The following is a 44,798-nucleotide window of genomic DNA, read 5'->3' as shown; positions in this document are numbered from 1 at the left end:
TTTTTATGCCATTTTATGCCAAACAGAGACTACGTCGCATTAGTCTGACAGCACCCGCTGAGCAAATCAAGCTACGCATGGCTGTGCTGCGGGTGCCAACTACCGGATACGGTGAGGCGATGTCTGACGTTTCAAAGCGTATCGAAGAAGCAACCGGGGGTGACGTAACAGTTGAAATTTTCGATTCTCTCATACCGGGGGATCAACTCGCCGCAGCAGTGCGTGACGGCCGTATTGATATGATCGGTGGCGTGCATCCTTATTTGAGCGCTGAGGAGCCGCGCTTTGGTATAGGTCATTTGCCGGGTTTAATTCGAAATGCAGTTGAATACAAATTCGTTCTGGACGCCTACATGCAAGATCTTATCACGGAGGCATGGAATGATCGGTATAATGCGACGGCGCTTGCACACGGGCTGTGGTATGAGTCGCCACATTTTTCCAACAAACCCCTAAATGAGCTCTCTGATTTCGAAGGCATGAAAATTCGTAGTCATAACGCAGAGGCGGCTCAGGTTCTGACGGCTATCGGCGCAAAACCTGTACGGATAGCGTTCAGCGAAGCGGGTCCCGCGCTGCAACGCGGTGTGATAGATGGTGTTTCAACAGAGTATGGAACCGCACTTCTGGTAGGACTTTCTGATGTTACTAAATACATGCAAAACTGGGATTTCAGCGTGAATTTGGGTTGGACTGTGGTGATTAGCAATGATGTGTGGGCCAAGATTCCCGATAATTACAAGCAGCAAATCAGAGAAGCCATGGTGCAAATGCAGGAAGATCATTTTACTAACTATTATGCCAACAACCTGAAGAAACGACAGGAATTGATCGACAAGGGGATAGAGTATATCGAAATCTCCGAGGCGAAAAACAAAGCCGTTTTTGTCGACGATATAACACAGGGTGTTTATGACGATTGGTATAAACGTTCTGAAGGGGTTGGATTTGATGGTAAGGCGATAATTGAACGAATTCGCGTAATCCTCGGTCGGCAATAATCATTGGGTAAAGGGCCGCGAATTGAGGAATTCGCGGCCGCTCCCTTCAATTGAAATTACCAACTAAATAAACAGTATAAAAAAGAACGAAGGAACCGCAGTATGGCTACAGGTGTATACGTAGTTGGTCTTGGAAACACACAAATGGGCTGGAACCTTGGTGTTTCTACGGAGCAGCTCTATCTGCAGGCGATAAAGATTGCTCTGAATGATGCGGAACTAACTAAAGAAGATATCGACGGATTCAGTGGAAAATGGACAGCGCCTGGTGGTACGCAGCTTCATCCTGGTTCGGCAGACTGGGGTACGTTGCTCGGTCAGCCATTAAGCTGGATCGGTGATACCTATCCACAAGGCCCGCCGGGATTGATGGATGCAGCGGCGGCTGTTAGTGCCGGAGCTTGCAATGTGGCCGTTGTAGTGAGCGGGCAGGGCGCATTGGGGGACGGCCTTGCGGAATATACTACGCCCAAGAACGAATTCGTCGCTCCTTATGGTGCTTTCACCGCTGCAAATTTTTCGCTCGTTGCGAAACGCTATATGCATGAACTTGGCCCTAAACAAGGTGAAGCCGTTCGCAATGACGTGGCTAAGATTGCGGCAACAATCCGCAATGGAGGCAGCCAGAATCCCGAAGCGGTTCTAAAAAACCGTGGTGAGATAACTCAAGAAATGGTTCTAAAATCGAAACCGGTTGCCTTGCCTCTTCGGCTGTATGATATCTGTTTGGCGAACGAAGGGGCGACGGCAATTATTGTTGCCTCGAAATCAGTCGCCATGGAGTGTCCTGATCCGGTTGAGATACTTGGCGTTGGTTGTGAATGGCAGCGCCAGCAATATACGATGGCACCCCGATTTGAAGAAAATTGGTCAGTTGGCCGGGATGCGGCGGCCAAGGCATTTCGCACAGCTAATTTAAAGCCGGAGGATATAGATGTCCGTTCTTTTTATGACGCGACATCTTTTGAAGTAGCACGCCAATTCGAAATCCTTGGTTATTGCGGTTTAGGTGAAGGGGCGGCGTTCGCTGTTGAGAACGGCATAGACGCAAAGGGTAAATTTCCGACAAACACGGACGGCGGATTGCTTTCATATAGTCATACTGGGTTTGGCGGACCTCACACTCGTGCCTCCTACGCCATTCGGCAAATCCGCGGGACCGCCGGCAGCGGTCAGGTAGATAACGTAAAGACAGCTCTTTCCTGTGGCGCAGGTTCGGGCGCCCAATATCACGGGACTATTATCTTTGGGAGGCCACAATGACGGAAAATAAAAGCGGGATGTTTATCCCGGAGCCTTCCTGGCTAACCCAACCGTTTTGGGATAATGCCAACAAAGGTGTTTTAACCAGACAAAAATGTAAGAATTGCGGATTTGAATTTTTTCCGCCTCAATTTGCTTGTCGTCAATGCCTGGGGACAGAACTGACGTGGGTGCCGAGCAAGGGTCGGGGCCGGATATACAGCTTTTCCGTGCTGCATATGGCCCCAGATGGCCGGCCGCTGGTTAACCCCACAATACTTGCGGATGTCGATCTCGATGAAGGATGGCATATGATGACCAATATCGAAGATTGCCCCGTGGAACAGCTTGAATGCGATATGGAAGTGTCTCTTAAATGGCGACGATTGTCCGATCTAATTAACTTGCCTGTGTTCTCACCCGTTAATAAACGCACCGCAAGTTAATAAATAAAGCGATCTTTTTTAAATATAAAGAAAGACAGTAGGTTAAAGTGAAAATTTGAACGATGGAGATTAATATAACAAACAAAGTTGCTATCGTTACAGGAGGAACGGGTGGTATCGGTCGCGCGATTTGTGAAATATTGGCGACTAACGGTTATGATATCGCCTTCACATTTCATCATAACTTGGAGATGGCTGAAGAACTTGCGGACATTATTGAGGCGACTGGCCGCAAGGTGAAATACGCTTCGGTTTCGCTGGAGGTCATAAGCGAAACCCGTGATTTTGTCGAAAATGTCGTTGCCGATATGGGAGCGGTCAATGCGGTTGTTTACGCTTCCGGACCTGACATACATATAAAGTCTGTCGCGGAAACAAGCGCTGCGGAATGGTCACGCGTGATAGATGTCGATGCTAAGGGAGCTTTTTATCTGGTATCGAATTGTTTGCCGCATCTTCGGGGGCGGGGAGGCGGAGCCATTGTTGCGATTACGACTTCTGCTGTTGGTAGACTGCCTCAAAATGATGTGATGTCGGCGGCTCCCAAGGCCGCTATTGAACTTCTGATGAGAGGTGTTGCAAAGGAAGAAGGAAAGTATGGTGTGCGTGCCAACAGCGTTGGACCAGGTTGGGTTGATGCAGGTTTGGGCGCTCGCTTTTTAAAAGATGCACCTCCCGGTTTTATGAAAAAAACGCAACAATCTATTCCGCTGAGACGCTTCGGAAAGTCAGCGGATATTGCGGAGTTGGTCGCTTTTTTACTCTCAGATAAAGCTGATTATATTACGGGACAGGCAATCGCCGTCGATGGTGGAATGCAAATATAGTATTAAGCTTTGATAAAATTGGAAATACCGATAAAACGTGAACCGGGCTTTCAGGTATATCTGCTATTTGATTTCAATATTATTACATAAAAAAGCAGTCAGGTCCCAATGAGGATTTGTTTGATACGTCTACTCAAATTATTTAAATCCTGCACAATTATGTCGATTTTCTCTTTTTTATGTTGATCGGCAAACATTGTGGCTGTGGCAGCCATAATGGCAATATCATCATTGTCAAGAACAGGGACCGCAATAGAGATTGTCCCCGTTGCGAAATACCCTTCGTCAAGCGACCATCCCTCGACTGCCGTCTTCTGCACCTGATCATAAAATTCAGAATAGTTTAAAGGACGTTTCCATCGCATTTCTTTAAACCTCCGTTGCAATTGTTCATCGGAAAGTTTAGAAAATGCCGCAAAGCACCGTCCAGTCGCTCCAAGAAGTATAGGCAATCTTTGGCCTATCGCCATTTGAATGCGAATGTCGTTTCGTGCCAAGGCACTAAGGATTAATGCCTTGCGGTTTTGCTCAACGGGCTGCCAGAGTGTTAAAGTAACGCCGTTGTCACGCGCTATTCGGTCCATTAAGGGCTGTATGGTGGTTATATCTCTCCCAAGCGCGGTCGCGCCCAAAGCAATGTCCAAAACTCCGAAGCTGATCGCATAAGTTCTCGACTGTGGATCAAAAACAACGAAATCCTCCGCCGCAAGTGTCTTTAAAATATTAAAGCAAGTTGATGCATTGAGATTGGTATCCTTGGCAATGCGTGTAACACCCGCGGGTTCTTTGGCGTCCCGAATATAGCGCAGTATTTTAATCGATTTTGCAACCGCGCCTACGGCTTTTCCGGAAGAAGGTTTAACAATTTGCCGATCTGTAAGGCTATTCATCTCGCCCCCACGCGTAAGCCGGGTTCGCAGCCGTCCGGAGGGGGGTGCGGCATTCATTTTTTTTTCTTTCTTCATTCACCTAACTCGAGAGCGGATCCATAACCAATCTTATTTTATTATGGCGGCATTGTCATGTAGGTACGCTCGGACAATGATGTTTTCGACTATGGATGTGGTGACGGGGGCATTGTCATGTATGGACGGCTCCTGAAATACAAGAGATTTCTGATTTGGTGGCGGGACGGGTTTGCAGTCATGTATCCGGCCTTTTGTTGCGGTGCTTTGACCGCTGGCCCTGATGGAATCCGGAGGAGCGACGCCCAGTCAGAAGATCGAGCTTTGAACTCAGACAATGCCTCGGGTTTGATCGCTCCCGGTAGACCCTGTTTCGCCATCACATCGTGAGTACCCTCGCAATCTGGTCCTGCCCGTTACGCCGATACCGCCTGATAATCGCGCTGATGCCTGAGCAGTGCCCAGGCGACCCGCGCCGTCTTGTTAGCCATCGCAACAAGGACGACATTGGTTGGTCGACGGACCAGAAGTTGATCGGTCCACCCGGTACCTGTTTCCGGCCTCGCGCGGCGCCAACGCAGCACAGTTCGGGCGCCGTGTACAAGCAGACGCCGGATATACCCATCTCCCCGTTTTGATATTCGTCCCAGCCTGGTCTTGCCGCCGCTCGATGGTTGCCGGGGAACAAGACCGAGCCAGGCTGAGAGTTGCCGTCCCGAGTGGAACTGGCTGCCGTCACCGATCGTCGCTACCAGGGCCGTTGCGGTGATCACGCCAACCCCGGGGATCGTTTCCAGTCGTCGACTTGCCTCGTTTAACCGATGCCAAGCTAGAAGCCTTGCTTCCAATGCCTTGACCTGGGCCCGGACTGTAGTGAGTTGCTCAACCAAAAGACCGAGAGCTTCGCGTGCCAGATCGGGAAGACGGGTATCCTCTCGATCATGGATGATGTGTATCAGGTCGGTCACTTTGGAGGCGCCTTGTGCAGAGATCAGCCCGAACTCCGCGCAATGACCCCGAAGCGCGTTGATCAGCATGGTGCGCTGGCGCACCAAAAGTTCTCTTGCCTGGTGTAGCACCAGTACGGATTGCTGCTCAGCGCTCTTGATCGGGGCGAAGTGCATCGTCGGTCGCAGCAGCGCCTCACAGATCGCCTCTGCATCACAGGCATCGTTCTTGTTGGTCTTCACAAATGGTTTTACATATTGCGGCGGAATCAGGCATACATCATGATCAAGTGCCTGCAACTCACGCGCCCAGTAATGCGCACTGCCGCAGGCCTCCAGCCCGACCCGGCACGAGGAGATCCCGGCAAAAAAGCCGAGTACCTGTCCCCGGCGTAGTTTCCTGCGCAGCACCGGCCTGCCATCCTTATCGGCACCGTGAACCTGAAACACTGTCTTTGCCAGATCCAGCTCAATTGTCGTAATATATGTCATAGTCGCCTCCTGTTGACGAAGTTCTGCAACTTCCATTATGGCGCAAACATCGCCCGAACAGGAGGCGTCCATCCCATCAGAAGAAAATGGCTTGTCGCCCAATCTGTTGTTTCTTACTTTCTCTGAATGACAGAACATAATCCATTCCGCTATTTCAAATCATCTCCTGAGATCATCCGCCTTGCGGTGATGATGTACGTCAGGTTTCCACTTTCGCTTCGTAACGTTGAAGATTTACTGCATGAGCGTGGCATTGATATTAGCCATGAAACTGTTCGTTATTGGTGGAACAGATTTGGTCCTCTGTTTGCGCGCGAGATCCGGAAGAGACGACTCCATCCGTTCCTGTGTTATTCCAACTGAAAATGGCATCTTGATGAGGTCTTCGTGAAGATCAATGGCGAAACACATTACCTTTGGCGTGCCGTCGACCAAGAAGGGGAAGTTCTGGAAGCCTATGTTTCTAAACGCCGGGATCGCAAAGCAGCAATGGCTTTGCTCAAGAAAATAATGAAACGGTATGGAAGGCCACATGATGTTGTGACGGACAGATTACATTCTTACCGTGCCGCGATGAGGGTAATTGGCAATGAGACATCGCAAGAAACAGGCCGGTGGAAAAACAATCACTGTGAAAACTCTCATCTCCCATTCCGACGAAGTGAGCAGGCGATGATGAAATTCCGGCGCCTGCGAAGTTTACAGAAATTTGTCTCTATTCACGCATCCGTCCATAACCATTTCAACCATGAACGCCACCTAACCAGCCGAGAAATCTTCAAACTTCACCGAATTGCCATACCGGTCGAGGGGCAGCAACTTAGTGCGGCATAACAGAGACACTGTTGTGCAACACTGAGACGAGTTCACATTTGTCTGACAACCCGTTTTCTAAGAAGTTAATGTGACAATGTTCACCCTTGGCATGGGCTGTGCGCCGCGCACCAGTTTTCCGGGCAGGTGGCCTGTCGGCTCGCCGTTGCGATAGGTCACCTCTCCGGCGACGATGGTGGCTGTATAACCATTCGCCCGCTGAGTGAGACGCCCACCGCCAAGCGGCAAATCGTACTGTATTTCCGGCCGGTAGAGTTTCAGTCGGTCACGGTCGATAACGTTGATGTCGGCCCTGTAGTTTTTTGCGAGCACACCGCGGTCCATCAGATTCATCGCGCGTGCGTTGTCCAAGGTGAGAGATTTGATAATCTGGCCGATGGATATCGATCCCCGACCGCCATCGCCGACCCAATGCTGGAGCATGAAAGTCTGGCCGCTGGCGTCGCAAATGATGCCGACATGGGCGCCGCCATCACCAAGGCCGAAGAGCGTATCCGGATGCTTGAGCATTTCCTCGACCGCATCGAGGTTCTTTTCCGCATAATTCAATGCGGGCGCATAGAAGACATTCTCACCGTTATTTTCAATAAGGAGGTCATAGGCGAGTTCGGCCAGCGGAACGCCGCGTTGTGCGGCGATTGCGGCGAGGCTGTCCTGATCTTTCGGCGCATAATCAAAGCTGTCTGTCATCAGGTAAATATTTTCCAGATCGACGAGCGATCGATTGATCACCGAGTCAGGTACATCGGCCGGAAATTCTGCAATAATTTTACGACGTGTTTCAGGATTGTGCATCGCCGTCAGCCTTTCGTGGGCCGGAAGTTCCTTTATCGCAACGTAACTCGGCGAGAAAAAGAAGAAGTTGTACTGAAGCTTTTGACCGAGTAATAGCCCGATAGGCCGGCAGTAAACCTGCGGCTGAATATTTGTGCCTTCCTTATTTGCCTGTTCCGTGAGCCGAAGGATTGTCCGCCACAACTCCGGCGTATTCGGTCGTTGCGAAAGCGAAAAGGTCATGGGAACGCCGGATTTTTCGGTCACCCGTCGCAGCATTGCAAAATCGGTTTCGGGCTCACTGAACTCCGCAATAAACTGCAACAAGCCGATACCAGCCCTTTTAATGCCGTTGGCAATCGCCATCAGCTCGCTTTCGGACGCGGAAATGCCTGGCATCAGATTCTGTTCACTGGAGCGATGATTGAGGCTGCGGGAGGTGGAGAAGCCGAGCGCACCGGCTTCAATCGCTTCAGAGACGATGCTCGACATCTGTGCAAGGTCCGCGGCGGTTGCAGGTTCGCGATTCAGGCCGCGCTGGCCCATGGTATACACGCGCAATGGTGCATGTGGAATATAGGCGCCAATATCGATATCGTAGTTGCGCTGGCCTAGAAAATCGAGAAACTCCGGAAAGGATTCCCATTTCCAGGGAATGCCTTCGGTCATGACCACGCCGGGAATATCCTCGACCCCTTCCATCAGACGAATGAGATTGTCATGATCTTCTGGCCGACAGGGCGCAAAGCCGACCCCGCAATTTCCCATAACAGCCGTTGTTACGCCGTGGCTGGAAGAAGGCGTGAGGCGGTCCGACCAAGTGGCTTGCGCATCGTAGTGGGTATGTATATCAACAAATCCGGGAGTTACCAGCTTTCCGGCCGCATCAATTTCTTCGTCAGCGGACCCTTCTATCTTTCCGATTTCCGCAATGCAGCCATCCAGAATTCCGATATCGGCCTGATATGGGTCTCCGCCAAGGCCGTCGACAACCGTACCGTTTCTGATAAGAATATCGAACTGCATATAACTATCTCCTTGTTCACTAAGACTAGTTTGTTCAAAAAAGTCAGTTCGGTTCACTGCCAAGAAGAGTTGCGCTGGTTGGCGTCACTGCCGCGGCGGTTACGAGACAGATTTTCGCATCCGCAACCTGTGACGTCGATTCGCCGCGAACCTGCCGGACCCCCTCGACAAGGAGGTTCAGCCCATGCACGTAAGCTTCGGAAAGCAAGCCGCCGGCCGTATTGATGGGAAGGCCACCGTTCGGCCAGTCGAGATTGCCGTCCTCTGCAAAGTCACCTGCTTCCCCACGACCGCAAAAACCAAAAGCCTCAAGTGTCGCAAGAACGCCGCCGCTGAAGGCATCATATATTTGGGCAACATCGACATCTGATCGCTCAATTCCGGCGCGGGTAAATAATTCGTCCGCCAGTCGTTCTTGCGGTCCAATAGAAAAAATCTCTTCCGGCATATTGTAATTACCAAAATTACCTGTACCCCAGCGACCATCACCGCCTTGGCCAACCGCAAGAATATGCGCAGGCTTTCCTCTGAGATCCGCCGCGCGTTCACGGGTCGTCACAATCAATGCGCAGGCACCGTCGGTTTCCAGGCAGCAGTCGTAAATACGGTAAGGTTCTGCGATCATGCGACCGGACATGTATGTTTCCATATCAAGCGGCTTGTCATGCATCACCGCATTCGGGTTCCGATTGGCATTCGCCCGGCAGGCGAGGGATACGCGCGCTAGTTTTTCCTCCGTTAATCCGTAAAGATGCATATAGCGTTGGAACGTAAGCGCGGCTTGGCCAGGCGGAGAAAACAGACCGTAGGGGGACGCAAATTTTTGATGGGCGCTCCATTCATGGAACTGGCCATAGCGAAATTGCTGTCCCTGGCAGAGTGCTCTGAGAACGACAACATAGTTTGCGGTTCCGTTTTCTACGGCCGCGACGGCATGAGACAGGGACGCGCTGGCGCCACCGCCGCCACCGCCCCATACCATCGTCGCCAGACGGAGTTGTTTGATTCCCAAAGTGACTTCTAATCTTGCCGGATCGTTTCTGTCGTCCGAGTGAGCGGAAAATCCGTCTATTTCACTCAAGGGCAATCCGGCATCCTCTGCCGCTGCCATAATTGCCTTACAGGCGAGGCTGAATTCACTCTCCTTGGTCACCGTCCCCCACCGTTTATAAGGGGTCTGGCCAATACCTACGATACAGGCCTGATGTTTTTGACTGGTCATGTAACTCTCCTCATTTTTTGCTTTTCTTTCACTACTGGCCAGGCCAATTGAGTAAGTCATATTGTTCATGGTATGAACAGTTATTTCATCTGTTGACTATACGCGTAATGATATGGAATAATCAACATGTTTGGTGGAGATTCAATCGACCGTCCAATTAATGTGGCAACCAGCAAGGTTAGCCCGCAATAAAAATATAGGGAGAAGCTAGCATGCAAATGTCTAAAACTATTCTCAGTGCAGTGGGGCTTATGGGTGTTATCGCGCTTGGTTCGCCATCTCAAGGCGAAGCAAAAGAAACACTTACATTTGCAACCTATGTCTCTGAAGTTTACTCAACTTCACAAGCCGATATTTGGCTCATGGACGAGATTGAGAAGCGCAGCAATGGCGAAATTACCTTTGAGCGCTACTTCAGCGGTTCCTTGTTGAAGGCGCCGGATTTGTTTCCTGGATTGTCACGGGGTGCCGTGGATATCGTCGCGGGTGTGCCTAGTGCCTATAACCGGAATGATTATCCGTTGTCTAATGTGACATTGCCATTCATTACCGAGAAATCCGATGCCGTCACCAAGGCATTTGGCGAGCTTTATAAGACCAATGCGGATTTGCGAAATGAATATGAAGGGCGGAACGCCAAGCTTCTTTACACACGGGGATACGCAGAAAATACGATCTGGTCGCGCGTGCCGATAACAAAGGCGTCCGATTATAAAGGTCTTAAAATTCGTGCCGTTCTCGCTATTGCCGATGTCGTAGAAGCCCTCGGTGCTACAACTGTTGCCGTCCCTTTCCCCGAAGCAGTTGAAGGCATGGGACGCGGCGTGGTCGATGCGATGACGGCGGCGCCATTTGATTCGGCAATCAAGGGAGGCTTGTCAGAAGTTGGCAAGTTTGGCTCCGACGGTGGCCGGATGGGCGTTTATGCGGCAAATATGCTGGCAATCAATCTTGATCGCTGGAACAGCCTGAGCCCTGAAGATCAAAAACTAATTACAGAAGTCACGGCCGAAGCAGCGGCGCGGTTCGACCAAATGCATGCGGAAGAAGTAAAAAAAGCGGCGGAAAAGCTATGTGCGACCGTTGCAAGTAGCGATCTCAAGATCAATTTATTTACTGATGAAGCTGCGGCGGAAGTTCGTGAAATCGCCTTTAAACCAATTACAGATGCCTGGATCAAATGGGCGTCGGAATCGGCCAATGTGGATGCCAAAAAAGTACTGGATGATTATATCTCTCTTATTCGGAAATATGAACCGGAATCCACCTACAAAACCGGCTTTGAGATTTATACGGAAAAATGCGGGTCCTGATTGAAGTCTGATGGGTGCGCTGGCGAAAGGGGCGTATTGTTCCTTTCGCATCTTCTTTTCCATGCAGGATGTCAGTCATGATCGTAAAAACAATCGAAGTCTTCGAGCGGTTTCTGTTGCGTTTGGGAATTGCCAGCGGCTTTCTGACCTTGTTCACGATGTTCGTCGTCGTGATTGATGTTGCGGGTCGTACATTTCTGAACATGCCGTTGATAGGGGGCAATGAATTCGCTGTGCTGCTTCTGGTCGCGCTGGTTTTTCTCGGCCTGGCCGCCGCACAACAACGGCGGCATAATTTTGCCATAGATCTGGTTACCCGGCTTTTACCGCCGACCGCGTTAAGGTTTGTCAATATCGTCACTTCGCTGATCTCAACAATCCTGCTGGGATTGCTCACCTGGCTGACGGCAGAACTGTCCTGGAGCATGATGCTCAGCGGCGAGTCGAGCTACGGGATTATCGCGTTTCCAATCTGGCCATCGCGTATTCTTATCACCATCGGGCTTGGCTGCCTGACTTTGCAGTTTCTTTTTGATTTCCTGCGGCATATCGGGCTGGTCCCGGAACGCGCAGCGGATGTAGTGGATAATGAGAAGGTGAGTATCTAGAATGGATCCCACACTTATTGGTACCCTGCTGGTCAGCATGATGCTGGTTTTGTTGTTGTCCGGCATTCCCATTGCTGTTGCCCTGGCCACGACGGGCATTACCGGCATTATCGCAATGCGGCCTTGGGGAGCGGTTGAGTATTTGCTCGCCAACTTCCCTTATTCCTATACGGCCACATTTTCTTTTATCGTTTTGCCACTGTTTCTGTTTATGGGCTATATGGCGTTTTCGGCAAATCTATCTCGATATGCCTTTGAGGCTGGTCAACGTTGGCTAGGCCACATCCCGGGCGGATTGGCGATTGCTACGGTTTTTGCCTGTGCAGCCTTTTCTGCCGTTTGCGGTTCCAGCGTTGCAACGGCCTCAACCATGGCTCGCGTAGCGCTGCCGGAAATGCGGCTTCGGGGATACAAGCACTCTCTGGCTGGCGGATGTATTGCTGCGGGGGGAACGCTTGGCGTCTTGATCCCGCCGAGCGGTGTCCTGGTGATTTATTCCTTCATTACCGAGGTGTCGCTGGTGAAACTCTTCATCGCGGCGATATTGCCCGGGATTATGACCGCAGTCATCTATATGATCTGTATCTATGTCATGGTGAAGATCAAGCCGGAACTTGCGGGAATGCAAGAGGGTGTTGTCAAGGCGCCCTGGCGCGAACGGTTTGTTTCGCTGGGCCGTGCCTGGGAAGTCATGCTGCTGTTCAGCGTTGTTATGGGATCCATCTATCTTGGTATTGCTACAGCGACTGAAGCGGCTGCGATTGGGGCGCTACTCGCCCTTGTTATGGTTCTGCGTCGGCCAAATGCCTGGGAAAACTTGAAGGCGGGTCTTTGGGAGACGGGCGCCGGGACATCGTCGATCTTCTTTTTGATCGTTGGGGCTGGGCTGTTCAGCCTGGCGCTCAATATGTCGCAATTGCCGGCTCTCGTAGCGGACAGCATCGTTCATTTTGATCTACCGCCGGTAGCGATATTCGCATTGATCATTGTCATCTATCTTGTTCTCGGCGCGTTGGTGGATGGGATATCGATGATCCTGATTACCATGCCGATCGTTTTCCCGATTATTCTGGAGCTTGGGTATGATCCAATCTGGTTCGGGATTATCGTCGTGAAAGCGGTTGAGCTGGGATGTATTACACCACCTGTTGGATTGAATGTATTCGTTGTGAAAAGCAGCGTTCCGGATGCCCCGCTTGGCGAGATATTCAAGGGGTGCATACCCTTTGTCCTGATGGAAATTCTGATTATTGTGTTGCTGATTGCCTTCCCTCAAATCGCGTTGGTTCTGGTCGGAGATTAGGCGTTGGATATGAAAGGAGTACTTTAAATGCACTATATGCCGGAAGCGGTCCCAGGACCGGATCCCTCTTTTGATGACGCGACATATTGGGCGAATTGCCAGGAGAAAAAGCTGACATTTCAGCGCTGCGGGAAATGTCAAACCTACAGGCATCCTCCAGGCCCGTTTTGCCCGCAGTGTCACTCGGATCAGATTGAATGGGTGGAAGCACCAGAAGAGGGAGAGCTCTTCAGCTTCACCGTGATTCATCATCCTGCACATCAGGCTGTCCGCGAGCGCGTTCCTTATAATGTCGTGCTGGTAAGTTTCCCGACAATGGGGGGCGTCAGGGTAATTTCCAATGTGATCGATGCCGAGCCGGATGAGCTCAAGTTTAGTATGAAGTTGAGGCTGGTGTGGGGGCAGGCTGGAAATGGACAGACAATCCCGTTGTTTAAGAAGGCATAAGAACCTGGCCGTGTGAGTGGATGTTGATTAGCTGTAGTTTTCGCTTATTAGCTTGCCAAGTGTGTCTGCCGTTTCCCGCAATGCAGGAAAGAGCGTCTCTATTCCCTGTTCCAGTGGCATCGCGCTGATCAGGAATGAGGTGCTGAGGCTCGCAAAAACCTCATCATTCTTGAACACCGGAACGCTGAAACCAGTGACCAGACCGGCGCCCGAAGAAGAAGACTGATTAAACTTCACGTCAGGCACCGCGTAGCCCTGCTTGCGGATGGTCGCCAGCAATTTCGCGACTCCTTTGGGGTCGTCCCGGGCGGGAGCATCGACGGAGCGTTTCGACGATGCCAGCATTTTCAATAATTGCTCCTGCCTAGGCGCCTTGCAAAAGGCAAGATAGGCCCGGCCAAGGGAAGTCAGCAACAGGGGCGCGCGGACGCCGGCCTTGTGATTTATGGCCATAATATTGTACTCGCGGCTTGTTTCGATAATCATCATGTCAGTGCCGTCGAGGATCGCGAGATCCGAAGGCCAGCCGATCCGTTCACGCAACGCCAGCATAGTCGGGCTGGCCATTTGGGATAAATGGCGCTTCCCATCAAATCCCTTGCTCAAGAGCAGGGTTTTGCCTGTCGGCATATACATCCCAGATTGTTCGTCGCGCGTGACATAGCCCTCGGATATCAGCGTTTCCAGCATACGGAGAACAGTTGAACGATGAAGTTTAGTCTCCTTGTGGAGCTGCTTTATCGACGCAAATTCAATTTCGTTGACGATCCGGAGCACAGTCAGTGCTCTGACGACCGATGTAACAGGGTCAAACGAGGCCATGGGTTCTCCAATCAGCGGACTTACGGCTGCGAAATTCCCGCACGCCAATGTTAACGCTTGCCAACGCAAAGCACCGAGCCTTTAGCAACTCGATTGCAATCTCTGGGGCAAGTTTTAAAACCATGAACAACATGTCTAGCTCACTCTTTTGGCGGGCGGAGTTTCAAGCCGCAATCCATTGAAAGATTTAATGACATAGCCCATTAACCTATATTTTTCTACAAAAAGCGACAAGCTAGGCATATTGAATTTGTTCAATAGATGAATAATTTTTTCACATATTGACATAATATTATGCCTGTGAAATGATCTTCGGGTAAACGAACGACAACTAAAAAGGGTGCAAAGGCTATTGGCTTAATTGCACTGAAAGGTGAGGTATAGTGGGTGAATCTAAAGGTGCCGAATCTCGCGCTTGTATCGTTGGCATTGGAGAAACAGACTATACACGCCGGGGCGGAATCTCTGACCGTAGTGAATTAGCCTTGGCATGCGCGGCTGTCGCCAATGCTGCGAAAGATGCCGGGCTTGACGTCAACGATATAGACGGTTTGTCCTCCTACGCGAACGATGAAAGCGTTCCCTGGCTGATGCAGGAATCTCTGGGATTACCCAAGCTGCGCTATGCGACGATGGCCTGGGGCGGCGGCGGTGGTGGTTGCTTCGCTGCCATTGCGCAAGCGGCGGCGGCAGTTGAATCCGGTGCGGCGAATTACGTTGCGGTTTTTCGCTCACTTTGCCAGGGGCAGAGAAAGCGCTTCGGGCAGGGATATGGCGTGCCGCATAGCCCGGGTTTTCTTGATCCATTCGGTATGTTCGCACCCCCCTTCATGCTGGCGCCGCTCGCCCAGCGGTACAAGCATGATTACGGCATTCGGGAAGAACAAGTGGCGGAGATCGCGTTGAGTGGGCGGGCCAATGCCGCGCGCAATCCGCGGGCCGTGTTCAAGGATCGTCCGCTCGATCTTGAGACTTATCTGAGCTCTCGAATGGTTGCCGATCCTTTGCGCCTTTATGATTGCTGTCAGGAAAATGATGGTGCCTGCGCCTTGGTCGTCACGACCGAGGAACGCGCGCGCGACCTATCGGGTCCGGTCGTGCGGATCCTGGCTGCGGGGCAGGGGGCGGAACCCGGTTGGGGGTCCGGCGGACTGGGATCGCATAACATGCCCGAGGAAGATTACAAGGCGGGTGGCGGACGGACTCTGGCCAACCGTTTGTATGCCAAGGCAGGTATTGGACCTGAGGATGTGGATACGGCTCAGATCTACGACCACTTCACCTATTTCGTCCTCATGAATCTTGAAAGTTTCGGGTTCTGTGGCCGGGGCGAGGCGGGAGCTTATGTTGCCGACGGCAATATTCGCTGGTCGACTGGAAAACTACCAATTAACACCTCGGGCGGGCATCTGTCTGAAGCCTATATTCATGGGCTTAATCTCGCGGTCGAGGGTGTTCGCCAGATACGCGGAACGTCAACGTCGCAGGTCGCCGACGCCGAGATTTGCCTGCTGGCCAACAGTTCTTCAGCGGCCATTTTGGGGAGAGTGTAATGAACAGATATTTGCCAACACCCTCGCCAAATCCGCCAATGGATGCCGTTCCTTTTTGGGATTGGTGCCGCAAGCGCGAATTGCGGTTTCAACAATGCGGTGCCTGTGGGCGGCATCGCCATCCTCCCGCACCGGTTTGCCGGTTCTGTGGCTCCGATCAGGTCAAATGGGACCCGGCGCCGGATGAAGCGGAGCTTTTCAGCTACACGATTGTACATAACGCCGTCACCGAGGCACTCAAATCATACGTTCCTTACAACATCGCCGTTGTTGGCTTTCCAAGCCTGCAGGTCCGGCTGATCAGCAACATTATCGACATGCCGCCTTCAAGCCTCCGGATTGGAATGCCGCTCCGGCTGACCTGGCAGGAATGCGACGATGGCACGCCGCTGCCCCTGTTTTTAGGAGAGAAGAGTTAATACATGAAACGAATATGTAGTCTGGGTATCCCGTTGGAAGATTTTACAATGGGTCACATCATGCGCCAGAAGGCGGAAAAAAACGGCGATAAAACCTATATGCGCTTTGAGGACCGCAAATATTCCTATAGGGAGTTTCACGAGATCAGCAACCGGCTGGGCCGCGCCCTTCTGGACCTTGGCGTCGAGGCGGGGCAGCATGTTGCCTTCATGATGGAGAACAAGCCGGAGCAGCTCCTGCTTTACTTTGCGCTTGCGAAGATCGGCGCAGTCAGTGTGCCGGTTAATTCAGCGGCAAAAGGTGAGTTGCTTGCCTATTATCTGACCCAGTCGGATTCGACAGTCCTGATTTCAGACAGCGGGCTTGTTGAACGTTTTCAGCTGGTTCAGGACCAGTGCGATGCCGTTCGCCACGTTATAATTCTGGATGAGCGGGGAGTGATTGATCCGGCAACGACACCACAGTTGAATGCCGAGGTTATTGACTATAACAGCTTATTGGATGCGTCGGCGGACGAACTTCCTGAAGACGTGGTCCGCAATCGCGATGTCGCCATGTTGCTTTATACCTCCGGAACTACTGGCCCATCGAAAGGCAACATGGTGCCCCACGGACGGATGATTGGCGGTGCCATCGACCATGTGGAATATTTCGGCTACGGCCCGGATGACGTTCTCTATACCTGCCTGCCGATGTTTCACGGCAATGCATTGAACACCTCCGCCATGCCAGCACTGATGGCTGACGCAACTTTGGTGATCTCCCGCCGCTTTTCGGCGAGCAAGTTCTGGAATGAAATCAGAAGTTATGGCGTGACTGCATTCAGCCTGTTAGGCGCGATGGTGAATATTCTCTGGGCGCAACCACCAAGCCCGCTGGATCGCGAGAACAAGGCGCGCCTGTGCATGATGGTGCCGGTACCCGATTTCGCCCGTGAGTTCGAGAAGCGTTTCGGCCTGAAAGTCACATCGGTCTACGCACTTTCCGATTATGGTTTCATTACATTCCTGAGCCCGGAGCATCCGAAGGAGAAGTGGAAATCCGCCGGAAAACCGCGAAGCGGCATGACTATTAGCATTATGGATGATGATGACAACGCTTTACCGGCAGGGACACCAGGAGAGATATGTGTGCGTTGTGACGTACCGTGGATTACTGCGCGAGGCTACTACAAGATGCCCCAGGCGACCGTCGATGCGAACCGCAATCAGTGGTTCCATACCGGTGACCGCGGCTATCTCGATGAAGACGGTTATATCTACTTTGTCGATCGCAAGAAGGATGCCATCCGTCGCCGTGGTGAGAATATCTCATCTTATGAAGTTGAACAGATCGTCCTCGGCCATCCTGCGGTAGAGGATGTGGCCGCCTACGCGGTGAATTCGGAAATGAGCGAGGATGAAGTCATGGTCAGCGTTACCTGCAAGGAAGGAAAGACGCTGGATCCTGCCGATCTCGTTCGCTACTGCGCCGACAATATGGCCTACTTCATGGTGCCGCGTTTCGTCGAAATCGTTACGGAGTTGCCCAGGACAATGACGGAAAAAATCGAGAAATACAAACTGAAACAAAGTGCTCAGGGGCGTCTGAACGAAATCTGGGATCGCGAGGCGGAAGGCATTGTTGTTAACCGCCATACGAACTAGCCGATAGACGCAGATAGGGAATAAAAATAGGGGAAGTCAGGGCCACACCATGGAAAGATTGCGCGACGTAGAAATTCCAACTGAAAACCGTACGTTGGGAAATATCCTGTGCCATAAGGCGGAGAAAAATGGCGAGCGGATTTTCCTGCGCTTTCTGGACCGCAGTTACTCCTATAAGGCCTTTCATGAAATCAGCAACCGCCTTGCTCATTCGCTCGCCGATCTCGGGATCGAGAAGGGCCAGCATGTTGCCTTCATGATGGATAACAAACCCGAGCTTCTCCTGCTTTACTTCGCGCTTGCAAAGATCGGGGCGGTCAGCGTGCCGGTTAATACAGCGGCGAAAGGTGAGCTGCTTGCCTATTACCTGACCCAGTCTGATTGCACGGCCCTGATTGCCGATAGCGGTCTCGTGGAACGGTTCGTGATCGCGCAGGATCAGTGCACTATCAACAAGGTCATTGTCGTTGATGACGGCAGGCCCCTGGCAAACGAAATAAAGTCTTCAATCAGTACCGGGATCATCGAGTATAACAGCCTGCTTGGTGGATCGGATGAAGATCTTCCCGGAGATATCGTCCGCAACCGCGACCTTGCCTTCCTGCTTTATACTTCAGGCACGACAGGTCCGTCCAAGGGTAATATGGAACCACATGAGATGATGGTGTCGGGCGCGATAGATTACGCAGAATATTTCGGATATCAGCCAGAGGATGTTCTTTATACCTGCTTGCCATTGTTTCATGGCAACGCGCTTAATACCTGCGCACTGCCGGCAATGATGGCTGATGCGACACTTGTTGTCTCTCCACGCTTCTCCGCCCGCGCCTTCTGGCAGGAAGTGCGGGACTATGGTGTTACTCAGTTCAATTTACTGGGCGCGATGGCCAATATTCTCTGGGCGCAACCGAAGAGCCCGCTGGACAGTGAAAACAAGGCGCGAATGTGCATGATGGTGCCGGTACCGGATTTTGCCCGTGAGTTTGAGGAGCGCTATGGGCTGAAAATCACCTCTGTCTATGCGTTGACGGATTTTGGTGGCGCAACCTTCTTGGGGCCAAAACATCCACCGGAAAAATGGAAATCCGCGGGCCAGGTTCGTGAGAACATGACCGTTGCCATCATGGATGACGACGACCGGCTTCAACCAGCGGGTACGCCGGGTGAGATATGCTTGCGTTGTGACGTGCCCTGGATGACGGCGCAGGGTTACTACAAGAAGCCCGAAGCGACGGCCGAGGCGCGGCGTAATTTATGGTTCCATACAGGGGATCGCGGCTATCTCGATAAAGACGGCTTTCTCTATTTCGTCGACCGGAAGAAGGATGCCATCCGGCGGCGGGGGGAGAATATCTCCTCCTATGAGGTGGAGCAGATCATTCTTGGCCACCTCGCGGTGGAGGATGTCGCGGCCTATGCCGTCAGCTCAGAAATGAGTGAAGATGAAGTCATGGTCAGTGTTGAATGCAAGAAGGGCCGCGATCTCAGTCATGAAGAGTTGATCCGTCATTGCGCCTCCAACATGGCTTACTTTATGGTGCCCCGTTATGTGGAGTTCGTCCCCGCCCTGCCAAGGACAATGACTGAAAAGGTCGAGAAATATAAACTCAAGCAAAGTGCGCAGGAACGGCTTGATAATATCTGGGACAGGGAAGCCGCCGGGATCGTGGTCAATCGCCATACAAACTGACCTGCACAGCCTCGTCGACTGTCATGCCGATTGTCGGAGTGAGATACAGCACCATGATAGAGAGACATGTTGAAAACGGGCGCATGCGCATCGTCATCGAGCGAGGAGTTCAAGTCCTTGACCCGGAACTTTATCGACAAGGGCTGATGCCGTCTCCACAAAAATCGGTAACTTTGGAGCAGAAACAACAAGACGATGAAAGGGTAAAACATGAAAGCCTTGTTGATAGGAGGTACCGGCCCGACCGGTCGATATCTCATAAATGGTCTTCTTGAACGCGGTTATGAAGTCGCCATGCTCAACCGTGGAGGTCGGGATGACAGCCATATTCCAGCTGAGGTCGAGCGAATCAAGGCGGATCCGCATTTTAAGGAATCGCTTGCTTCGACCCTGGAGGGGCGGCGATTCGATGTAGTTATCGGCGCCTATGGCCGGATAAAAATCGTCTCCGATGTTTTGGCGCCCTTGACCAGACGTCTGATCACAATCGGTGGCATGGCGATTTTTCGTGGTTTTGCAGATCCCAAATCCGTCTTTCCGACCGGCTGTACCGTTCCGCTCGGCGAGACAACGCCGTTGCTGCGATCGCCCGAGGATCATGTCTTCGGCTACAAGATGCTCGACGCCGAGCGGCATGTCATGTCGCATCACGGAAAGGACTGCAATGTCAGCCACTTCCGCTATCCGCTGATTTACGGTGCGGGACAGGTTATGCCCATTCGTTTCTGGTGGTTTATCCAACGCGCCCTCGACAAGCGCAAGCGCGTGGCGATGCCGGACGGAGGGCTGACGATTATCAGCAACGGATATGCGGAAAACATGGCCCATGCCGTCCTTCTGGGCGTCGACAAACCGGAGGCGGCCGCGGGTAAGGTTTATAACTGCGCCGATCAGCGCCAGTTTACGCTCGCTCAGCTTGGAGAGGTACTCTTTGAGGCAATGGGGGAAAAGCTAGAGATCGTTTCAATCCCCGATGCCGTGGCGTCCCACGCTCGGGTCTTGCAAGTGTTCAATGATGAAGATTTTCATCGGATGTTCGATATTTTCCCGCTTCAGCGTGATCTGGGTTATCGGGATGTCGTGGATCCGATCGACGGATCGCGTCAGACTGTCCGCTGGTATCAGGAAAATCCACCCGCAGACAGTCTGGCCGAGGAGGTGCGCGCGCAATACGCCATTGAGGATGCCCTGATCACCCTTCAGGATGAGGCGCTTGAGAAGATGGCGAGGCTGGACCATAACGAACCTGAATATTTTCATGGGTATGCACATCCCAAGAAAATGGGGGAGACGCGCGACCATCGCGGCCGTTAACGTCCTTCAAGCGTCGAGCTTTGTTTCTTGATGGCCATTTGCTCGTCGACTAGCTTCCGTGCATGACAAAGCAGAACCCCTTCCGGTATTTCAAAACATCTCCTAAAATCATCCACATGGCGGTGATGATGTATGTAAGGTTTCCACTTTCGCTTCGTAACGTTGAAGATCTATTCCACGAACGTGGCATCGATATTTGTCATGAAACACTCTGCTATTGGTGGAACAGGGTTGGGTAGATGTTTGCTAGGGAGATCCGGAAGAGACGGATCCATCCTTCCCATAATCATTCAAACTGGCGATGGCATCTTGATGAGGTCATTGTGAAAATCAATGGCGAAACACATTATCTGAGGCGTGCCGTCGACCACGAAGGAGAAGTTCTGGAAGCCTTTGTTTTCAAGCGACGCGGCCGCAAAGCAGCAATGGTTTGCCTTAAGAAACTTATGAATAGTAACAGATAGATTACGTTCATATCGTGCTACGCTGAAGATAGTTGGACGTGAGGCATCACAAGAAACAGGCCGTTGATTGAACAATCGCTGTGAAAACTCACATATACCTTTCCGGGGAAGAAAGCGGGCTATGCTGAAATTCAGGCAACTGCGAAGTTTGCAGAAATTCGTTTCTATTCAAGCATCAGTCCATAGCCACTTCAACCATGAACGCCACGTAAACAATCGAGAAACATTCAAGCTTCAAAGAAATGCGGAGCTGGCCGAGTGGCAACAACTTAGCTCATTATAATAGTGGTACCTTATTGGTAATTGAGACGAGATCGCATTCGTGCGACAGCACCTACTGTCAAATTATCGGTGTTTTTTCGCGACAACGTTAATGTGACTATGCTCATCAAAGGGTCTCTCGCTGAATAGCGCTGTGTCGATCACGTCCTTCAAATGACGATCATCCCAACTTTTGGGTCCTGACGCCGCCGCAGGGTTTTCCGGTCGGGTCACTAGGCGCCACGGGCGCCCTGAAATCTTTTCAAGCCGGGGAGAAAGCCATTGGAAATATCCCATATTTTCAGGCTCCTCCTGAGCCCAGACCAGGTCGGCGTCCGGGTAACGCGCAAGTATCGTTTGAAGTGCTGCATCGGGAAAAGGATAGAACTGTTCGAGCCGCAGCAATGTGGCGTCACTGTCCTCGGCCTCAAGCAGAACCGCAAGTTTTCCGGTGGACATGACGACCCGCTTTACGTCACCTTTGCGATGAATGACGGGTACAAATTCCGCGGAGAACTCTGACAGGGCAGACTTGGCCGCGGGATGGCGGAGCAGGGCTTTGGGCGCGAGGACAACCAGCGGCTTGCGCCATTCGGCCACAACCTGCCGTCTTAGGGCATGAAAGAAATTTGCAGGAGTCGAAGGATTGATGACCTGAATATTGCCGCGTGCGCAAGCCATCAATAGCCGCTCTGGATGGGCCGTCGCGTGATCCGGGCCACCCCCGTCAATTCCGTGCGGGAGCAGCATGACCAAATTGCTTTCCAGTAGCCAGCGGTCTTCACCACAAATGATGAATTGATCAAAGATCGGCTGGCAGACGTTCAGGAAATCCCCAAACTGTGCTTCCCAAATCGTGAGGCCGGCTGTTTTGCCGGTGCTGTAACCGTACTCAAAACCAAGCACCGCGGTTTCGATCAGAGGTGTGTTGTGAATCTGCAGTTGGGTGCCAATGCCGTCGAAAACGAAATGAACCGCGTCACTCTCATTGCAGTGGATATTCATATTCCGTTGGGAAAACGCGCCGCGCACCGTATCCTGTCCACCAAAACGGACCGCGCAGCCCTCAGCAGCGAGAGAGGCGATTGCCAAAGCTTCCGCCGTGGCCCAGTCAATACCCGTGTCGTTTTGGAGTGCGCTCCGACGTCGGGTCAAAAATTGTTCAATCTTTGGATGCGGCTTGATACCTTCGGGCAGCTTTGTAAGCCGCATTCCAAGATCGAGAAGCAGGCTGCCGGGAAGGCCCGTTTTGATCGGGGCACGCATACGTTCTGTGATATCTTTTCGCAATCCTACGGGAGCGGCGGGCACGTTTGGACGCCAGTTCCTTGCAAGAGCAAATGCTTTGTCGAGTTCCGACCCAAATTCGGTCAGGTCCGGCTCCAGCCGGTAGGCCTTAGCCAGCCGTTGTGATAGTGGCGCCATTTCGTTGATGCGTCGATACATGTGTGGTTGGGTGGACCTGGGCTCGTCAATCTCGTTATGGCCGCGCCGTCGGTAGCCGATACATTCTACCACCACATCAGCCTTGAAACGGTTTCGATAAGCGACGGCAGCTTTCGCAGCCCGGCACAGCGCTTCTGGGTCTTCACCGTTTACATGCAGGATGGGTGCTTCGACCAGCTTGCCGTAATCCGCGCAGCTACGCGAAGTGCGGGCATCATCCATGTCGGTTGTGAAGCCTATCTGGTTATTCAGAATCAGATGCACAGTGCCTTCCACAGTGAAGGCAGGCAGTTCTGAAAGTTGGAGCATTTCACCATTTACACCCTGCCCGGCAAAGGCGGCGTCTGTGTGCAAGACGATCGGCAGGATATTCCGACCGGCGTCCCTGGCGGCTCTCGCCCTGCCAAGGGCAACCGGCCCAACGATGGAGAGGTGCGAGGGATGCGGCGCAGCCCATACCTGCGGTCCCATCGGCGAGCGACCCTGCCATCCGAGATGATAAGGGCTATCCGAAGAAGCACCATAGTCGTCCGGAAATTCGGGCACGCCTTGCGCGTCGGCGATAACCTGCGCCAGTGGCTTTCCAAACAGGAGTGCCATTTGGGTCAAACGCCCGCGATGCATGCCCCCAATGAATACATCGGCTATTCCAGAACTCTGAGCGGAACGCAGCACTTCAGCCGTTAACACCAGATATCCTTCTGTGCCGGCAAGTCCAAAGGTCTTGGCGGCCGGCATCCGTTTGCCGCATGTTGCCTCGAAAAGTTCAGCCTGCGCGATCAGGTCAATGGACTGTTGAATTTTGATGGGCTCTGCTTCTGCTTCGGCCTGTCGCGCCAGCCAGTCGCGCCGTTCAGTGTTCTGGATGTGCCCGATTTCCCATCCGATTTTTCCGCAATAGGATTGCCGCAGGTGCTGTGCATCCTCGGGTAGAAAGCCATAATCACCCGGGGTAAGGTGAACCGGTTGTAGGCGCGGAGTCAAAGAGAGCGGGTCCAGATCCGCAGCTAGCCAACCCCAGCGGCGATACGCCTCCGCCATTGCCTCAAACGCTGCTCGGCGCGAGACGTTGTTCATCATCGCTTCGACAGCCGATGGATCGCCCGCGCTTAAAGCGGAACTGAAGTAAAGAGGCCTTCTTTCTGTCGTCATGTTATGCAGTCTTTTCATATAGCCAGCAGCGTTAAATAGCAAACGTAGCAGCATTTCGGGAATTGTCAGAAGAAAATTGCATGGCGCACTATTTGTCATTAACCTATCTTCTGTGAATGACAAATCAGAACGCATTGTCAGAGGAAAGTGGTTTTAACATAGGTAATTCCATAGTTACGCACGGCCGATGATAAATCCGTTTCACTATTTCAAAATTTCACTTGAGACTATTCGGCTGGCCGTGAATTCCCCTCTCATTATCTTGGGAAAGTCAGGCCATTCATTTCAACTGTTTCCATTGAAGGCGTAGCTTCTTTGAGCCATTTACGGGCAATTTTTTCCGATCCACGAGCAAGCGGCTTACCTCATAATCCTTATTGATCTTCACAATCAAAAGCTTGTTGAAATGGCCAGCTAGATTAATCTCAACAGTGTCCTGCTTTTTGAACGGGGTGATTGTTTTTACTTCAACAAAATCATTTCTTAAACGCGCATCTGAGCTTTGGGCGTAGTTTCGGTGAAGTTTTAATCCAAGTCTAATTGCGCCATATAATTCACCTATATCTCCAAACACATGGAGATGTTTGCCCGTGAGATGATGGTATTCCTCGGTGATAGATACCAATGACTGAAAAATTGGAACCAGTGCAAGATCTGAATCTGGATATTTGACATACCATTCCTTGTGTTGGATCTGGTTGTTGATATCCTCCCAACTAATCCATTCCCCGTCATCCCATATCGCATCCTCAGTTCCCGGCGTGTATCTTTCGCTTTATTAGCAATAACTAACAATTTTAATATTAAGTGATTACCTATTCGCTTCAGGAAGCGATCCAGTTTCAGAAAATCTCACGTTATTTTGCTTTGGCAATATTTGGTTAGCGGGGAGGGTGGAAACAGGTAAGCGTTCAATAGTGACACGGTTTTATGTGTTGACGGTGTATTGAGGCGTCCAGTTCCAGGGCAGGAGGTCATCGATCTGGTTTGAGGGGTATCCGTTGGTCATGCGGGTGAGGATATCTTTCAGGTAAGCATAGGGCTCGATGTTGTTGAGTTTGGCTGTTTCGATGAGTGAGCAGAGCATGGCCCAGCGCTGTCCGCCGCCGTCACTACCGGCGAACATGTGGTTCTTGCGGCCGAGAGCTACAGGGCGGATGGCGCGCTCCACGGGGTTGGTGTCCAGTTCAATGCAGCCATCGTCAAGGAACCGGCACAGTGCGTCCCAGCGCGTGAGGGTATAGCGAATGGCCTCGGCCAGGGTGCTTCTGGCAGCGACGCGATGCAGCGTTGCCTCCAGCCAGGGCTTCATGGCCGTGATCATCGGTGCGGCATGCTTTTGTCTTTCCCGCCATCGTTCATCCGGCGGCTTGTTGCGAATGTGCTTTTCGATGGCATAGAGGGCTGCGACCTGTTTCAGAACCTCGGCGGCAATGGGGGATTCAGTGGCCTGATGGACCTCATGGAACTTGCGCCTTGTATGGGCCTAGCAGGCCGCCAGATGAATGGTGCCTTTGGCGGTTAATTGCTCAAAGCCTGCATACCCATCGACATGAAGAACGCCCTTGAAGGATGTCAGATGGCTGGCTGGCCGCTCCGCCTTGCGATCAGGCGCGTAACAATAGATGGCGGCGGGTGGATCAGTGCCGGCCCAGGGTCGCGGGTCCCGGACGTAAACCCATAATCGCCCGGTTTTAGTGCGCCCGCGCCCCGGGTCAAGAACCGGGATCGGTGTGTCATCCGCAAACAGATGGGATGAGGCCAGAAGATGATGATGCAGCCGGTCGTACAAGGGCTCGAACCACCAGCAGGCGCCGCCTGCCCAGTTGGCGAGGGTGGAGCGATTTAGATCAATGCCATGGCGGGCAAAGATCTGGGACTGGCGATAGAGAGGTGTATGATCGCAATATTTGCTGACCAGGACCTGGGCCATGAGGGCCGGTGTGGCCAGACCCTTTGCAAAATGGGGCGTTCCGGAGAGGGGGACTGGTGGATACGACCACAACTCCGACACCCATACTTCGGGCGGCGGATCCGCATCACCCGGAACTGGGCCGGCACCCAGTCGAGCATCTCGCTGACCGTCTCGCCCGCGGGATGAAGCGTCCCGCCACAACCGGGACAAGCGGTATGTTCAGGATCCAGGACAACCTCCGTGCGCGGCAGATGATCGGGCAATCCCTTCGGTGATGGATCCTGACTCCTCCCGGGGGCTGGCAGAACCGGTATCTGGCGGGCAACTTCGGTGCGGGCGATATCCTGTTCCAGGTCTTCCAAAGCCAGATCCAGCTGGTCTGGATCGAGCCGTTCCGAACGGCGACCGTATTGTGCCCGTTGCAGCTGTTTGATGATCTGGCGGAGGCGGTTAATCTCCTCATCCCGGTGGGTCATCACACTCGCCATGTCGAGGACAAGACGTTGCAGAAGGGCCGTCTCAGAGGGTAGGTTGTTCAGATCGATTTGCATGTCTGATTATACATCAGAACACCCTGTAAATGAACGATAAAACAATCTGTCAGACCTTATTATCCAGCCTTTTCCGGCCGCCATACACGCTCCGGCGCGCGCCAGTCGATCCCCTCGACCAGCATCGACAGTTGGGCAGAACTCAACACTATCTTGCCGCCGGGGTCATCGATTTGTGGCCATATGAACCCACCCTGGTCGAGGCGCTTTGTGAACAGGCACAGGCCATTGCCATCCCAGTAGATAATCTTGATCAGATTGGCCTTGCGGCCGCGAAAGGCAAACAGATGTCCCGAGAACGGATCCTCGGCCAGCACGCCCTGGACCAGCATGGCGAGACCGTCGAGGCCTTTTCTCATGTCGGTAACACCTACAGCAATATGAACCCGGACGCCTGAAGGGAGCATCATCATGACACGGCTCCTTCCAGAAGGGTCACGAGACTGCGCACGGTCTCCGGATCCACGTCAGCGGCAAAGCGGACCCGGCGCCCGCCGACAAGCTCCACCTCGATCCCCGGAGCGGACCGTTCGACGATGACCGGTGCTGGCGTTGGTTCGGGGGAGAGAAAGGGGAATGTGGCCGACGCATCACTGACCGTGACGGGCAGGAAGGTCGTTTCCGGCTGTTGCGATGAAGACGAGTCCTGTTTCCATTTGAACAGCAGGCGGGGTGCAATCCCATACCGTCGGGCAATCCCAGATACCGAGTTTCCCGGCCGGCAGGTCTCCTCTATGATACGCTTCTTGTCCGCCTCGTTGAAATTTCGGCGTGGTTCCGGAACCGTTGTTCGGCCGGAGGGGATGTAGCCTGGCGAGACCGGACCAGTTTCCCTGTTAATCATATGCTCAGTCATATGATTAAGGCCCCCGCCGCGCCGCCAGAGCAACTTGCCCTTGGGCACCGACCCGTCATCGCCAAGCGTCGCCCGCCAGTTCCCGAACCGCTTCAACGGCAGGCCGTGACGCTCGCAATATTCCCGCTGGTTCAGCATGCCCCGTTGCCAGGCCTCAAGGTGAGAGCGCCAGAACGCCTCGAGTTCCGCCGACTTTTGTGAACTAACCCTTGCCATGTCATCTCCTCCTTCACGATAAAAACCGTCAGGAGAAAAGCGCATTTAGCCACCAACAAACAAGTGTGTCACAAATGGACGCTTACAAATTACCCTGTCTGCAACAATTACTTCCCTGATCTGAAAACAATTTTCCCTGTTATTGATGTTTAGAAATGTAAGAAAAAATGCTTTTAAAATATATGGTTGCCAGAAATGTAAGGTAAAAATTGGGCTAGATTACTCAATAATCCCTGTATTTTCCCTGTTTAACAGGGAAAATGGCGGAGATGGGTTCGCATGAGACTGCTTCCTCCGCCATTTATAATATAAAAATGCAATGAAAACAATATTTTGACAAATAGTATTGATGCATAGTCCCCCAATCCGTCCCCCAAAATAGTAGAGAAATAATAGATTAGCATCGCATGCCACTGTTAGTGTTTTTCAGAAATTTGCCAACCATTATGAAAATCAATAATAATATGTTCCACTAATATAGACTGGTGGAAAGCATTTGGACAGAAACTCATTAGAGTATCCAAGAAAGACTAAGCTGGAACAAACGGAAGTCATTTGCCCAGAAGGATTGTGGGTACCGCAAGCTGGCATTCGGTTGCTTCAGAAGGAGAACCCGGAAGGATGGGGGAAGCTCTATGAAACAGATGCTGCCCGCTGTCTGATAAATTTTCTTCTAGTAACTCCAGAAATGGAGGCATTCTCAATAGATAGTTATTTCGGCAAAAAGAAACCCATTAGTCGAGATTATTTGAGAAGCAGCGATGCAGTTCCAGATTTTGTGAGGGGATTTAAATCAGCTGATGACTATAACAGACGAACAGCCGGTAAGTATTTTTTTCTGAATAAGTTACAATTTGAAGATTTTCTTGTAGATAAGCCATTTGCTAAGCAAGCCGAAATTCCGACATCAGTAAACTTTGATCTGTCTTATACTCCACCTTACATTGAGTTTATGCTCACTGCAGCAAAAGAATTGAATTTGTCTGCCGAAATACGCATTAACAAGAGAGAGGTTACACGTTGGCTAGAAGAAAACTGGCCAATAGAACTGGGGAGAAAATCCGATAGAATGATCCAGTACATGGCGACTTTTCTGCGCCGTCCAGAGGATCTTAAGGGTGGCAATACTCCCTGGAATTAGCCAAAATGGTTTGAAGAGTGTCACCCATTAACACGTTGAAATAGCTCACCGAAATATAAGGGTGTCACCCTTGATTTCGACGTTAACGAAACCCTTCCAACGTTCATCACCTCAAAAAAACATGATTGGATTGCTTCAGTTTTTATTAAGCGAGAGTAGTTCAATATGTACAATTCCATTTTACCCGAGGTCGGCTTTGTGCGCCTTCCCGATGTTCTGAAAGTTTACCCCGTTAGCCGGTCCCATTGGTGGGCAGGCGTGAAAGAGGGGCGATACCCGAAGCCGGTGAAGCTTGGTCCGAAGATCACCGCCTGGCGCGTTGATGATATCCGCGATTTGATCGCCTCTAGTGACGGGTAACGCATCATGCGGAAGCAAATCTATAACCTGAGCCGGATTAGGAAAAACTACACCTACGCGGTTTATGAAATCGCGAAGCTATATGACATTTCCCCTGATACCGTTTTTCGGTGGATCAGCCGGGAAGGATTGAAGCGTATTCCCGGAACCAAAAAGTACTTTGTCCATAGCAGCGATTTACGGCGCTTCCTCGAGCAGAAGAACGCTCGTAACAAACAGCCGTGCGCGCAAGGCGAAATATATTGCTGCAAATGCCGGAAGCCGAGGAATCCGAAGAGTGACTCCCTGAAGGCCCGTCGGATGCCAAATAGCTCCATCAAAATTTTTGGTCGCTGTGACATCTGCAATACGGACTTACACACCTATGTGAGCGGCAAGAAATGGTCAGAATCGCATCCATTCCACCCTGACAGGAACGCACCCATCGAACCACCTAGTGGAGAGCAGGGGACGCCCCGTAAATGTCAAACATGGAAGGAGGCCGGATGATGGCTGAATATAACCCTAATAACGAGATCGCGAAGAAGCAATATGAAGAGGCTTTGCTGCATGGCAAATACCGCGATCCGAAGACGGTGAAAGCTGTCTGGAACAGCATCAACAGCTTTGAAGCCTTTACTGGTCACATCGACTTTAAAGACGTTTCGACGGAACATGTGAAGGCGTTTAAGGAGTCACTGGAGCATGAGAAAAATAGCGCTGGGGAACTGTTGAGCCTATCGACGATCCGGTCCACACTCGGGAACCTGAGAGAACTTTTTGAATGGCTTGCAACGCATCCCAAATTTATCAAGAAAGTTGACGGGAGGATTACCCAGTATTTCCGCTTATCGAATAATGCCAACCGGGCAGCGCGGGCCTCAAAAGAGAAAACACCACCTACGCTGGAGGAACTTGAAACAACGCTTAAAGCTATGCCAAGCAAAACCGACATCGAGAAACGGGACCGGGCCATGTTTGCCTTTGTGATCCTCACCTGCATTCGGGATGATGCGTTGGTCTCTCTCAAGCGGAAGGATGTTGATGCGGACAGGCGAATTATCTGGCAGGACCCGAGGCATGTCAGGACAAAACGCCGCAAGGGCATTCTGACGAAGTTTCTCGGGAAACCGCTCCCGCTGGCGGAAGAGATTGTCATGGACTGGCTGAAACATCTGGATGAGGTCTTTGATATAAAACCTAATGACCCTCTGTTTCCAAAGACACTGACGCGAAACAATCCCGAAACCATGGCATTCGAGGTGCAAGGCTTGTCGCGGGAGCATTATGCAAATTCAGGGCAGGTGCGCGATATATTCAGGGCCGCGTTCAAGGCCGTTGGATTGGGTTACTACAATCCGCATCTGTTCCGGAATACCATTGTCAAATGGGCTCTCAAAAACATGTCGCAGTTCGAGTTCATGGCATTGAGTCAGAATATAGGCCATGAGCATGTCATGACGACCTATAACCCATATGGCAAGTTGTCTGCGGATGAGCAGATAGAAGCGATTGAAAAGATAGGCGCAAAAATGCCTGAGCTTCAAGATGTCTCCATAGATGAATTGGTAGCTGAAATTGTTAGACGGGGGAAAAAGTGAATTGTCTGAAGACTATTACACATTGATATCGTTTTTATATCGAAAATAACGTCACGATAAATGTTGACGGGGATCATTGCACTTTCCAATTCATCGCAGCGGCTTATTTTTCTGCAGCTAAGTGTTTTAATCTCAACAATATGTCATCTTTTTTTAACCGCTCAATTTGTTTTCTTTTTTCATTGCTTCGCTCATTTTTCGTTCCTCCCTTTAAGTTAGCAAGCGACTCTGCGACATCCGGCGCTAATTTATCATATTGCTCCTTCGGCAATTTTTCGTATCGCCTTAGGTCAGCTATCTTCCAAATCATTGCTTGGAGCAAATAAGGGCTATCTTTTAATTCTGTCAATACTGTTTTGAGGGCTGACTGCGAAGCAGAGAGTCGAAGATCACTAATAAGTCCCGCACGAAAAAATTCGTATATCAAGGGATTTTCCTGTTCGCTTAAAGTGGGTTCTGTCAACTGCTTTTCTAGTTTCTCTGTCCCTAAGTTCGCCAATATTAGACTAGATACACCTTTTGGCATATTGAGAGCAATTATTCGAGACAGTTCGTCTTCAGAAATCCCGTGCGGAGCGGTAACTTCATACAGAACACCATTAATTCGGACCCGGCGTTCCCTCGCTATTGATGACGCAACTTGAAGAGATGTATGTAAAAAGTAGCTCCACCCTCGCCAAATTTTATTCAAATGTCGTCGTTTCTCGCCATCATCAATGAGCTCCATGTTTTTAAGAATTCCGGAATACAACATGAGGGCAACAATGAATTTTTGACCCGGCTTAACAATTTCTGGCCGAAACACCTCCTGCCTGTTCTCAACATCACGCGGGATGTTTGCCTCCAACTCTTCGTCACGCTCTAATTCAGTTAATGGTTCGCTCAATAGTTGATCCGACAATCGTTGAACAGACGAACTACCTTTTTCCTTATTTGGCAACTTCAATTTAGTGATAGCGTGAAGATCAACCTTTCCAATATCTATTTCCAATTTTTCCAAGATTAAATCAAACCGCTCTTCAATATCGTTGATTAGTGCTAGATCTTTCCTCAATTTTCCAGCGTAATATTGTATCTCGTTGGTAAAACTCAAATAACGTTCATCATCAATCACCCATTCTCTGAAATCCGGATCTGTCAACATTTGTAACGAAATAAAATATTCCAACACAGCTCGATAACGAAAACACAACCTATTATCAGGCTTGGGAATTAATATCCTTGCTGCGAAAAACTCTTCTATCAACTTCGTAAGATCGGCTTTGAGACCTAATCGTTTAATATAAGCGCCAATTACTTCGCGTAAGGCTTCTGCTTCGACAATGTAGAGATTTTCCTTTGCCATCCAAGCAGCCACGTGTGCTAAAAGATCCGTCTTATTTCTATAATCGAAAGTTTCGCGTTGGCTTTGCTCGATAGAGCCTTTCTTAAGAGAAATATCAACGAACTGTTCAATCAACACAGATCGATTGATTGCCCGAAATCCGCGGAATTCTTCAAATATTACCATAAGGATGCTGCCGTTGGCGGCAGTAAATGGTAAATTGATCTGTTCAATTTCAAATTGAATTCTATCAAGAACGGAATCAATATCGCCACCTCCATTATACTTTGTAACAAGCTGCCGCATTTGATTGCGCTTTAAAGGGCATATCTCAACAAAATCAAAATGAACTGGCATTTCAGGCACTGCATGCGCGCCCACGGGAGTCGAAGAGTTTTTCAAAGATGAGAATATATAGCGAACCTTTGGGTATTTTGATACGAACTCCCGTAGTATTCTCATACGCTTAGTGTCTGAAAAATTCACATCATCGAAAATGAAACATGCATGACCTAATTTAATAAGAGATTCGACATCAAATTCTTTCGTTGATGTTGGGAATCGACCTTTGCTTATCTGTAGTATTTTGTGATAATTATTTTTGATTTCTTCAAAATCAATAAAAATGGGAAACCTAGGAAATCTAATCTTCATGGCGTCACAAAGCATACGTTCCCGAAGCTCTAGCAAAATGGTAGTTCGCCCATGTTCCGCAAGAGAAAAGATAACAACATTATTGTCTCCATTTACTAAACTCTCAAACTCAACTTCCTTTTCTTCAGGTGCAGAATCTTGATCTTTAGTGTCAGCTTGCAATGACATGCTTACAAAGGGTGGCGTAACAAACATTTCATGAATATTTCGCGCGCCAGCATCGGTTAATCCTGGTTCTTCCTTTAGGGCACAATAACAATCGTCGACGAGAAATTTACGAAACGTCTGTTCATCGACTGGCGAGACTATGCTGCGCCAAAACTCACGTGCTGCTTGAGAAGAGTAAAATAGGCCATTTTCGACTATATCAACGGCATTATCGAAGGCTGAACGATCATTAAAAAACGTGCGCAAATGCGCCATAGATGATTTCGTTGATGAGTCAACACAGATCAATGAATAACCAATATAAGATCCTTTTCGAGCCGTGAACACGGCACCGGCCTGATTAGAAAAAAGTTCTCCTTCAAAGCTAACTAGATTTTGTGATAATGGATCATGCATGTGGCCAAATAAATGCATGTCACTATGTTCTTGTATTGCTTTTCGTAGAAATCGCTCACCATTTTCGCTGAGCATTTTCAAGGGATGATGTGTAGCAAAAATCTTATATGAATCTTTAGTTAAAAAGGAAAGCGCATCGCGGACTGCATATTCAGGAACAATTAGTTTTCCTTGATCTTCGCCTAGTGACATTAAACCAGCTGATGAAAGAATGGCCGTATTGAAGACTACAATATCTACATTAATTGCCGGAATATTGTAAACTGTAACAAAGGTATTTCTATATGTCTTCGTGTTATCACTTAGATATTGTTCTAGCTCGTTAAACTGAGCGAACTTACTGTTTGCAATTTCCTCAAATTTATTATTTTCATAGAGATCATTTAATTGATCCATATCATTGGCAAGATTACGCCAAGTTTTGTGTTCATCTGTTTCGGCGCTCACCACTTTTCGGGCGGCATCATGATTTCCGGGTACAATGTAAATGCGTTCTTCAGCACACCCAGTTGCTTTTGCTACTTTGTCTATAAATAGGTCAAATGCGTCTTCGTGACTATCTTCGCCTGCAGCATTAACCAAATCTCCAGTAAATACTACTATATCAGGGCGTTTATGGCCAACGCACAACCTTTCCAAGTCTGCCGTCATAGCTTCGATAACAATTCCTTGCTCACGATATTTTCGTTTTGAATAATGTAAGTCGCTGACGTGAAGTATTGAAATTGTTGAACTATCTGGCATGGGTTATTAGATCTCCAAAATCGAGATTGCTGAGTTTATCAAACATTTAGTCTAAAACTTACTAATAGTAGCTTTATTTATCCTGATAATTCAGCTTACAAGGGTCAATGGTTGCACGCAATACCTCAAACATTTGAATTTTTTAGCTAAGAAATACAATTTTTGAAAAAATATGATGACCCTGTAAATGTATGAATTTGATGTGTTGTCATTTCTGTTGGTCTTCGCCAAATCAATTTCAGCAATTTTGCAAAATTTCAAAAGAGAGTGGTTTAAGGGCTCATCGAAGTTTGTTAAAGGTGGAAGAAGATGATAGTGCGTAAAAAGGATTAGATTTGATAAATTGAACGGAGAAGACTGCTAAAGATATAGGCCATGCGACCCTCAAACATTATGACACCACTTAATTTATTTTTTGTAGTTTAGAATCAAAATCTCCGCGTCAGCCAGTGAGTTGTCTATATAGTTACACCAAGCCTGCATCATTTTCCTGCGCTTTTCAAACAGGTCTCCTCGCCTATATGCTGCTTCAACCTTGTTTTCGATGACATGCGCAAGAGCCATTTCCGCGACGTCGCGGGGGAAGCTTGAAACCTCGCCGGACCAGTCCCGGAAGCTTGAGCGGAAGCCATGCGGCACGGCATCGCCGCGCGATCCGTTCACCCCGTACCCCATGCCACGCATAAGCTGAAGCAGCGCCATATTGGAGAGCGGTTTGCCATAACGCGCGCCGGAAAATAGATATGGGTTTCCGTCAAGTCGGGGAAGCGCATTTAAATCTGTTAGCATGACTTCGGTAAGAGGCACTCTGTGCTCCCGCCTGGTTTTCATCCGCTCAGGCGGTATCTTCCATACGGCATTCTCCAGATCAATCTCTGACCATTGTGCTTTTAACACTTCACTGGTGCGCGTAGCAGTCAGGATAAGGAAGCGAAGCGCCGAAGCTGAAACGCTCCCATTTTTTTTAAGTTCCTCCATAAAGGCCGGAACTTCTGTATAAGACATCGCCGGATGGTGTTTAACGGTTCTTAGCTTTGAAGGCTTTGGTAGCAACATATCCAAGTGACCTCTCCAGCGGGCCGGGTTAACTCTGTTCCGGTATTTATGGGCTGCGGCAAAATCGAGAATATTTTCGATGCGCCCCTGAACCCGTTTGGCGGTCTCTGTCTTTGTAGCCCATATTGGTTTGAGAATTTCCAGTATATCCTTGGTCTCGATAGAATCCACCAATTTTGAGCCGATCACAGGCCTTGCATAGGTCTTAAGAGTGCTAACCCATTGGCGGGCATGTTTGGCATTTTTCCATCCCCGTCGATGGGAGCGAATAAAACGGGCTGCACAAATCGTAAAGGTTGGTATGGCTTCTAGTTCAATGCGACGGGCTTCTATGGGATCAATATTCTCAGAGGCCTGCTGACGGTACTCAGAGGCCTTTGCGCGGGCATCTGCAAGACCAACGTCAGGATAGCTCCCTAGGCCCATCTCTCGGCGTTTGCCGTTGAGAGTGAAGCGTAACACCCATTTCTTGGATCCAGAGTTCGAAACCACAAGGCGCAATCCTCCACCATCCTCATATTTACCTGACCCCGCTGTTGCGACTTTGCGCGGGGTGAGCCTGTGTATTGCCATGTTATATCCTTCCAAAGATGCCAAGAAGGGATTTTGGTCCCCCAATTAGTCCCCCAATTATTCTGGATTATAGAATATGCCTTTGGACTTCTTAGGTCAAATACTGTTGAAAAATATGGATTATTTAGTCTATATGGGATGGGTAAGAATGATATATTGGCGGACCCTCACTCCGCCACTATCCCGGTTTTCGACATTCCCTGAAGTTCCCAGAAGTTCTGTATCTCCTTTGTTATTAAAGAAATTTTATAACAATCCTGTTTTCTCATGTTGGCTTTGTCAGAAGAAAATTTCTTGATGGTCATTTGCTCGTCGACTAGCCTCCGAGCACGACAAAAAAGAACCTCTTTCGCTATTTCAAAACCTCACCTGAGATCATCCGCCTTACGGTGATGATGTATGTTCGGTTTCCCCTTTCTCTTCGCAATGTTGAAGGCCTTCTTCATGAACGGGTATCGATATCTGTCATGAAACAGTTCGCTATTGGTGGAACAAGTTTGGCTTAATGTTCGCTAGTGAGATCCGGAAGAAACGACTTCACCCTTCCCGGCATCATTCAAACTGGAAATGGCATCTCGATGAGGTCTTTATGAAGATAAATGGAGAGACACATTAACCTTTGGCGGGCTGTTGATCACGAAGGAGAGATTCTGGAATCTTTTGTTTCCAAACGTCGCGACCGCAAGGCTGCTCTGGTATTTCTCAAGAAACTTATGAAACGGTATGGACGCCCGCATAAAATAGTAACGGACAGATTACGGTCCTATCGCGCCGCCACGAAGACGATCGGAAATGCCGAGGCTCAAGAGGTTGGACGTCGAAAGAACAATCGCAGTGAAAACCCTATCTCCCATTCCGACGAAGAGAGCAGGCGATGTTGAAATTCAGGCGGTTGCGAAGTCTGCAAAAATTTGTTTCCATTCACGCATCCGTCCACAATCACTTCAACCATGAGCGCCACGTAAACAACAGAGAAACATTCAAGCTTCAAAGAGCCACCGCACTGGCTGAGTGGCACCACCTGCGCGAGGCGAAAAGAGAGAATTGTCCTTGATTTATAGATACCGACGTAATTCGTGAAGCAGGTAAATCACGAGCGGGACATTCCTGGCATTCCGCCTGGCAGGCGACCTTACAAAAAGAATCTCTACACTCAGGACATCGTAAATGTTTCATGGTTGATTTTGATTGTTGAAGCTTTAATGCGTCTGAGGGGTAGTGATGATTCTATGGATGCGACACCAGGAATTTTTGTGAGCGTCGTTGCAAGAATTGTCTCATAGTCGGCCAAGCTAGGCGCGACTACGCGCAACAGATAATCTCTGTTTCCTGTCATTAACCAGCAATCGACAACTTCCGTACAACTTTGTATCGCTTCTTCAAAGGCAGTGAGTGCTTCATCTATTTGCCGCTCCAGTTTAACGGATACAAAAACTGAAATCGGTAGTCCAACTAAATTCTCGTCAACAATTGTTGTGTAGCGCTTAATTATTCCGCGGTCTTCGAGTTGACGTAACCTGCGAGAACAGGGAGATGAGCTGAGCCCAACCCGAGAGCCGAGTTCATAGATCGTCAGACGACTATCTTCCTGTAATTCATTCAGAATAGCACAATCAATTTTATCGATCTTTGATAAATTAGCAGATTTTCGCATATATGTTACCTTTATTAAAATAATATAGCGTAATTTAATTTAAATAAGAGATATTCGCAATGAAATCAGGTCGATTACGCGATATAGTTTATGTGAATTTACACATCGGAACAGGAAGATCGCGGTGAACAATAGTAACAATGAAGATATGCTGAATATTCTAAGGGATCTGGAAAGAAAGATCCTCTGGCTCTCCTGTTGGACGATAGATCAGGCAAACCGCGGTGATAAGGTAGATGGTGTGAAAGTTGGCGGGCATCAGGCGTCTTCTGCGTCGATGGTTTCGATCATGACGGCATTATATTTTGATGTGCTCCGGCCGGAAGATAGGGTTGCCGTGAAGCCGCATGCATCGCCAGTGTTTCATGCAATCCAGTATCTTATGGGAAATCAGACGCGGGAAAAGCTTCAGAATTTTAGAGGTTATGGTGGCGCGCAATCCTACCCCAGCCGAACGAAGGATGTAGATGATGTGGATTTCTCGACCGGGTCTGTTGGGCTTGGCGTTGCCATCACCGCCTTTTCCTCACTCATACAGGACTATATCAAGGCCAAAAGTTGGTCTCTGAAAGAGATGCCGGACGGACGGATGATTGCTCTTGTGGGGGATGCGGAACTTGATGAGGGGAATGTCTATGAATGTCTCCAGGAAGGATGGAAGCATAATCTTCGAAATACCTGGTGGATCATCGACTATAACCGTCAAAGTCTCGACGGTGTAGTTCGTGAGGGCTTATATGACCGGATTCAGCCTGTCTTTAAGGCTTTCGGCTGGGATGTCGTCACACTAAAATATGGTGCTTTGCAACGCGCCGCCTTTGAGGAGCTGGGCGGTGAAATATTGAAACACTGGATAGATAGTTGCCCTAACCAGCTCTATTCAGCTCTCTGTTATCAAGGTGGAGCGGCATGGCGCAAGAGGCTGATGGATGAAATTGGGGATCAAGGCAATGTGACGGCGCTTCTTGACAGGCGATCGGATGAAGAGCTTTCGGAATTGATGGGTAATCTCGGCGGTCATTGTCTTGAGACACTCCGCACGACTTTCAATGGTATCGACCATGATCGACCTGTTGCCTTTATTGCCTATACAGTGAAAGGGTGGGGGACACCGCTTGCTGGTCACAAGGACAATCATGCCGGGTTAATGAATGACGCTCAGATAACAGAACTTCGTTCGCAAATGAATGTTCGTTCCGGTCATGAGTGGGAACTTTTTGAGGGCCTTAATACCAGCGAAGCAAAGCTAAAAATGTTTTTGGGCAATGTGCCGTTTTTCGCAAAAGGACGCCGTCGGTATTCCGCTGCCCATATTGATGTCCCGACAGGTGTAATAGAGAACCCGACAGCGCAAGGCGCCACGAATTCAACACAGGCGGCGTTTGGCAAGATTCTGGATGATATATCAAAAACCAAAACGGATTTCGCCAGCCGTATTGTGACGACATCCCCGGACGTTACGGTCTCAACCAATCTTGGCCCATGGGTTAACCGGCGTCATCTTTTCGCACGGGATGAGCTTACCGATACGTTTCGTGAGGAGCGTATTCCCAGTACCCAGAAATGGCAGTTCAAGCCGGAAGGCCAGCATATGGAACTCGGGATCGCCGAGATGAATCTATTTCTCATGCTGGGCGCAGCCGGACTGTCACATTCGCTTTTCGGAGAGCGGTTGCTGCCTATCGGAACGCTTTATGATCCGTTTGTTTCCAGGGGGTTGGATGCACTGAATTATGCCTGCTATCAGGAAGCGCGATTTATGGTTGTGGGAACTCCGTCAGGGGTTTCTCTTGCGCCTGAGGGGGGCGCGCATCAGTCTATTGCGTCGCCACTTATCGGAATGTCTCAAGATGGACTTGTGAGCTTTGAGCCAGCGTTTACGGATGAACTTGCTATTATTATGGAATGGGCATTTGATTATATGCAGCGTGAAGGAAAGGGAACTCGAGATGAGCGTACCTGTCTTCATGATGAGGCGGGCGGTTCTGTCTACTTGCGCCTGTCCACCCGTCAGTTGGAGCAGCCTGCGAGAAAGGCTAATCCGCGCTTTGCGCAAGATGTCATTCATGGTGCCACATGGTTAAAGGAACCTGGTCCCAATGCAGAAATAGTGATCGCATATCAGGGAACCGTTGCGACTGAGGCAATAAAGGCCGCCGGTATCCTCGGTGGATTGCGACGTGATATCGGTGTGCTGGCAGTTACTTCTGCAGATCGGCTGAATGCAGGCTGGCAATCGGCGCTGAGAGCTCGTTCAAAAGGAATACAGCAAGCAACCAGCCATATTGAACGATTGCTGAACCCGCTACCAAATCATTGCCAGATTATCACGGTAATTGATGGTCATCCGGCCACATTGTCGTGGCTCGGCGGGGTCGGTGGACATAAGACGATAAGTCTCGGTGTTGAGAATTTCGGGCAGACGGGAACCGTCGCCGATCTTTACAGGCATTACGGGATCGACGCGAGGAGCATTGCCGAGATAGGAGCAAATCTGACAATCGGACGCTCCTTTTCCTACTCAAAAGCTGTCGGTTTTTAGAGAATATGGGAAAAGTTGCAGACAGGTGCGCTGCGAATGCGAGCATAAACTTCGATCTGGATATCCTGTATAGGGCGGATGGCAATGATACGTTCAACGAAGGGGTGGGTTGTAATCTGCTTGTCGGTGGCTATGGCGGGGATACCTATAAATTTGTGTTGGATTTTGATTTAAGTATTGATGGCAGTACGGTTAACTTCTTGCGATGTCGCAATATAATGCAGCGAGTAAAAGCCGATGTCCTGTGGTGACGAGTTCCCGAACTCTTCGAAAAATTGTTTAGATAGGTATTCATCCCGGATAGCCTCCAAGGTATCAGCCTCATATGCCGTTGTTAGAAGAAGCCAATCGAGCGTCTTATCCTCCCCGCGTATCGACTGCTCCTTCGTCATTGGGGGCGCTGGTGCAGGCTGCATTAACTGTACGCTTGTCACACCTCGGCAAGACATGATTGCTGGAAAGACTTCGCTCTCAAGTTTATCTCTCAATCGTATTTCTTGACCTTCGGTCGGTGTGAACCGTATTGCAAGTGCGGCACGGCCATAACCAAATCCCGCACTTGCAATGATGGACGTAAAACCGCGCACCATACCTCTGAACCTTGGCATCATTTCCGTTGTCCAGGGAGTCGGATTGTTCAGGCGTGCAAGATAGTCAGGCGAAACCGCGATATCGGTACCCCTGACTTCATAGATCACCATGTATCTTGGGACACCTGTAGTCGCAATCCATCTGCTCGCCCGCTCAAAGCCGGGGATCGAGAGGCGCTCCTCAAAATGTTCTCGTGTATGCCAATCGTCATGATCTGCGTTATCGCCCTCGATATCATAATAAAGAACCATGGCGGCGTCCGTATATAGTGCCATCTAACCATCCATTATTTATCGAGACTATAAAACATTCCATTGAATGTTTTTGAGCATCTAATCAGTACTTTCCCTGATTCAGTCGTTCCGCTGATGATATTTATCCGTTGTATCCGAATAGACGGGGCAGCCACAAGGATAGATCAGGGTATAGCGTAATCAGTAGCAAAGCGACTAGAAGCGCAAAGAGAAAGGGCAGCACTTCACGCACAATGGCCTTTAGGGGCTGGCCGGATATCGCCGTCATAACGAATAACAACAAGCCATAAGGCGGTGTGATTAGTCCCAGCATGATGTTGACAACGCATACAATCCCGAAATGTACAAGGTCGATACCGAGTGCGCTGGCCGTCGGAATAAAGACCGGTACTATGACGAGAAGAATGGTGGTTCCCTCCAGGAGGCAGCCAAGGACCAACAAGATAACGTTTACTGTGAGTAAAAATGCAATGGGACTTAACTCGAAGCCTTCGAGCCAAAGATTGAGACTGGTCGGAATATTCTCGATGGTCACCACATAATTGTAAACGAGGGCACCAGCGATCAGCATGCCGATAGAAGCAGTTGTTCGGGCGCTGGACAAAAGCGAAGTGTAAAGCGAATTCAGGGACACATTCCGATAAAGAAGTGCAGAAATCAGCAATGCATAAAATGCGGCGACCGCCGCGGCTTCTGTCGGGGTCGTGGCGCCACCGTAGATTCCTCCGAGCAATACGATCGGCATCATGAGCGCCGGAAACGAGAGCATAGACGACAATCGGTATGGACGGCGGGATGATTGGTCCGATCACTGCTGATGATGCCGTCAATGCCGTAGCAAAAGCGGATGGATATTTTCCTCCCTTTTCGCCCAGACTATGAACTATGAAGAGAGGCTGACCTGGTTGCTATTTTATACCTCGACCTTTGAGGCAGCCAAAAAGCCAATGGTCGACGTGATAGATCCGGGAGGTCAGCTCCGTGCTCAAATGGTGGAAAATGCTAATGGGAGTCTGCGGCTCACTTTGAATGGCGCCGAAAATAACCGCACTTTTGCAGGGCGGTTTCTTGCCGAAAACCTCGGGTCGGCGGTGCAGCATATAGCTTTTTCAACAACGGATATTTTTGCGACGCTTGAGAAAATGATAACGCTCGGTTTCGAGCCACTGCAGATTTCCTCCAATTACTATGATGACCTCGAAGTACGTTTTGGATTGGATAAGGAATTCAGTGACCGTCTGAGGCAGAAAAAATTCTTTATGACCGGGATGAATCCGGTGAGTATTTTCAATTTTACGGACCGAATTATGGCGACGGGCTTTATCTTTGAAATTGTCGAGCGCCGTAAAGGCTATTGAGGGTACGGCGCCGCGAACGCGCAGTTTCGCATTGCCGCGCAACGTAAAAAATTGCCACTTAAGAGGATGCCAAGTATTTAATAAAATGCTCTGCTGGACATCAGCTATTCTTGGCGGTCGCCAGATGAGCCGCGGCCTGGATTGCTGCTATATAGCCATATGTCCCGAGACCACAGATTACCCCTGTTGCGGCGGCTGATAACTTGGAATGTCGATGGAGGTCATCCCGTGCATGAATGTTGGAAATATGAAGCTCGATGATCGGACCTGAAAAAATTTTCATGGCATCGAAAATGGCGCCGGAGTGAAAAGAGTAGCCGGCAGGGTTGATGATAAGAGCGTCTGCGATCAATCTTGCGTCTTGTATCCAGTCGACAAGGACGCCTTCATGATTGGATTGCAGAAACGTCAGATTTATCCCGGCTTTTTTCACATAGGCATTACAGGCTTGTTCTACATCACGTAACGAGGTGGAGCCGTAAATTTCCGGTTCGCGCTCACCGAGGAGATTTAAATTTGGACCGTTCAGTATTGTTAAGTTTAAGGTCATTCAGCTTTTACCTTGAATGCCGTAAAACGGCACCTCTTTTCGAAATGATTTATGAAATTCTACTTTATACAACTATGTCTGTCGCGAAAATGATTCACCTTTATTACAGAAGTTGCGGTTTCCACAAATTGAGTTAAACCAACATTACGGTGACGATTTATATGGAATAGGTATGGTTTGCTAAATAAATCAAGAAAATTTCATCAAAGATTTAGCAGATGACATCCAGTCTGTTTTGTGGGATTTTTTCACCGGCGCCTGCAAGGGAGGCATTTAAATGACAAAGGCTGACCAGAGGTCGGAAAGATATAAAACAGGGGCGGCGACGCGGCGAGCGGTTCTTGGCGAAGAACATGTAACGCGGTCCGAAGAAGGAACAACGGACTTTGATGCTCCATTCCAGGACTTGATTACGGAAGGTGCTTGGGGTCAAGTCTGGTCCCGTCCGCACTGGAGCAAACGGGAGCGTTCCATGGTGACCATCGCGCTGCTGGCGGCGCTTGGCCAGCATGATGAATGTGCCATGCATGTGCGGGCCGCAAAAAATACGGGCGCAAGCCGGGAGGATATTTGTGAAGCCATGCTTCATGTGGCAATCTACGCAGGAGTTCCGGCGGCTAATACGGCGATTAAAATCATCAAGAAGATCTTCGAGGAAGAGGATACAGCGAAAAGCTGAGGGAGTGGAAAATGAGCAACAGAAAGTCGGAAGCCAGTCCTTTTTTTCAGCGCGATTTGAAGTGGCATCCGCCGGCATTCGCTCCGACATACAAGACCAGCGTGTTGCGGTCTCCCCAAAAGGCCCTCCTTTCGCTCGATAACACTCTTACGGAAATTACGGGTCCGGTGTTCGGTCATGCCGATCTTGGTGAGTTGGATAATGACTTGTTGCTCAACTATTCGCAAGATGGCGGCCTGCCGGTGGGAGAGAGGATCATTGTCAATGGCCGTGTGCTTGACGAGCGTGGCATGCCGGTGCCGAACGCCCTGATTGAGGTATGGCAGCCGAATGCAGGGGGGCGGTATCGTCACAAAAAGGAAACCTATATTGCGCCCCTCGATCCTAACTTTGGTGGATGCGGACGAGTTATTACCGATGAGAATGGAGCATATTCCTTTCGAACCGTAAAGCCTGGACCTTATCCCTGGCCAAACGGTGTGAATGACTGGCGTCCCGCCCATATCCACTTTTCCATCTTTGGCAGTGGGTTTGCCCAACGACTTATTACCCAGATGTATTTTGAGGGAGATCCACTCATCTGGCGATGTCCCATCGTTCGAACAATTCCCGATGAGGAGGCTGTGAAGGGATTGATTGCACCGATAGATATGGCGAACACGATTCCCATGGACAGCATTGCCTATAAATTCGACATTGTCCTGAGAGGACGGCGTTCTACCTTGTTCGAAAACCGACTGGAGGGGAACTGATGACTCAGCCACTTACTTATTTCAAGGAAACCCCATCCCAGACAGCCGGACCCTATGTACATATCGGTCTTGCCCCGAACTTCACGGAAGTCACAGGCATCTATGATGAAGATCTGGGGCGCACATTGATCAATGATCTAACTGAAGGAGAGCGCCTTACAGTAACAGGCCGGGTGTTGGATGGTATGGGTGTGCCATTGAAAGATGCGCTGGTAGAAATATGGCAGGCGGATGCAAAAGGACTTTACAACAGCCCGTCCGAGATCCGGGGGCAGGCGGATCCCAACTTTACCGGCTGGGGCCGGTGTCCGTCTGACATGGAACGCGGTGTGTTCACCTTTGAAACCATCAAACCTGGCTCCGTTCCCTTCAAGGATGGTCGCCCGATGGCACCCCATATCGCTTTCTGGGTTGTGGCGAGAGGGATTAATCTCGGTCTGCACACCCGCATGTATTTCTCAGATGAGGAAACGGAGAATGCGAATGACCCGGTGCTTGCCCGTATTGAGCATCGGGATCGGGTCTCCACACTGATTGGCGAGCGAAATGGTAACAACGTCACGTTCGACATTCATTTGCAGGGAGATAGGGAAACTGTATTTTTTGATCTGTGAGGCAATGAAGAGCTAGAAGTGTTTCAACCATGTTATGGTGTTTTGAAGGAAAGCCGCTTTGATGGAAATGTGATGGTTTTGAGGGAACTTCGCATTTTGTCCCGGTCTTTGCCGT

37 protein-coding genes and 2 pseudogenes are annotated in these 44,798 nt (G+C 50.0%); 23 read left to right on the top strand and 16 right to left on the bottom strand.

Annotated elements, in window-relative coordinates; genetic code table 11:
* The 4 genes from dctP (AAC599_RS15245) to AAC599_RS15230 all read left to right on the top strand — a co-directional run.
* Positions 1-1,001: TRAP transporter substrate-binding protein DctP (gene dctP / locus AAC599_RS15245; protein ID WP_340151256.1), on the top strand; the 1,001-nt coding region annotated here is incomplete at its 5' end.
* Positions 1,002-1,145: 144 nt separating this feature from the next.
* A complete protein-coding gene (locus tag AAC599_RS15240; protein ID WP_340151255.1) occupies positions 1,146-2,264 on the top strand; it encodes a thiolase family protein in 1,119 nt (372 codons plus the stop codon).
* Positions 2,261-2,689: a Zn-ribbon domain-containing OB-fold protein gene (locus AAC599_RS15235; protein WP_340151254.1), complete on the top strand. Its 429-nt coding sequence runs from the start codon at positions 2,261-2,263 to the stop codon at positions 2,687-2,689. The genes AAC599_RS15240 and AAC599_RS15235 overlap by 4 nt, the downstream gene beginning before the upstream one ends.
* Positions 2,690-2,751: 62 nt before the next feature.
* Positions 2,752-3,516 (top strand): SDR family oxidoreductase, encoded by a 765-nt coding sequence (locus AAC599_RS15230; RefSeq protein ID WP_340151253.1) that lies wholly within the window; start codon positions 2,752-2,754, stop codon positions 3,514-3,516.
* A 98-nt stretch (positions 3,517-3,614) separates the two neighbouring features.
* Here AAC599_RS15230 and AAC599_RS15225 read toward each other — a convergent pair whose 3' ends face one another.
* Together AAC599_RS15225 and AAC599_RS15220 are read right to left on the bottom strand one after the other, a co-directional pair.
* Positions 3,615-4,481 carry an IclR family transcriptional regulator gene (locus AAC599_RS15225; protein WP_340151252.1) on the bottom strand — a complete coding sequence of 289 codons (867 nt, stop codon included), beginning with the start codon at positions 4,479-4,481 and terminating at the stop codon, positions 3,615-3,617.
* Positions 4,482-4,837: 356 nt separating this feature from the next.
* The gene (locus AAC599_RS15220) at positions 4,838-5,860 is read right to left on the bottom strand and encodes an IS110 family transposase (RefSeq protein WP_340151251.1); all 1,023 of its coding nucleotides are present in this window, start codon (positions 5,858-5,860) and stop codon (positions 4,838-4,840) included.
* 378 nt (positions 5,861-6,238) lie between these two features.
* On the opposite strand from AAC599_RS15220, the pseudogene AAC599_RS15215 reads away from it, so the two are divergent.
* Positions 6,239-6,694, top strand: a pseudogene (locus AAC599_RS15215) (DDE-type integrase/transposase/recombinase); the annotation flags it as partial.
* Between the two features lie 57 nt (positions 6,695-6,751).
* Here the strand turns inward: AAC599_RS15215 and AAC599_RS15210 are convergent.
* Both AAC599_RS15210 and AAC599_RS15205 read right to left on the bottom strand, forming a co-directional pair.
* Positions 6,752-8,494, bottom strand: a complete 1,743-nt coding sequence (locus tag AAC599_RS15210) for an amidohydrolase family protein (protein WP_340151250.1) — start codon at positions 8,492-8,494, stop codon at positions 6,752-6,754.
* A gap of 43 nt (positions 8,495-8,537) precedes the next feature.
* Positions 8,538-9,716 (bottom strand): hypothetical protein, encoded by a 1,179-nt coding sequence (locus AAC599_RS15205; protein ID WP_340151249.1) that lies wholly within the window; start codon positions 9,714-9,716, stop codon positions 8,538-8,540.
* A gap of 212 nt (positions 9,717-9,928) precedes the next feature.
* Between AAC599_RS15205 and dctP (AAC599_RS15200) the strand changes: the two genes are divergently transcribed.
* The 4 genes from dctP (AAC599_RS15200) (at position 9,929) to AAC599_RS15185 (ending at position 13,387) form a co-directional block, all read left to right on the top strand.
* Complete coding sequence (gene dctP / locus AAC599_RS15200; RefSeq protein ID WP_340151248.1) at positions 9,929-11,029, top strand: TRAP transporter substrate-binding protein DctP; 1,101 nt, start codon at positions 9,929-9,931, stop codon at positions 11,027-11,029.
* Between the two features lie 77 nt (positions 11,030-11,106).
* Positions 11,107-11,637: a TRAP transporter small permease gene (locus AAC599_RS15195; protein ID WP_340151247.1), complete on the top strand. Its 531-nt coding sequence runs from the start codon at positions 11,107-11,109 to the stop codon at positions 11,635-11,637.
* Position 11,638: 1 nt separating this feature from the next.
* Positions 11,639-12,940 (top strand): TRAP transporter large permease, encoded by a 1,302-nt coding sequence (locus AAC599_RS15190; RefSeq protein WP_340151246.1) that lies wholly within the window; start codon positions 11,639-11,641, stop codon positions 12,938-12,940.
* 27 nt (positions 12,941-12,967) lie between these two features.
* Positions 12,968-13,387 (top strand): Zn-ribbon domain-containing OB-fold protein, encoded by a 420-nt coding sequence (locus tag AAC599_RS15185; RefSeq protein WP_340151245.1) that lies wholly within the window; start codon positions 12,968-12,970, stop codon positions 13,385-13,387.
* 27 nt (positions 13,388-13,414) lie between these two features.
* Here AAC599_RS15185 and AAC599_RS15180 read toward each other — a convergent pair whose 3' ends face one another.
* A complete protein-coding gene (locus tag AAC599_RS15180; RefSeq protein WP_301106364.1) occupies positions 13,415-14,209 on the bottom strand; it encodes a helix-turn-helix domain-containing protein in 795 nt (264 codons plus the stop codon).
* Positions 14,210-14,592: 383 nt separating this feature from the next.
* Here AAC599_RS15180 and AAC599_RS15175 point away from each other — a divergent pair, with 383 nt between their 5' ends.
* The 5 genes from AAC599_RS15175 to AAC599_RS15155 all read left to right on the top strand — a co-directional run bounded on the left by AAC599_RS15175 (position 14,593) and on the right by AAC599_RS15155 (position 20,832).
* Positions 14,593-15,762, top strand: coding sequence for a hypothetical protein (locus AAC599_RS15175; RefSeq protein ID WP_301106365.1), 1,170 nt, complete (start codon positions 14,593-14,595; stop codon positions 15,760-15,762).
* The gene (locus AAC599_RS15170; RefSeq protein ID WP_301106366.1) at positions 15,762-16,181 is read left to right on the top strand and encodes an OB-fold domain-containing protein; all 420 of its coding nucleotides are present in this window, start codon (positions 15,762-15,764) and stop codon (positions 16,179-16,181) included. The genes AAC599_RS15175 and AAC599_RS15170 overlap by 1 nt, the downstream gene beginning before the upstream one ends.
* Positions 16,182-16,184: 3 nt before the next feature.
* The gene (locus tag AAC599_RS15165; RefSeq protein WP_340151244.1) at positions 16,185-17,828 is read left to right on the top strand and encodes an ATP-dependent acyl-CoA ligase; all 1,644 of its coding nucleotides are present in this window, start codon (positions 16,185-16,187) and stop codon (positions 17,826-17,828) included.
* A gap of 49 nt (positions 17,829-17,877) precedes the next feature.
* A complete protein-coding gene (locus AAC599_RS15160) occupies positions 17,878-19,518 on the top strand; it encodes an ATP-dependent acyl-CoA ligase (RefSeq protein ID WP_340151243.1) in 1,641 nt (546 codons plus the stop codon).
* A 210-nt stretch (positions 19,519-19,728) separates the two neighbouring features.
* Positions 19,729-20,832 (top strand): NAD-dependent epimerase/dehydratase family protein, encoded by a 1,104-nt coding sequence (locus AAC599_RS15155; protein WP_340151242.1) that lies wholly within the window; start codon positions 19,729-19,731, stop codon positions 20,830-20,832.
* A gap of 809 nt (positions 20,833-21,641) precedes the next feature.
* On the opposite strand, the gene AAC599_RS15150 is transcribed toward AAC599_RS15155, so the two are convergent.
* The 5 genes and pseudogenes from AAC599_RS15150 to AAC599_RS15130 form a co-directional block, all read right to left on the bottom strand.
* Positions 21,642-24,254, bottom strand: coding sequence for a thiamine pyrophosphate-dependent enzyme (locus tag AAC599_RS15150; protein ID WP_340151241.1), 2,613 nt, complete (start codon positions 24,252-24,254; stop codon positions 21,642-21,644).
* Positions 24,255-24,435: 181 nt separating this feature from the next.
* A complete protein-coding gene (locus AAC599_RS15145) occupies positions 24,436-24,729 on the bottom strand; it encodes a hypothetical protein (protein ID WP_340151240.1) in 294 nt (97 codons plus the stop codon).
* Between the two features lie 354 nt (positions 24,730-25,083).
* A pseudogene (locus AAC599_RS15140) lies at positions 25,084-26,621 on the bottom strand (IS66 family transposase).
* Positions 26,622-26,680: 59 nt separating this feature from the next.
* Entirely contained in the window at positions 26,681-27,034 is a 354-nt protein-coding gene (gene tnpB / locus AAC599_RS15135) for an IS66 family insertion sequence element accessory protein TnpB (RefSeq protein WP_340151239.1), read from the bottom strand.
* Complete coding sequence (locus tag AAC599_RS15130) at positions 27,031-27,693, bottom strand: transposase (RefSeq protein ID WP_340151238.1); 663 nt, start codon at positions 27,691-27,693, stop codon at positions 27,031-27,033. Before AAC599_RS15130 ends, tnpB begins: the two co-directional genes overlap by 4 nt.
* A 496-nt stretch (positions 27,694-28,189) precedes the next feature.
* Between AAC599_RS15130 and AAC599_RS15125 the strand changes: the two genes are divergently transcribed.
* From AAC599_RS15125 to AAC599_RS15115, 3 genes are all read left to right on the top strand, one after another.
* Entirely contained in the window at positions 28,190-28,834 is a 645-nt protein-coding gene (locus AAC599_RS15125) for a hypothetical protein (protein WP_340151237.1), read from the top strand.
* Positions 28,835-28,999: 165 nt separating this feature from the next.
* A complete protein-coding gene (locus AAC599_RS15120) occupies positions 29,000-29,194 on the top strand; it encodes an AlpA family phage regulatory protein (RefSeq protein WP_340151236.1) in 195 nt (64 codons plus the stop codon).
* A gap of 461 nt (positions 29,195-29,655) precedes the next feature.
* Positions 29,656-30,774 carry a tyrosine-type recombinase/integrase gene (locus tag AAC599_RS15115; protein WP_340151235.1) on the top strand — a complete coding sequence of 373 codons (1,119 nt, stop codon included), beginning with the start codon at positions 29,656-29,658 and terminating at the stop codon, positions 30,772-30,774.
* Between the two features lie 103 nt (positions 30,775-30,877).
* On the opposite strand, the gene AAC599_RS15110 is transcribed toward AAC599_RS15115, so the two are convergent.
* Positions 30,878-34,060, bottom strand: a complete 3,183-nt coding sequence (locus AAC599_RS15110) for a metallophosphoesterase (protein WP_340151234.1) — start codon at positions 34,058-34,060, stop codon at positions 30,878-30,880.
* A 408-nt stretch (positions 34,061-34,468) separates the two neighbouring features.
* Positions 34,469-35,689, bottom strand: coding sequence for an integrase arm-type DNA-binding domain-containing protein (locus AAC599_RS15105; protein WP_340151233.1), 1,221 nt, complete (start codon positions 35,687-35,689; stop codon positions 34,469-34,471).
* 599 nt (positions 35,690-36,288) lie between these two features.
* Here AAC599_RS15105 and AAC599_RS15100 point away from each other — a divergent pair.
* Positions 36,289-36,570, top strand: a complete 282-nt coding sequence (locus AAC599_RS15100; RefSeq protein WP_340151232.1) for a DDE-type integrase/transposase/recombinase — start codon at positions 36,289-36,291, stop codon at positions 36,568-36,570.
* A gap of 272 nt (positions 36,571-36,842) precedes the next feature.
* Here AAC599_RS15100 and AAC599_RS15095 read toward each other — a convergent pair whose 3' ends face one another.
* Positions 36,843-37,343, bottom strand: coding sequence for an Lrp/AsnC family transcriptional regulator (locus AAC599_RS15095; protein ID WP_340151231.1), 501 nt, complete (start codon positions 37,341-37,343; stop codon positions 36,843-36,845).
* A gap of 124 nt (positions 37,344-37,467) precedes the next feature.
* Between AAC599_RS15095 and AAC599_RS15090 the strand changes: the two genes are divergently transcribed.
* Positions 37,468-39,885 (top strand): hypothetical protein, encoded by a 2,418-nt coding sequence (locus AAC599_RS15090; RefSeq protein WP_340151230.1) that lies wholly within the window; start codon positions 37,468-37,470, stop codon positions 39,883-39,885.
* A 170-nt stretch (positions 39,886-40,055) separates the two neighbouring features.
* Here AAC599_RS15090 and AAC599_RS15085 read toward each other — a convergent pair whose 3' ends face one another.
* Entirely contained in the window at positions 40,056-40,751 is a 696-nt protein-coding gene (locus AAC599_RS15085) for a hypothetical protein (RefSeq protein WP_340151229.1), read from the bottom strand.
* A 100-nt stretch (positions 40,752-40,851) separates the two neighbouring features.
* A complete protein-coding gene (locus AAC599_RS15080; protein WP_340151228.1) occupies positions 40,852-41,499 on the bottom strand; it encodes a TRAP transporter large permease subunit in 648 nt (215 codons plus the stop codon).
* 178 nt (positions 41,500-41,677) lie between these two features.
* Here AAC599_RS15080 and AAC599_RS15075 point away from each other — a divergent pair, with 178 nt between their 5' ends.
* Positions 41,678-42,088 carry a hypothetical protein gene (locus tag AAC599_RS15075; protein WP_340151227.1) on the top strand — a complete coding sequence of 137 codons (411 nt, stop codon included), beginning with the start codon at positions 41,678-41,680 and terminating at the stop codon, positions 42,086-42,088.
* Between the two features lie 100 nt (positions 42,089-42,188).
* Here AAC599_RS15075 and AAC599_RS15070 read toward each other — a convergent pair whose 3' ends face one another.
* Positions 42,189-42,638, bottom strand: a complete 450-nt coding sequence (locus AAC599_RS15070; protein WP_340151226.1) for a type II 3-dehydroquinate dehydratase — start codon at positions 42,636-42,638, stop codon at positions 42,189-42,191.
* 277 nt (positions 42,639-42,915) lie between these two features.
* On the opposite strand from AAC599_RS15070, the gene pcaC reads away from it, so the two are divergent.
* Genes pcaC through pcaG form a run of 3 tightly spaced genes read left to right on the top strand, consistent with a single transcriptional unit; the run spans position 42,916 to position 44,683 of the window.
* Complete coding sequence (gene pcaC / locus AAC599_RS15065; RefSeq protein ID WP_340151225.1) at positions 42,916-43,317, top strand: 4-carboxymuconolactone decarboxylase; 402 nt, start codon at positions 42,916-42,918, stop codon at positions 43,315-43,317.
* An 11-nt stretch (positions 43,318-43,328) separates the two neighbouring features.
* The gene (pcaH, locus tag AAC599_RS15060; RefSeq protein WP_340151224.1) at positions 43,329-44,069 is read left to right on the top strand and encodes a protocatechuate 3,4-dioxygenase subunit beta; all 741 of its coding nucleotides are present in this window, start codon (positions 43,329-43,331) and stop codon (positions 44,067-44,069) included.
* Positions 44,069-44,683 (top strand): protocatechuate 3,4-dioxygenase subunit alpha, encoded by a 615-nt coding sequence (pcaG, locus tag AAC599_RS15055; RefSeq protein ID WP_340151223.1) that lies wholly within the window; start codon positions 44,069-44,071, stop codon positions 44,681-44,683. The genes pcaH and pcaG overlap by 1 nt, the downstream gene beginning before the upstream one ends.
* Positions 44,684-44,798: the final 115 nt, after the last annotated feature.

This window comes from uncultured Sneathiella sp. (genome assembly GCF_963976355.1).
GTDB lineage: Bacteria > Pseudomonadota > Alphaproteobacteria > Sneathiellales > Sneathiellaceae > Sneathiella.
Note: the sequence above shows the minus strand (reverse complement) of the source record. Positions and strands in the feature narration are given on the sequence as shown.

Bases quoted from the DNA above. Each gene is read 5' to 3' on its own strand.
- AAC599_RS15240 (WP_340151255.1), top strand. From the start codon at position 1,146: ATGGGCTGGAACCTTGGTGTTTCTACGGAGCAGCTCTATCTGCAGGCG.
- AAC599_RS15235 (WP_340151254.1), top strand. From the start codon at position 2,261: ATGACGGAAAATAAAAGCGGGATGTTTATCCCGGAGCCTTCCTGGCTA.
- AAC599_RS15230 (WP_340151253.1), top strand. From the start codon at position 2,752: ATGGAGATTAATATAACAAACAAAGTTGCTATCGTTACAGGAGGAACG.
- AAC599_RS15225 (WP_340151252.1), bottom strand. From the start codon at position 4,481: ATGAAGAAAGAAAAAAAAATGAATGCCGCACCCCCCTCCGGACGGCTG.
- AAC599_RS15220 (WP_340151251.1), bottom strand. From the start codon at position 5,860: ATGACATATATTACGACAATTGAGCTGGATCTGGCAAAGACAGTGTTT.
- AAC599_RS15210 (WP_340151250.1), bottom strand. From the start codon at position 8,494: ATGCAGTTCGATATTCTTATCAGAAACGGTACGGTTGTCGACGGCCTT.
- AAC599_RS15205 (WP_340151249.1), bottom strand. From the start codon at position 9,716: ATGACCAGTCAAAAACATCAGGCCTGTATCGTAGGTATTGGCCAGACC.
- dctP (WP_340151248.1), top strand. From the start codon at position 9,929: ATGCAAATGTCTAAAACTATTCTCAGTGCAGTGGGGCTTATGGGTGTT.
- AAC599_RS15195 (WP_340151247.1), top strand. From the start codon at position 11,107: ATGATCGTAAAAACAATCGAAGTCTTCGAGCGGTTTCTGTTGCGTTTG.
- AAC599_RS15190 (WP_340151246.1), top strand. From the start codon at position 11,639: ATGGATCCCACACTTATTGGTACCCTGCTGGTCAGCATGATGCTGGTT.
- AAC599_RS15185 (WP_340151245.1), top strand. From the start codon at position 12,968: ATGCACTATATGCCGGAAGCGGTCCCAGGACCGGATCCCTCTTTTGAT.
- AAC599_RS15180 (WP_301106364.1), bottom strand. From the start codon at position 14,209: ATGGCCTCGTTTGACCCTGTTACATCGGTCGTCAGAGCACTGACTGTG.
- AAC599_RS15170 (WP_301106366.1), top strand. From the start codon at position 15,762: ATGAACAGATATTTGCCAACACCCTCGCCAAATCCGCCAATGGATGCC.
- AAC599_RS15165 (WP_340151244.1), top strand. From the start codon at position 16,185: ATGAAACGAATATGTAGTCTGGGTATCCCGTTGGAAGATTTTACAATG.
- AAC599_RS15160 (WP_340151243.1), top strand. From the start codon at position 17,878: ATGGAAAGATTGCGCGACGTAGAAATTCCAACTGAAAACCGTACGTTG.
- AAC599_RS15155 (WP_340151242.1), top strand. From the start codon at position 19,729: ATGAAAGCCTTGTTGATAGGAGGTACCGGCCCGACCGGTCGATATCTC.
- AAC599_RS15150 (WP_340151241.1), bottom strand. From the start codon at position 24,254: ATGACAAATAGTGCGCCATGCAATTTTCTTCTGACAATTCCCGAAATG.
- tnpB (WP_340151239.1), bottom strand. From the start codon at position 27,034: ATGATGATGCTCCCTTCAGGCGTCCGGGTTCATATTGCTGTAGGTGTT.
- AAC599_RS15130 (WP_340151238.1), bottom strand. From the start codon at position 27,693: ATGGCAAGGGTTAGTTCACAAAAGTCGGCGGAACTCGAGGCGTTCTGG.
- AAC599_RS15120 (WP_340151236.1), top strand. From the start codon at position 29,000: ATGTACAATTCCATTTTACCCGAGGTCGGCTTTGTGCGCCTTCCCGAT.
- AAC599_RS15115 (WP_340151235.1), top strand. From the start codon at position 29,656: ATGTCAAACATGGAAGGAGGCCGGATGATGGCTGAATATAACCCTAAT.
- AAC599_RS15110 (WP_340151234.1), bottom strand. From the start codon at position 34,060: ATGCCAGATAGTTCAACAATTTCAATACTTCACGTCAGCGACTTACAT.
- AAC599_RS15105 (WP_340151233.1), bottom strand. From the start codon at position 35,689: ATGGCAATACACAGGCTCACCCCGCGCAAAGTCGCAACAGCGGGGTCA.
- AAC599_RS15100 (WP_340151232.1), top strand. From the start codon at position 36,289: ATGGAGAGACACATTAACCTTTGGCGGGCTGTTGATCACGAAGGAGAG.
- AAC599_RS15095 (WP_340151231.1), bottom strand. From the start codon at position 37,343: ATGCGAAAATCTGCTAATTTATCAAAGATCGATAAAATTGATTGTGCT.
- AAC599_RS15085 (WP_340151229.1), bottom strand. From the start codon at position 40,751: ATGGCACTATATACGGACGCCGCCATGGTTCTTTATTATGATATCGAG.
- AAC599_RS15080 (WP_340151228.1), bottom strand. From the start codon at position 41,499: ATGCTCTCGTTTCCGGCGCTCATGATGCCGATCGTATTGCTCGGAGGA.
- AAC599_RS15075 (WP_340151227.1), top strand. From the start codon at position 41,678: ATGGTCGACGTGATAGATCCGGGAGGTCAGCTCCGTGCTCAAATGGTG.
- AAC599_RS15070 (WP_340151226.1), bottom strand. From the start codon at position 42,638: ATGACCTTAAACTTAACAATACTGAACGGTCCAAATTTAAATCTCCTC.
- pcaC (WP_340151225.1), top strand. From the start codon at position 42,916: ATGACAAAGGCTGACCAGAGGTCGGAAAGATATAAAACAGGGGCGGCG.
- pcaH (WP_340151224.1), top strand. From the start codon at position 43,329: ATGAGCAACAGAAAGTCGGAAGCCAGTCCTTTTTTTCAGCGCGATTTG.
- pcaG (WP_340151223.1), top strand. From the start codon at position 44,069: ATGACTCAGCCACTTACTTATTTCAAGGAAACCCCATCCCAGACAGCC.